The 56,501-nt window shown below is 70.8% G+C and carries 55 protein-coding genes (1 of these 55 running past the window's edge); 23 read left to right on the forward strand and 32 right to left on the reverse strand.

Annotated features, from left to right (window positions below; genetic code table 11):
- The 3 genes from ODJ79_RS20750 to ODJ79_RS20760 all read right to left on the reverse strand — a co-directional run.
- Nucleotides 1-1,142 (reverse strand): hypothetical protein (locus tag ODJ79_RS20750; protein WP_263025169.1); only part of this gene is annotated, 1,142 nt, incomplete at its 3' end.
- Between the two features lie 126 nt (nt 1,143-1,268).
- Entirely contained in the window at nt 1,269-1,556 is a 288-nt protein-coding gene (locus ODJ79_RS20755; RefSeq protein ID WP_263025170.1) for a hypothetical protein, read from the reverse strand.
- A gap of 266 nt (nt 1,557-1,822) precedes the next feature.
- A complete protein-coding gene (locus tag ODJ79_RS20760) occupies nt 1,823-2,728 on the reverse strand; it encodes an RNA polymerase subunit sigma-70 (protein WP_263025171.1) in 906 nt (301 codons plus the stop codon).
- 98 nt (nt 2,729-2,826) lie between these two features.
- Here ODJ79_RS20760 and ODJ79_RS20765 point away from each other — a divergent pair, with 98 nt between their 5' ends.
- A complete protein-coding gene (locus ODJ79_RS20765) occupies nt 2,827-3,594 on the forward strand; it encodes a hypothetical protein (RefSeq protein WP_263025172.1) in 768 nt (255 codons plus the stop codon).
- Between the two features lie 47 nt (nt 3,595-3,641).
- Nucleotides 3,642-4,145 carry a GNAT family N-acetyltransferase gene (locus tag ODJ79_RS20770; RefSeq protein ID WP_263025173.1) on the forward strand — a complete coding sequence of 168 codons (504 nt, stop codon included), beginning with the start codon at nt 3,642-3,644 and terminating at the stop codon, nt 4,143-4,145.
- A gap of 20 nt (nt 4,146-4,165) precedes the next feature.
- Here ODJ79_RS20770 and ODJ79_RS20775 read toward each other — a convergent pair whose 3' ends face one another.
- The 4 genes from ODJ79_RS20775 to ODJ79_RS20790 form a co-directional block, all read right to left on the reverse strand.
- Nucleotides 4,166-4,414 (reverse strand): beta-lactamase family protein, encoded by a 249-nt coding sequence (locus ODJ79_RS20775; protein WP_263025174.1) that lies wholly within the window; start codon nt 4,412-4,414, stop codon nt 4,166-4,168.
- A 398-nt stretch (nt 4,415-4,812) separates the two neighbouring features.
- Nucleotides 4,813-6,360, reverse strand: coding sequence for an RNA polymerase sigma factor (locus tag ODJ79_RS20780; protein ID WP_263025175.1), 1,548 nt, complete (start codon nt 6,358-6,360; stop codon nt 4,813-4,815).
- A gap of 17 nt (nt 6,361-6,377) precedes the next feature.
- Nucleotides 6,378-6,737, reverse strand: coding sequence for a YciI family protein (locus ODJ79_RS20785; RefSeq protein ID WP_317620682.1), 360 nt, complete (start codon nt 6,735-6,737; stop codon nt 6,378-6,380).
- Between the two features lie 34 nt (nt 6,738-6,771).
- Nucleotides 6,772-7,143, reverse strand: a complete 372-nt coding sequence (locus ODJ79_RS20790) for a nuclear transport factor 2 family protein (protein ID WP_263025176.1) — start codon at nt 7,141-7,143, stop codon at nt 6,772-6,774.
- 83 nt (nt 7,144-7,226) lie between these two features.
- On the opposite strand from ODJ79_RS20790, the gene ODJ79_RS20795 reads away from it, so the two are divergent.
- Together ODJ79_RS20795 and ODJ79_RS20800 are read left to right on the forward strand one after the other, a co-directional pair.
- Nucleotides 7,227-7,940, forward strand: a complete 714-nt coding sequence (locus tag ODJ79_RS20795) for a TetR/AcrR family transcriptional regulator (protein ID WP_263025177.1) — start codon at nt 7,227-7,229, stop codon at nt 7,938-7,940.
- Complete coding sequence (locus tag ODJ79_RS20800; RefSeq protein WP_263025178.1) at nt 7,937-8,257, forward strand: hypothetical protein; 321 nt, start codon at nt 7,937-7,939, stop codon at nt 8,255-8,257. Before ODJ79_RS20795 ends, ODJ79_RS20800 begins: the two co-directional genes overlap by 4 nt.
- 77 nt (nt 8,258-8,334) lie before the next feature.
- Here the strand turns inward: ODJ79_RS20800 and ODJ79_RS20805 are convergent, their stop codons facing one another.
- The 6 genes from ODJ79_RS20805 to ODJ79_RS20830 form a co-directional block, all read right to left on the reverse strand.
- Nucleotides 8,335-9,285: a discoidin domain-containing protein gene (locus ODJ79_RS20805; protein WP_263025179.1), complete on the reverse strand. Its 951-nt coding sequence runs from the start codon at nt 9,283-9,285 to the stop codon at nt 8,335-8,337.
- A gap of 147 nt (nt 9,286-9,432) precedes the next feature.
- Entirely contained in the window at nt 9,433-10,620 is a 1,188-nt protein-coding gene (locus ODJ79_RS20810; RefSeq protein ID WP_263025180.1) for a hypothetical protein, read from the reverse strand.
- On the reverse strand, nt 10,617-10,982 hold the full coding sequence (locus tag ODJ79_RS20815) for a hypothetical protein (RefSeq protein ID WP_263025181.1): 366 nt from the start codon (nt 10,980-10,982) through the stop codon (nt 10,617-10,619). The genes ODJ79_RS20810 and ODJ79_RS20815 overlap by 4 nt, the downstream gene beginning before the upstream one ends.
- Entirely contained in the window at nt 10,979-11,998 is a 1,020-nt protein-coding gene (locus ODJ79_RS20820; protein ID WP_263025182.1) for a hypothetical protein, read from the reverse strand. The genes ODJ79_RS20815 and ODJ79_RS20820 overlap by 4 nt, the downstream gene beginning before the upstream one ends.
- On the reverse strand, nt 11,995-13,041 hold the full coding sequence (locus ODJ79_RS20825; RefSeq protein ID WP_263025183.1) for a hypothetical protein: 1,047 nt from the start codon (nt 13,039-13,041) through the stop codon (nt 11,995-11,997). The genes ODJ79_RS20820 and ODJ79_RS20825 overlap by 4 nt, the downstream gene beginning before the upstream one ends.
- A gap of 149 nt (nt 13,042-13,190) precedes the next feature.
- Entirely contained in the window at nt 13,191-14,207 is a 1,017-nt protein-coding gene (locus ODJ79_RS20830; RefSeq protein WP_263025184.1) for a LacI family DNA-binding transcriptional regulator, read from the reverse strand.
- 294 nt (nt 14,208-14,501) lie between these two features.
- Here ODJ79_RS20830 and ODJ79_RS20835 point away from each other — a divergent pair, with 294 nt between their 5' ends.
- The 4 genes from ODJ79_RS20835 to ODJ79_RS20850 are packed head-to-tail and all read left to right on the forward strand — an operon-like array spanning nt 14,502 to nt 19,202.
- Entirely contained in the window at nt 14,502-15,839 is a 1,338-nt protein-coding gene (locus ODJ79_RS20835; protein ID WP_263025185.1) for an extracellular solute-binding protein, read from the forward strand.
- 52 nt (nt 15,840-15,891) lie between these two features.
- Nucleotides 15,892-16,833: a carbohydrate ABC transporter permease gene (locus ODJ79_RS20840; protein ID WP_263025186.1), complete on the forward strand. Its 942-nt coding sequence runs from the start codon at nt 15,892-15,894 to the stop codon at nt 16,831-16,833.
- Nucleotides 16,830-17,678, forward strand: coding sequence for a carbohydrate ABC transporter permease (locus ODJ79_RS20845; RefSeq protein WP_263025187.1), 849 nt, complete (start codon nt 16,830-16,832; stop codon nt 17,676-17,678). Before ODJ79_RS20840 ends, ODJ79_RS20845 begins: the two co-directional genes overlap by 4 nt.
- A 12-nt stretch (nt 17,679-17,690) precedes the next feature.
- On the forward strand, nt 17,691-19,202 hold the full coding sequence (locus ODJ79_RS20850) for an alpha-N-arabinofuranosidase (protein ID WP_263025188.1): 1,512 nt from the start codon (nt 17,691-17,693) through the stop codon (nt 19,200-19,202).
- Nucleotides 19,203-19,294: 92 nt separating this feature from the next.
- Here the strand turns inward: ODJ79_RS20850 and ODJ79_RS20855 are convergent, their stop codons facing one another.
- From ODJ79_RS20855 to ODJ79_RS20880, 6 genes are all read right to left on the reverse strand, one after another.
- Entirely contained in the window at nt 19,295-20,314 is a 1,020-nt protein-coding gene (locus ODJ79_RS20855; RefSeq protein ID WP_263025189.1) for a DUF2278 family protein, read from the reverse strand.
- Nucleotides 20,315-21,536: 1,222 nt separating this feature from the next.
- Nucleotides 21,537-23,027 carry an L-arabinose isomerase gene (araA, locus tag ODJ79_RS20860; RefSeq protein WP_263025190.1) on the reverse strand — a complete coding sequence of 497 codons (1,491 nt, stop codon included), beginning with the start codon at nt 23,025-23,027 and terminating at the stop codon, nt 21,537-21,539.
- Entirely contained in the window at nt 23,024-23,686 is a 663-nt protein-coding gene (locus tag ODJ79_RS20865) for an L-ribulose-5-phosphate 4-epimerase (protein ID WP_263025191.1), read from the reverse strand. Before ODJ79_RS20865 ends, araA begins: the two co-directional genes overlap by 4 nt.
- Complete coding sequence (araB, locus tag ODJ79_RS20870; protein ID WP_263025192.1) at nt 23,683-25,314, reverse strand: ribulokinase; 1,632 nt, start codon at nt 25,312-25,314, stop codon at nt 23,683-23,685. Before araB ends, ODJ79_RS20865 begins: the two co-directional genes overlap by 4 nt.
- Before the next feature lie 133 nt (nt 25,315-25,447).
- Entirely contained in the window at nt 25,448-25,894 is a 447-nt protein-coding gene (locus ODJ79_RS20875) for a hypothetical protein (RefSeq protein WP_263025193.1), read from the reverse strand.
- Between the two features lie 257 nt (nt 25,895-26,151).
- On the reverse strand, nt 26,152-26,724 hold the full coding sequence (locus ODJ79_RS20880; protein WP_263025194.1) for a TetR/AcrR family transcriptional regulator: 573 nt from the start codon (nt 26,722-26,724) through the stop codon (nt 26,152-26,154).
- 150 nt (nt 26,725-26,874) lie between these two features.
- Between ODJ79_RS20880 and ODJ79_RS20885 the strand changes: the two genes are divergently transcribed.
- Nucleotides 26,875-29,055, forward strand: coding sequence for an MMPL family transporter (locus ODJ79_RS20885; RefSeq protein WP_263025195.1), 2,181 nt, complete (start codon nt 26,875-26,877; stop codon nt 29,053-29,055).
- 99 nt (nt 29,056-29,154) lie between these two features.
- On the opposite strand, the gene ODJ79_RS20890 is transcribed toward ODJ79_RS20885, so the two are convergent.
- The 4 genes from ODJ79_RS20890 to ODJ79_RS20905 all read right to left on the reverse strand — a co-directional run bounded on the left by ODJ79_RS20890 (nt 29,155) and on the right by ODJ79_RS20905 (nt 33,666).
- The gene (locus ODJ79_RS20890; protein WP_263025196.1) at nt 29,155-29,562 is read right to left on the reverse strand and encodes a nitroreductase family deazaflavin-dependent oxidoreductase; all 408 of its coding nucleotides are present in this window, start codon (nt 29,560-29,562) and stop codon (nt 29,155-29,157) included.
- A gap of 46 nt (nt 29,563-29,608) precedes the next feature.
- Complete coding sequence (locus ODJ79_RS20895; protein WP_263025197.1) at nt 29,609-30,538, reverse strand: hypothetical protein; 930 nt, start codon at nt 30,536-30,538, stop codon at nt 29,609-29,611.
- Entirely contained in the window at nt 30,538-32,151 is a 1,614-nt protein-coding gene (locus ODJ79_RS20900; protein ID WP_263025198.1) for a CotH kinase family protein, read from the reverse strand. The genes ODJ79_RS20895 and ODJ79_RS20900 overlap by 1 nt, the downstream gene beginning before the upstream one ends.
- Nucleotides 32,152-32,430: 279 nt before the next feature.
- Nucleotides 32,431-33,666, reverse strand: coding sequence for an NAD(P)/FAD-dependent oxidoreductase (locus ODJ79_RS20905; protein ID WP_263025199.1), 1,236 nt, complete (start codon nt 33,664-33,666; stop codon nt 32,431-32,433).
- A 68-nt stretch (nt 33,667-33,734) separates the two neighbouring features.
- Between ODJ79_RS20905 and ODJ79_RS20910 the strand changes: the two genes are divergently transcribed.
- Both ODJ79_RS20910 and ODJ79_RS20915 read left to right on the forward strand, forming a co-directional pair.
- Entirely contained in the window at nt 33,735-34,364 is a 630-nt protein-coding gene (locus ODJ79_RS20910; protein ID WP_263025200.1) for a TetR/AcrR family transcriptional regulator, read from the forward strand.
- Between the two features lie 34 nt (nt 34,365-34,398).
- Nucleotides 34,399-36,246 carry a HelD family protein gene (locus ODJ79_RS20915; protein WP_263025201.1) on the forward strand — a complete coding sequence of 616 codons (1,848 nt, stop codon included), beginning with the start codon at nt 34,399-34,401 and terminating at the stop codon, nt 36,244-36,246.
- A gap of 294 nt (nt 36,247-36,540) precedes the next feature.
- Here ODJ79_RS20915 and ptsP read toward each other — a convergent pair whose 3' ends face one another.
- From ptsP to ODJ79_RS20950, 7 genes are all read right to left on the reverse strand, one after another.
- Nucleotides 36,541-38,943 (reverse strand): phosphoenolpyruvate--protein phosphotransferase, encoded by a 2,403-nt coding sequence (gene ptsP, locus ODJ79_RS20920; protein WP_263025202.1) that lies wholly within the window; start codon nt 38,941-38,943, stop codon nt 36,541-36,543.
- A gap of 7 nt (nt 38,944-38,950) precedes the next feature.
- Nucleotides 38,951-39,586 carry a dihydroxyacetone kinase subunit DhaL gene (gene dhaL / locus ODJ79_RS20925; RefSeq protein ID WP_263025203.1) on the reverse strand — a complete coding sequence of 212 codons (636 nt, stop codon included), beginning with the start codon at nt 39,584-39,586 and terminating at the stop codon, nt 38,951-38,953.
- Between the two features lie 4 nt (nt 39,587-39,590).
- Complete coding sequence (dhaK, locus tag ODJ79_RS20930) at nt 39,591-40,580, reverse strand: dihydroxyacetone kinase subunit DhaK (RefSeq protein WP_263025204.1); 990 nt, start codon at nt 40,578-40,580, stop codon at nt 39,591-39,593.
- 51 nt (nt 40,581-40,631) lie between these two features.
- Nucleotides 40,632-41,789: a restriction endonuclease subunit S gene (locus ODJ79_RS20935; RefSeq protein ID WP_263025205.1), complete on the reverse strand. Its 1,158-nt coding sequence runs from the start codon at nt 41,787-41,789 to the stop codon at nt 40,632-40,634.
- A complete protein-coding gene (locus ODJ79_RS20940; RefSeq protein WP_263025206.1) occupies nt 41,782-43,143 on the reverse strand; it encodes a type I restriction-modification system subunit M in 1,362 nt (453 codons plus the stop codon). The genes ODJ79_RS20935 and ODJ79_RS20940 overlap by 8 nt, the downstream gene beginning before the upstream one ends.
- Before the next feature lie 129 nt (nt 43,144-43,272).
- A complete protein-coding gene (locus ODJ79_RS20945; protein ID WP_263025207.1) occupies nt 43,273-44,691 on the reverse strand; it encodes a glycoside hydrolase family 6 protein in 1,419 nt (472 codons plus the stop codon).
- A 172-nt stretch (nt 44,692-44,863) separates the two neighbouring features.
- Nucleotides 44,864-45,100: a hypothetical protein gene (locus tag ODJ79_RS20950; protein ID WP_263025208.1), complete on the reverse strand. Its 237-nt coding sequence runs from the start codon at nt 45,098-45,100 to the stop codon at nt 44,864-44,866.
- Between the two features lie 137 nt (nt 45,101-45,237).
- On the opposite strand from ODJ79_RS20950, the gene ODJ79_RS20955 reads away from it, so the two are divergent.
- From ODJ79_RS20955 to ODJ79_RS21000, 10 genes are all read left to right on the forward strand, one after another.
- Nucleotides 45,238-46,524: an enolase C-terminal domain-like protein gene (locus tag ODJ79_RS20955; RefSeq protein WP_263025209.1), complete on the forward strand. Its 1,287-nt coding sequence runs from the start codon at nt 45,238-45,240 to the stop codon at nt 46,522-46,524.
- Between the two features lie 112 nt (nt 46,525-46,636).
- Nucleotides 46,637-47,665, forward strand: a complete 1,029-nt coding sequence (locus ODJ79_RS20960; protein WP_263025210.1) for a sugar ABC transporter substrate-binding protein — start codon at nt 46,637-46,639, stop codon at nt 47,663-47,665.
- Nucleotides 47,662-49,152, forward strand: a complete 1,491-nt coding sequence (locus tag ODJ79_RS20965) for a sugar ABC transporter ATP-binding protein (protein WP_263025211.1) — start codon at nt 47,662-47,664, stop codon at nt 49,150-49,152. Before ODJ79_RS20960 ends, ODJ79_RS20965 begins: the two co-directional genes overlap by 4 nt.
- Before the next feature lie 3 nt (nt 49,153-49,155).
- Complete coding sequence (locus ODJ79_RS20970; protein WP_263025212.1) at nt 49,156-50,166, forward strand: ABC transporter permease; 1,011 nt, start codon at nt 49,156-49,158, stop codon at nt 50,164-50,166.
- Nucleotides 50,167-50,218: 52 nt separating this feature from the next.
- The gene (locus tag ODJ79_RS20975) at nt 50,219-50,530 is read left to right on the forward strand and encodes an L-rhamnose mutarotase (RefSeq protein WP_263025213.1); all 312 of its coding nucleotides are present in this window, start codon (nt 50,219-50,221) and stop codon (nt 50,528-50,530) included.
- The gene (locus tag ODJ79_RS20980) at nt 50,527-51,495 is read left to right on the forward strand and encodes an aldo/keto reductase (RefSeq protein ID WP_263025214.1); all 969 of its coding nucleotides are present in this window, start codon (nt 50,527-50,529) and stop codon (nt 51,493-51,495) included. The genes ODJ79_RS20975 and ODJ79_RS20980 overlap by 4 nt, the downstream gene beginning before the upstream one ends.
- On the forward strand, nt 51,492-52,433 hold the full coding sequence (locus ODJ79_RS20985) for an amidohydrolase family protein (RefSeq protein WP_263025215.1): 942 nt from the start codon (nt 51,492-51,494) through the stop codon (nt 52,431-52,433). Before ODJ79_RS20980 ends, ODJ79_RS20985 begins: the two co-directional genes overlap by 4 nt.
- Nucleotides 52,434-52,442: 9 nt before the next feature.
- Nucleotides 52,443-53,129 (forward strand): FadR/GntR family transcriptional regulator, encoded by a 687-nt coding sequence (locus tag ODJ79_RS20990; RefSeq protein WP_263025216.1) that lies wholly within the window; start codon nt 52,443-52,445, stop codon nt 53,127-53,129.
- Nucleotides 53,130-53,187: 58 nt separating this feature from the next.
- Nucleotides 53,188-53,430: a hypothetical protein gene (locus ODJ79_RS20995; protein ID WP_263025217.1), complete on the forward strand. Its 243-nt coding sequence runs from the start codon at nt 53,188-53,190 to the stop codon at nt 53,428-53,430.
- Entirely contained in the window at nt 53,420-53,800 is a 381-nt protein-coding gene (locus ODJ79_RS21000; protein ID WP_263025218.1) for a DUF6582 domain-containing protein, read from the forward strand. The genes ODJ79_RS20995 and ODJ79_RS21000 overlap by 11 nt, the downstream gene beginning before the upstream one ends.
- Here ODJ79_RS21000 and ODJ79_RS21005 read toward each other — a convergent pair.
- Both ODJ79_RS21005 and ODJ79_RS21010 read right to left on the reverse strand, forming a co-directional pair.
- Nucleotides 53,777-54,547, reverse strand: coding sequence for an aminoglycoside phosphotransferase family protein (locus ODJ79_RS21005; RefSeq protein WP_263025219.1), 771 nt, complete (start codon nt 54,545-54,547; stop codon nt 53,777-53,779). The genes ODJ79_RS21000 and ODJ79_RS21005 overlap by 24 nt on opposite strands.
- 76 nt (nt 54,548-54,623) lie before the next feature.
- On the reverse strand, nt 54,624-55,193 hold the full coding sequence (locus ODJ79_RS21010) for a hypothetical protein (protein ID WP_263025220.1): 570 nt from the start codon (nt 55,191-55,193) through the stop codon (nt 54,624-54,626).
- 71 nt (nt 55,194-55,264) lie between these two features.
- On the opposite strand from ODJ79_RS21010, the gene ODJ79_RS21015 reads away from it, so the two are divergent.
- Nucleotides 55,265-56,176: a TAXI family TRAP transporter solute-binding subunit gene (locus ODJ79_RS21015; RefSeq protein WP_263025221.1), complete on the forward strand. Its 912-nt coding sequence runs from the start codon at nt 55,265-55,267 to the stop codon at nt 56,174-56,176.
- Between the two features lie 78 nt (nt 56,177-56,254).
- Nucleotides 56,255-56,501, forward strand: the 5' end (the start) of a protein-coding gene (locus ODJ79_RS21020) for an FAD-binding and (Fe-S)-binding domain-containing protein (RefSeq protein WP_263025222.1). The gene runs 2,570 nt beyond the window's last position; the window shows 247 of its 2,817 coding nt (coding positions 1-247); the start codon lies at nt 56,255-56,257; its stop codon lies off the right edge, out of view.

Genomic DNA, 56,501 nt, shown 5'->3' on the forward strand with positions numbered 1-56,501 from the left:
GGGGTTACGTTGTCCATCGGCCAAGTCACGCCGCGATCGTTCCTCGAAGTCAAGGAGCCCGCCTCAGCCACCCCCGCACTCCCGGCCTCCGCCACCGCTGCACTCCCGGCCTCCGCCGACGCGGCGGTGCGGGCGCCGACCCGGCGGGCCTCGGCGACCACCAGCAGCACCGCGGCCAGGGCGAACACCGCGTGGCTGACCAAGACCAGCGCGGGCGGCGAGGCGATGACCGGTTGCATCAGGAAGCCGTGCCAGGCGTAGGTGAGCAACGCGCCCGCCGCCGTGGCCAGGCGGTGCCGCCCGTCCCAGCCGGGCCGGCGAGACCACCGCAGAATCAGCACGGCAGCACCGGCCAGGGCGACCGTCAGCAAGACCACACCCACGCCGGCAGGCAGCGCGTCACCAGCAAAGAGGACGAACCCGCCCACCAAGATGGCGACCAGCACGACCCACGGCCGAGGCGCCACCGGGGCGGGCGCCGCGGACGCGGGCGCGGCAGACGCGGGCGCGGCAGACGCGGGCGCGGCAGACGCGGGCGCGGCAGACGCGGGCGCGGTCGTGCGCGGCAGACGGAACGCGGTCACGATCAGGGCCGCGGCCACGACACTCGTGATGGTCAGTTGGGTGGGGCTGGCCATGAAGTGACCGTCCGCGTAGGAGATGGCGAAGGTGAAGACGGCGCCCGCCACGGCCATCCCCGAGAAGAAGACCAGGCCGGGCAGCCGCAGCCATGGCGTGACGCGCCGGGTGGTCCACTCCTCGACCAGGGCGATCGGCGTGCTCACGCTCCACACGGTGTGCAGGGAGAGCACGAACAGCGTCCACGGAATCGCGATCCCGAGGGCCGGCACGAACCCGTGGTCGAGCAGGTGCGCATGCAGATAGTTCGGGTTGAACAGCGACTGGGTCTCCAGCCCCTCCTCGATCACCCCGTAGGCGAGGGCCAGCAGGATGATCGTGGGCCACCCCCGTCCGGCCCGCCGAGTCAGCTCACGTATGACGACCGCCGCGCCACCGTAGGCGGGCGCCAGCGCAAGCACGAACGTGAGCTGAGCCAACGTGAAGTCACCCAGCAGAAACTCGGCCACCAGCGGCGACAGAAAGAACAGGGCGATCGCGGGAGCCACCCGGCGCATGGACATATCCCGATGGTCATGCCGGTCCCCGCCGTTCACCCGGGCCGGATGTCATGCCTGCCCGATGACATCCGGACGCCCCACCGTCCGCGCCCACCTCCCGGCTCACCCCGGACGGCCCGCGCCCACCGCTCACCCCGGACGGCCGCGCCCACCGCCCAGCCAACCCCGAGGGCCGCCTCGCGTCGCCGCCGCGCCCACCGCCCGGCCGCCCCCGAGGGCCGCCACCCGCGTCACCACCGCGCCCACCGCCCGGCCGCCCCCGAGGGCCGCCACCCGCGTCACCACCGCGCCCACCGCCCGGCCGCCCCCGAGGGCCGCCACCCGCGTCACCGCCGCGCCCACCGCCCAGCTGCCCCCGAGGGCCGCCACCCGCGTCACCACCGCGCCCACCGCCCAGCTGCCCCCGAGGGCCGCCACCCGCACCCCACCGCCCAGCCGCCGCCATGCCCGCCCCCGGACGGCCGCCCACGCTCACCGCCCGGCCGACCCCCGACAGCCGCCGCCGGCCGCCACCACCAGGCCCGCCGCCAGCCGCACGCCGGGCGGCCGCGCCCACCGCCGTGTCCGCGACGAACTGCTACCTGGCGGCATTGCCCGTGATCGCCGGCGGTGGGGACGCGCCGTGCCCCGACCCGGTGGTGCTCACCGGCCCTGGTGGCCGCGGCGCTGCCGGACGGTGCTGGTCAGGCCGGGGCTCGGTAGCCCAGGAACGTCGTCACGCTGCTGATCAGCTCCTCTCCGAAGTCGAAGACCAGGAGGGCGAACGGCTCGAACTCCCCGTTTGGGCCCGTCGGGCGCTCCTGCCACAGGGCCAGGTCGCCGTTGGCCGTTTCGGGGACCAGCCGGGCCGAGTGGCAGGAGCCGTCGGAGGCGGCCATGACCGCGGCGACCGACTCGCGGCCGCGGATCCACCAGGTGAACGGGGGCATGGAGTTGACCACGTCCTCCTGCAGGAGGGCGACCAGGGCGGCCACGTCGTCGCGGTGGAAGGCGTCGGCATACCGCTCGACCAGGGATCGCTTGGCCGCGTCGCCGAGAGGGCTGGGCGGCGACAGGTCGGTTTTGCGCAGCGACGTGCGGGCGCGCTGCAGGGCGCTGGTCACCGACCCGACGCTCGTCTCCAGGAGGGTGGCCACCTCGTCGGCCGGCCAGCACAGCACGTCGCGCAGGATCAGGACGGCGCGCTGGCGGGGCGGCAGGTGCTGCAGGGCCGCGACGAAGGCCAGCCGGATGGTCTCGCGGCGGACCGCCACGTCGGCCGGGTCGGCCAGCGAGCGGTCGAGGATCGGCAGCACCCACGTCGACTCCGGGAGCGGCACGCCGAGGTCGCCACCGGGGCTCGCGGTGGAGGCGAAGTCGACGGCGCGGGCGCGGCGCCGCGCGCTGCGAAGCATGTCGAGGCAGACGTTCGTGGCGATGCGGTAGACCCACGTGCGGACGGTGGCGCGGGCCGGGTCGTAGTCGCCGGCGTGCTTCCACGCCCGCAACAACGTCTCCTGCGCGGCGTCCTCCGCTTCAGATGGTGAGCCGAGCATCCGATATGCGAAGCCCACCAACTCTCCGCGCATCGCCGTGAGCTGTGCTTCCATGCCCGGCAAAGCTACTCGTCCGCTAACCCAAATACATCAGACCGGGGTACGACATACAAGACTTGATCTTGTCAATCCGGGCAGGGACCGTTGATGCCATGCAATGGACCCAGGACGGCACGATTCGGAACGCGCTGTGGATCGGCGGCGGCCAGTGGGCCGGCAAGACCACGGTCGCCGGTCTCCTCACCGACCGGCATCATTTGGTCCACTATCACTACGACTACCACGACGCCCGCGGCCACGAGGACCGCCGAGTCGCCGCTCGCGTCCGTCGCGCGCGGGCTGCCGAAGAGGCGGCGACGTCAGGCACAGCGCGTGCCACCGAGAGCGCGACGACCACGACCGAACGCCCGGCGCAGGACGGCCCGAAGTGGCGCGACGTGCTCGAGACCGACTGGGAAGCGGCCTGGATCGGCCCGACGCCCGCCCAGATGGCCGAGAGCGTCCTCGTCGGCTTTCCCGAACGGTTCGGCTGGGTGCTCGACGACCTGCGTGGCATTGTCACCGCGCATCCGGTGCTCGTCGACGGCTGGGGCTTGCGACCCGAACTGGTCGCCGCGATCACCGACCCGGCCCGCATGGTCGTCCTCGCGCCCACCGAGCCGTGGCGCCGGCGCCAGGCCACCGCCCTCCCCCGCGCGCGGCGCATCGGCCACCGGGTCAGCGACCCCGAGCTGGCCGCGCGCAACCGTTTCGAACGCGACCGCCTCATCACCGAGGACGCCGTCCGCGAGGCCCGCCGGCACGGCATCCGCGTGATCGAGGTCGACGGCACCCGCACCGCCGACGCGATCGCCGACGACGTGGCCGACCACTTCCGACCGTTTTTACCCCGACGCACGCAACCCCGGCCGACCGGCTGACGACATGACGGATCACTTCCGACCGAACCTGCCCTAGCGTGAGCAGCATGGACCGGATCGATGTCCGTCAAGCCACCGCGGCCGACCATTCCCGGATCGTCGACCTGCTGAGCCGCTCCTGGGGCAGCACGATCGTGATCGCTCACGGTGTCGTCTACGACGCCGCGACCCTGCCGGCGATCCTGGCCGAGCGGCGGGGACGGTTGGCCGGGCTTCTCACGTACGCAATCGGAAGTGACGCTTTTGAAGTAGTTTCGATCGATGCGGTGGTGAAGGGCGCCGGAGTGGGCACGGTCCTGCTGAACGCCGCCGCCGACCATGCCGAGCGGGCCGGGCTGCGGCGCCTCTGGCTGATCACCACGAACGACAACCTGGACGCGCTCCGGTTCTATCAGCGACGCGGCATGCGACTGGTGGGGGTGACCCCGGGCGGGGTGGACGGGTCGCGGCGGATCAAGCCGGGCATTCCGCTGGTCGGTGACTTCGGCATCGAGATCCACGACGAGCTCACGCTGGAGATGCGCCTTCCACGACCGCACCCGCATCATTGAAAATCGCGTCGCTGATCGGCTCACGTCGCGGCAGCGTCCGCCGCGGCGAGGATCGCGTCGCTGATCGCGCACTGGTGCGGCGATCGCGCCGGACCGCCGCCGAGCCGATTCGTCAGGTAGGCGACCACGAGCCGGCGTCCCGGATCGGCCCACCCCATGCACGCGTTGGATCCGTTGTGTCCGAACGCGAGCGGATCGGATCGCGCCCCGATGTACCGCTCGCCGCTCAACCCGCCGAGTTGAAAGCCTTCCGACCATCTGATCGGCATCCGCGAGACCCGATCGGACTCGCCCTCACTGGTCGGCGTCGTGGCGAGGCGCCAGCACGCACAGCTGCGCGGCCGCTCCCCGCTCAGCAACGATCCGGCTCACCACGTCGAGGTCCACAATCGAAAGTTTGCCCGAACTGGCGGCGAGCGACGTCTATGAGACAGAACTGTTGCGCATACGGTTCTTTCGGGGTGGGATACCTTCCGTGCCTTCGGACACGAGGGCGCGACGACCGGCGTGGTCGTGGGCCGGTGACCGCCATCGCCCGCCCACGGCCGCGTCGCCTTTCGCACCGGCGGCGCCCGACGGCCCGGTCGCCTTTCCATCGGCCGCACCGCACCGGCATTGGGCATGCGACGGCCCGCCGACGGACCGCGAACGTCCCGCTGGTCGACTGCTACCTGCCTCGGAGAGCTGTCGCGCGGGCGCGCAGGAAGCGCCGTTCCGGCTCGTTCCCGGCCTGGTCGGCGGCGCGGTCGTAGGCATCGGCGGCCTCGGCGAGCCGGCCCAGGCGCCGCAGCAGGTCGGCTCGCACCACGTGCCGCACATGGTGCTGGTCGAGATCGGGGAGAGCGTCGACCACCTCGAGGGCGGGCGCCGGGCCGTGCACCTCGGCGAGCGCCACCGCGCGGTGCAGGGCGACGATCGGGGTCGGGGTGAGCGCGGCCAAGTGGTCGTACAGGAGCAGGATCTGCCGCCAATCGGTCGCGTCCGCTCGGGAAGCGTCGGCGTGCACCGCGTTGATCGCGGCCTGGATCTGGTACGGCCCGGGCTGGTTGCGCCGCAGACAGGCGCGCAGCAGCGACTTCCCCTCCTCGATCTTCGAGCGGTCCCACAGCGATCGGTTCTGGTCGGAAAGCAGCACCGGGTCGCCCGCCGGGGTGATCCGCGCCGGTCGGCGCGCCTCGATCAGCAGCATCAGCGCGAGCAGGCCGCGGGCCTCCGGCTCGTCCGGCATCAACCGTACGAGGGTGCGGGTCAGCCGGATCGCCTCGGACGTGAGATCGGGCCGCGTGAGGTTGCCGCCGGCGCTGGCGGCGTACCCCTCATTGAAGATCAGGTAGAGGACGGCCAGCACCCCGCCGAGGCGGACCGGCAACTCCGCGTCCCGCGGCACCCGGTACGGGATGCCGGCGTCGCGAATCTTGCCCTTGGCGCGGGAGATTCGCTGCGCCATGGTGGACTCGGTGGTGAGGAACGCTCGCGCGATCTCGGCGGTGGACAGGCCGCCGAGCAGGCGCAGGGTGAGCGCGACGCGGGCGGCGGGCGCGAGCGCCGGGTGGCAGCAGGTGAAGATCAACCGGAGCATGTCGTCGCCCCATTCGGTCGCATCCGATACATCCGACCCCACGTCCGGCACATCCGATCCGGAAGCGCCACCCGTGTTCACAGCCGCGCGGAAGCCGGCGGCGTAGCCCGAAGCGGCGGCCTCGACCGCGGGCCGGCCCGACTCGCGCCGTAGCCGATCGATCGCCCGATTCCGCGCCGTCGTGATGATCCAGCCGGCCGGGCTGGGCGGGATGCCCAGCTCCGGCCAGCGCCGGACGGCCGCGACGAACGCCTCCTGCACCGCCTCCTCGGCCACGTCGAGATCGCCGAAGTGGCGCGTCAGGACCGCGACGGCGCGGCCGTACTCGGCGCGGAAGATCCGCTCGATCGCGATCGCGTCGTACCCTCCGGCCGGACCGATCGTTTCCGCCGGAGAGTCGGGGCAGCCCGGCCTATCCGGTTGATCCGGCATATCCGCCTGATCCGGCATATTCGGTTGATCCGGTGTGTCCGGCTCGTCCGGCATGTTCGGGCGAGCTGGCATGTCCGGCTGATCCGGCATGTCCGGACGGGCCGGCATGTTCGGGCGGGCCGGCATGTCCGGGCGGGCCGGCATGTCCGGGCGGGCCGGCATGTCCGGGCGGGCCGGCCGGTGCGGCTTGGTGTGATCCGGCACCGGCCGGCTCCCCTCGTTCACACCGCGGGCCGAACCTCGATCGCGAGCGGCGGCCGCAGGATCGCCGACATCCGCCGCCCCCAGGCGAGCGCCGCGTCCAGATCGGGCGCGTTGATCACGGTGAAGCCGCCGAGGTGCTCCTTGCCCTCGGTGAACGGCCCGTCCGTCATCACCTCATCGCGCAGCACCGTCGCGGCGCTCGCCGGGTGCAGCCCGAGCGCGAAGACCCACGCGCCGGCGGCCCGCATCTCGTCGTTGAGCTTCCCCAGCTCGGCCATGATCGGGTCGAGGATCTCCGGCGGCGGCGGGTCGCCGTCGGGCTGGTAGACGCTGAGCAGGTATTGCCTCATCGGTGGCTCCTCTCGAGTGCTGTTCATCGTCTACACGATCGGGCCCGAGCGGTTTCGACAGTCAGCCCATCATTTCCGCCAGCGCCGCGTGGTGGTGATAGTCGCGCGTCTCCACGATCAGGCCGTCCCGCACGCGCAGCACCTGGATGTTCGGCAGCACCCGGCCGCCGACGGCATAGTCGAACTCGGCCACGATCAGTTCCGGATCGGACGTCTCGTAGACCCGGACGTCCCGCGGTTCGAGGGTGATCTGACCATCCAACTGGGCGAAGTGCTGGCGAACCTGCTCGCGACCGTGGATCCGGACCGCGGCCGGCATCATGAACGGGATCGTGACCTCGGCGTTCTCGGCGTACAGAAGATGCAGCTCCGACCAGTCGCCGCTGCCGATCCCGTCGCTGAGCCGCTCGAAAACTTCCCTGGGTGTGCTCATCGCTTCTCCCCTGGTTAAATAGAAGTCTCCACTCCGCTTCCGAATATACGGAGTACTCACTCCGCTTACCAGTCGGGATTCGCATGACCTTGCGCGCCGACGCCCGTCGCAACCGCGCCCGCATCCTCGAAGCCGCCGAGAAGGTGCTGGTCGAGCGCGGTACGACGGTGTCCACCGAGGAGATCGCCCGAGCCGCCGGGGTCGGCGTCGGCACGCTCTTCCGGCACTTCCCGACCAAGGAGGAACTGATCCAAGGCGTCTTCGTGGCCCGCCTCCACCGGCTCGCCGACGACGCTTTCCGGCTCGCGGAAAGTTCCGATCCGGGGAAGGCGCTCACTTCTTTCCTGCGCCAGGCGGTCGCGCAGGGCGAGGTCAAGAACGCGCTCGCGGCGATGCTCACCTCGGCCGGCGTCGACCTGCAGGAGGCCGCCGGTGAGGTGCACCAGGAGGTCAGGCGCGCGCTGGGCACGCTGCTCCGCAGCGCCCAGGAGACCGGCGCCGTGCGCCGGGACCTGGAAGTGTCCGATCTGATCGGTTTGCTGGCGGGCACGTCCAGGGCGATCGAGTACGCGGGATCGGACGTGACCGCACGCGATCGGATCCTCGCCGTGGTCCTCGACGGCCTCCGCCCGCCTTCACCGGCGGGCTGGGCGAGGCGCGACGGGCCGGCGGACGGCACAGCAACCGCGCAGCCCGCGGCGGGCAGGGCGGCCCCCTCGCCCAGCAGCGGTCAGGCCGACCAGACCAGCAACGGTCAGGCCGACCAGACCACCAGCGGTCAGGCCGATCAGAAATGAACCCGCACATCCACGTCGAGCGGAACCTCAACCGGGAGGCGGCCACGCGCCGCATGCTCGCCGACACGTTCGGGCTGGTCGGGGACGCGCCGGTCACCGTCACGACCGGGTGCGGGCTCGAAGTCGCGTACGCGATGACCTCGGCCCGCCCGGAGAAGGTGACCTGTCTCCCCTGCCGGGAACACGCGACGCAGTGGCACCTCGCGGCGGCCGCGGACATGGAGCGGCTCGCACCGGGCGTCGGCTTCACCTCGCGCGATCTGTGGAAGGTCGCCGAGCACCACCGAGAGCAGGCGCGGCTGTTCGGCAGCGGTTAGCCCACCGCCGCACGGAAGGGTGAGCGGCCGCGAACGATCAGCGCACCGCCGCACCGAAGGGTGAGCGGGCCCGATCGTCAGCGGACCTCGAACTCCAGCAGGGAGTAACCGAACTGACTGTTGCGCTCGGTGCCGTACATGCGCACGTACCGGGCCGGCGTCGGGGGAACCGGGATGTCGCGGACGCCCGCGGTGCCCGAGGTGGTGCGGTAGACCGTCGTCCAGTGCTTGGCGTCCAGCGAGACGTCCACGTGGTAGCTCTTCGCGGATGCGTTTTCCCAGTAGAGCTTGATGTCCGTCACCGACCAGACCGCGCCCAGGTCGACCCGGATCCACTGCGGGTCGGAGAAGCCGCTGCTCCATCGGGTGGTGGGGTCGCCGTCGACGGCGGCCGCGGCCGGGTACTGGGGTTGCTCGTCGCTGAGGCTCTTGGCCTTCTTGTGCAGCGCGAGATCGGTCTTGGCCGGATTGGGCCGGCCAACCGGCGAAGGTGGCGGCGAGGCCGAGGCCGACGCACTCGCCGACGGCGCGGATTCGCCCAGTGCCGACGTATCGATCGACGGACCGAACGATGCGGCCGGACCGGTCGCAATGGGTTGGAGAGTGGACTGTGAACCGGCGCTCGGATCGACCGTGGCGACACGATCCTGGGTGCGGAACGGATTCCCGCGCATCGCCACGTAGGCCGCGCCGCCGCCGATCGCGAGGAGCAGGATCACCACCGGGATCAGCCAGAGTCGACGCTTGCGCCGTTTCGGTGTCCGGGTAGCCGCGTCCTGGTGCGACCCCCCGCCCGTGCCCGCCGACGGCCATGGTCCGCCGGGCGCGCCCGCACCCGGTCGGCCCACCCCGGCGAACGGCCGGCTCCCGGTCGTCTCGCCCGGCACGCGTGGCGTATCCGGGCCTTGGCCCGGGCGCGGCGAGGACGCGAACACGGCCCGTAACGAAGCGGCCCGCTCGACGGCGGCCCGCTCGGCGGCCGTGCGCTGGTTGGGTACGTCAGCCGAATCGGTCGGCGCGCCTTCCACCAACATCTCCTCAGCAGCAGCGGTATGGGACGACCGTAGTTTAGCGATCTTTTGCTCATCGATGCGCCTCGCGGAGCCGCCGGGTCAGAAATCGGTCACATTTGAACCCTCAATGACTACTCCAGGTAGTCGTCTCCACAACAGAGGTCAGCGGACGAACAGCAGGAACAGGCCCGTCCAGGTGCAGGCGATCATGAAAAGGACCACCGGGAGCTCGTCGGCCAGCACCGCCAGCGGCGGCCGGCCGGGGCTGTCCGCGAGGGCCAGGTCGTGGGCGGCCAGCACGCCGAGCGCGTGGCCGAGCAGGATCAGCGCCACCTGCAGCACGGAGATCACGTGCGGGTCGGGGAGCACGTTCCACGTCGCGCCCTCGGCCAGTCCCCATTGCTGGACGAGCAGCAACCCGCCGCGTGGCCCCTCGACTAGCAGCAACGTGAGGTAGTGAGCGAGCGTGTAACCGACCGCGATGGGGATCAACGAGTTGGTCACGTCGAGCTTTCCCGGAAGCGTACGGACGGCGACGAACACCACGCCGCAGATCAGCACCAGCCCGAGCGTCGACCAGAGGACCGGCGCGCCCGCCCGCTGCACGAACCCGGCCCAGGCCGGCGACCCGGCGGCACTGTCGAAGATGGTCGATCCCCACCAGATCGCGAGGAACGCGGCTCGCCCCGCCCCGGCCGGATGGTCGGCGGCCAGGCCGGAGAGCGGCGGACGCCACCGCAGCGGGCTCAGGCGCCCGGCGAGATCGGAGTAGACCTCGAAGAGATCGCCGCGGGCGGGCCAGTCCGCGCCGTACCGGAAAATGAGCCCGACCTGCACGACGGCGTATCCCAGGAGGCAGAGTCCGAGCACCAGCGGATCGGCCCGATCGGGTGCGATCAGTTCCAGCCAGGCGAACGCGAGCAGTCCCGCCGCGGCTGCCCACGGCTGACCGCCCGGGGCGGCGCGAACCGGCCGGCGCAGCAGACGAGCAATGGTGCGCAGCGGGTTGACCGCACGCCAGACCGGCCCGAACAGCACGCTCAGCGGAATCAGCCCGACCCAGAGCCAGACGTAAAGGGCGTGCGCCGCCGGGTTCGACTCGTCGCGCGGCCCGAGCAGGGCGTCCGCCGGCAGGTAGACGCACACCGCGAGCACCAGGATCTGCAGCGGGCGACGCCACCATGTCGTACGCGGATGGCGTTCCACCCCACCGGCCAGGCGAGGGCGACGCCACAGCAGGGCCGCCCCCAGGAACGAGATGACCACGGTCGCCGCGCCGGCCTGGAGGACCAGATCCAGCGGCAGCGGCAGATCGGTGGACTGGCCGATCCCGTGCGCGAGCGGGATCACTTGACCTCGAGCTGCAGCAGCAGCGTGTCCGGGTGCGCCTCGACGTCGAAGAGCCCGGCCCGATCGGCCACGAACGACACACATCCGGGTACGCCGGGGGCAGCGTCGTATTCGAGGTCGTACCCGTGGACGTGCACCTCGACGACCTGGTCCGACTCCACCCGCACCTGCACGGTCCCACCCGCCGGCACCGCCACCCGGTGCGGCGCCGGCGTTGCCCGCCCGTTCCGCAGGGCCGAGGTGACCACGACGGTCCCGGGAGCGGTCGATGAGCAGTCGGAGACCCGCGTCGCCGGCGCCTGCCCGCACCCCGCGAGAAGAACAGCGCCGCCGATGAGCCACCACGGACAGCGACGTTTCATGCGGGCTCTCCGGCGCGCGCTTCCTGGGCCGCCAGCCCGCGCAGCACCGCACCACCGGCCACCGCCGTGCCGACGCCGGCGCCGAGCGCCAGCACGACCAGAACACGTTCGATCGCGTCGGGTCCGGCGAACGGCAGCACGGCCCGGTGGAAGGACGTCACGTCGGGCAGGACGGAGACCGCGGTCAGCGCCGCACCGGCGCACACCGCCAGCAGCCCGGCCGGTCTGCCGCGGTACGCCGCCACCGCGCCGCCCAGGATCAGCGGCCAGGCGAGCAGGTTGACGCCGGCCGCGCTGACGAACGTGCCCAGCGCCGGCGCCGAGACCACCTCCATCGTGGAGCCGGTGACGTGCGCGATCGACGCGGCCATGGCGACCAGTCCGGCCCCGGCCAGCACCACTTCCCCGCGGCGGGACCGACCGGAGCCGCCGGAACGGCCGGAACGGCGGCAGACCACCGGAATCGCGACGACCAACGCCAGCGTGGCCCCCCACCAGACGACGAAGGCCGGCGGCGAAGCGCCCTCCAGCACCCCGGTGACCGTCACCGCGGCACCCGCCACCTCCAGCACCAGCGTCCACGGCCGCACGGCACCCGCGCCGATCCTCTTGCCGACCGGAGACGTACGCGAATCGGCCCACATCGCGGTGTGGCCCGCGGCGACCGTCGCCGGGGCGGCCGGCCCGCCGCCGGGCGGGATGGCCACCACGGAGGCCGTGCCGTTGACCAGCCGGAGTTTGGCGCCGTCCTCGATGGTGGCCACCGACATGCCGGGAACCGACGGCGTCACCGACACCACCCGGCTGCGCGCATCGGTGGCGACGAGGCCGCCCGCGTGCGCGGACGCGGGCGACGCCCACCCGGCGAGCACGACCGCCACGAGCCCGACCAGCGAAACCACCCGCCGAACCAGCAAGGACATGGCGAGCCCGACCGGCGAAACCACCCGCCCTACCAGCAGCGACATGGCGAGCACGGCCGGCGAAACCACCCGGCGAAGCGGCAACGACGTCACGAAGCAGCGGTGTCCGAGGCGAGCTCCGGCGAGGGCCCCGCCGCGGCCGGTGCGGGCGGCCGCACGTTGCGGGCGACCAGCACCGTCGCCGCCCCCGTCAACGAGACGTAGGTGAGGATCCCGGCGACGATGTGGATGTTCCACCCCACCCCGATCTCGATGTCCCCCACCAGGAACAGCGTGCCCCACACCACCGGCGGCCCGGCCAGCCCGAGCAGCAGCCAGGCCACCGACGACGAGACCCACAGCAGCGGCCCCACCACCCGGATGACCAGTTCGACACCGGCGGCGGCCGCGGCGACCGTCAGCGACAGCCACCATTTCTCGTCGGAGAGGAACATCAGATGCATGGCCAGCGCGGGCACCGCCACCAGCACCGTGGGCACTCCGATCGGCACCGACCACCGCCGTCCGATCAGGACGATCGGCAGCAGCAGGAGCGCCGTGGTGAACAGATACGCGTGCATCATCTGGGCGTCGCTGGAGTAGATGCGCACCGGGTTGTCGCCGTTGCCGAAGTAGATCCGGCCCAGCACGTTGGCGTGCAGCGAGAAGATGTGCAGCGGCAGCACGGTCAGCAGCGCCGAGACGGTGACCAGCGCAGCGTCGCCGAGGCCCAGCCGCGGCGCCGTCGTCATCAGGGCCGGCCCGACCGCGACCAGCACCATGCCCAGGATGATGAACTGATGGCTCGGGCTCACGAAGATCTCGAGGCCCTTCTCGATGCCGAAGATGTTGTGCCACAACGTGTCGATCGCGCCGCCGACGAGCAGGAACGCCATGCCCAGCATCGGGATCCGCAACGCGTTCGGCAGCGCGAGCACCGATTCGTACGTGGGGATCCGCGGCAGCCGCGAGCGCAGCAGCCAGACCAGGGTCAGTCCGGAGGCGGCGATCCCCGAGTAGAGCACGGCGTGCCACGGCGTCCAGAAGGTCTCCAGCTGGGGCGTGGTCGCGTGGGCGTAGGCGTCCAACTGCAGGCCGGTAACGAGCCAGGCGCTCGCCACCAGCATGATCCAGCGCTCACGGGCGGAAAACGTCACGGTCCGCTCCTTCGGGTGCTCGACGAAGCCGTTTCAACCGGACAACCTACATTCCCCCGGGTAAATGGTCCGTCAACTCCCCAACCGCGGAAGGCGGCCCGCTCGCCGCTCATGAACGCTCCGCCGGGCAGGTGCGCCGGTCAACCGGATCAACGACCGATCGTGCTCTGCCGGGGCACCAAACGGTGCGCCACCTTGAGCTCGACCCCGGGTACCGGCTCTCGGCTGCCGATCCGCAGCACCAGGCGATCGACGGCGAGCTGCGCGATCGCCTTCTTGTCCGGCTGAATGGTGCTGATCGTGGGCTGGCTGTAGCGGCCGTCCTCGATGTCGTCGTAGCCGATGATCGCCACGTCCTCGGGCACCCGCAGACCGCGGTCGAGCAGGGTGTGGATCGCGCCGGAGGCGACCAGGTCGCTGTAGCAGAACACCGCGTCCGGCGGGTCCGCCCGGTCGAGCAGCGCGGCCATCGCGGTGGCGCCGTCGATCCGGTTGAACCGGGGAGTGCCGATGATCAGCGACTCGTCGACCGGCAGGCCGGCCGCCTGGTGCGCGGCCCGGAATCCGCGGGTGCGCAGCTGGGCCGCCTCGCCGGTCGGGTACGGCTGGTCACCGATCGCCGCGATCCGGCGGCGGCCGATGTCGATCAGATGCGACACCGCCTCGGTCGAGGCCGCCAGGTCGTCGATGCCGACGTGGTCGAACGTGCCGTCCGAGCGGCGCTCGCCGAGGACCACGAGGGGCAGGTCGGGATCGCGTACGGAAAGGTCGTCCTGAGCGAGGCCCAGCGGGCTGATGATCATGCCGTCGAAGAGGAAGCGGCGCGAGCCGCGCCCGATGAGCTCGCCCTCGTGCGCGCGATCGCCGTCGGTCTGGTCGATCAGCACGTTGTAGCCGAGCTTGCGGGCGGCCGGGATGATCGCCTGCAGCAGCTCGGCGAAGTACGGCGTGTCCAGGTAGGGCACGACCACCACGATCTGCCCGGAGCGACCGGTCGCGAGGTTGCGGGCGAGCACGTTGGGCCGGTAGCCGAGCTCGGCGATCGCCCGCTCGACCTTGGCCCGCGTGCTGTCGGTGACCTTGGCGTAGCCGTTGACCACGTTGGAGACCGTGCGCGGTGACACGCCGGCCAACTCGGCGACATCACGCAGCGTAGTTTCTCGCAAGGGTGGCCTCCCCTGTTTGTTGTCCGCGGTCACGAAGGTATTTCCGCGACGTTGCCTCTTGCCAGAGCCGAACGGCCGAGGCATAGTCCTTTGCAGCGCTGCAATAGGAATTTACCTCACACATCACCGGCGAGCGGTGAGCTCCCCCTCCCCTCGGCATCCACCCAGATAGCGCGTCGTCCACCCGAGCCGCCAGCACGCTCGGTAATCTTCTGTGCCCTTTTTGCCCGGAAACGACGGCGCGCGGCTGATCACAGGAGGCCAGGAATGCGTTTCCGAACCACTCTTTCCCTCATGGCCCCCGTCGTCCTCGCGCTCGGCCTGGCCGCCTGCGGCGGCGGGGACGACTCGGCCGGCGGCGGGGGCACGGCGGCAAAGGCCACCAACTGCACCAACAAGGTCGTCCACGAGGACGCCAAGAAGGTCCTGGTCTGGGCCTGGTACCCGAACATGGCCAAGGTCGTCGACAACTTCAACAACCAGCACACCGACGTCCAGGTCTGCTGGACCAACGCCGGCCAGGGTCAGCCCGAGTACGCGAAGTTCCAGACCGCGATCTCGGCGAAGAAGGGCGCACCCGACGTCATCATGCTCGAGGCCGACCAGCTCGTCGGCTTCGAGATCCAGGACGCACTGGTCGACCTCGCGCCCTACGGGGCTTCCGGTATCCAGAAGAACTTCAGCGCGGGCGCCTGGAAGGACGTCTCGCAGGGCGACAAGGTCTTCGCCGCGCCGGTCGACGGCGGCCCGATGGCGCTGATCTACCGCGCCGACATCTTCGAGAAGTACGGGATCAAGACCCCGCCGAAGACCTGGGACGAGTACGCCGCGGACGCCAAGAAGGTCAAGGACGCCGGCGGCCCGGTCTTCGGCGACTTCGGCAGCAACGTGCCGGCCGTGACCACCGCGCTGATGATCCAGAAGGGCGCGCAGCCGTTCGTCTACGACCTGTCGAACAAGAAGAACATCACGATCAAGCTGGACGACCAGGCCACCAAGGACGTGCTCGACTACTGGGGCAACCTGTCCAAGCAGGGGCTGGTCGGCAAGGAGGATCAGTTCACCACGGACTACATCGCCGGGATGGTGGGCGGCAAGTACGCCACCTACGTCTCGGCGGCGTGGGCGCCCGGCTACCTGACCGGCGCGGGCGTGGGCAAGGGCGCCGACAAGGGCAAGTTCGCGGTCGCCCCGCTGCCGCAGTGGGACACGAACAACCCGGTCTCGGTCAACTGGGGCGGTTCGGCCTTCGCGGTCACCTCGCAGACCGGGGACAAGGCGGCGGCGGCCAAGGTCGCCCTCGGCCTGTACGCCGATGACGCGTCGTTGAAGGACGGCTGGCAGACCCAGACGATCTTCCCGCTCAACCAGAACGTCCTGAAGTCGGACGAGTTCCTGAACGCGAAAATCGAGTTCTTCAACGGGCAGACCGTGAACAAGGACATCTACGTCCCGGCCGAGAACGCGTACCAGGGCGCGGTCTACAGCCCGTTCACCGTCTACTACTACGCCCAGCTCCAGGCCCAGATCGCGAAGATCAACCAGGGTCAGACGACCGGCTCGCAGGCGGCCACCGACCTGCACAACCAGATCGTCACGTACGCGAAGCAACAGGGCTTCACCGTCCAGTGATCCGCCGGCCGGGCGGCGCGAGCCGCCCGGCTCCACCTGGGGAGCTAGTCCCATGGCAGTCGAGACGCCGGTCAGCGCCGGCAGCTCCGTACCGGCCCTCCCGGTCGCGCGCGGCGGCAAGGTCCGCCGCGGCAACGCGGGCTGGCTGTTCATCCTCCCGTTCCTGCTGGTGTTCGTCGCCTTCCTGGTGGCGCCGCTGGTCTACGCCGGCTACCTGAGCCTGTGGACCAAGGGCCTGGCCACCGGCACCACCTTCGCCGGGATCGACAACTACACCCGGGCGTTCGGCGACCCGTCGTTCCGCAAGGGCCTGTGGTTCGTGCTGAAGTTCAGCGTCGTGGTGATCCCGTTGCAGATCCTCGTGGCCCTGGTCGCGGCGCTGCTGCTCGACGAGATCACCGGCCGGCTGGCCAGGTTATCGCGTTTGGTCATCTTTCTTCCGTACGCGATCCCGGTCGTTCTCGGCGCTCTCATGTGGGGCTTTCTGTACAGCCCGACGTTCGGCCCGATCGAGCAGATCGCCTCGTTCTTCGACTTCCGGGCACCGTTCCTGCTCAGCCAGGGCAACGTGTTCTACGGATTGCTGAACGTCGTCACCTGGCAATGGTCCGGGTACTACATGATCATCATCTACGCGGCGCTCAAGGGCATCGACTCCTCGATCTACGAGGCGGCCCGGATCGACGGCGCCACCGCCCGGCAGATCGCGCTGCGGGTCAAGGTGCCCATGGTCGGCTCGGCGCTCGCGTTGATCCTGGTCTTCTCGCTGATCGGCACGCTCCAGTTCTTCAGCGAGCCGCAAATTCTGCGCCCGATCGCGAACGGCTCGATCACCCCCGACTTCACCCCGAACATCTACGCGTACGAGCTGGCCTTCAACTACGCGCAGTTCAACTACGCGTCGGCCATCTCCTTCGCGCTCGGCTTCGTGGTGTTCGTGGCCGTCGCCATCTTCATGGTCGTCACCCGCAAGCGAGGGAGTCTCTTCACATGACCAGGCCGCGGCACGTCTGGGCAAAACTCCTGCTGCTGGCGCTGTGCTGTTACTTCCTGATCCCGGTGTGGTGGGTCGTGGTGGCCAGCACGAAGAACGCCCGGGGCCTGTTCTCGGGCAGCGGGGCGCTCTGGTTCAACGGCTTCCACCTGTTCGACAACCTGCACGCGCTGTTCACCTTCAACAACGGCGAATACCTTCGCTGGCTCGGAAACTCGGCGCTGTACGCGTTCGCCGGCGGCCTGGGCTGCACGGTCGTCTCGGTGCTGGCCGGCTACGGCTTCGCGAAGTTCACCTTCCGCGGCCGCAACATCGTCTTCGCCCTCGTGCTGGGCTCGGTGATGGTGCCGCTGACCGCGCTGGTCATCCCCACCTTCGTGCTGATGAGCAAGGTCGGCCTGATCGACACGATCTGGGCGGTGATCCTGCCGTCCCTGCTCAGCCCGTTCGCGGTCTACCTGATGCGGGTGTACGCGGGCGCGTCGATCCCCGACGAGCTGCTCGACGCGGCTCGGATCGACGGGGCCGGCGAGCTGCGGACCTTCTGGCGGGTGGCGCTGCCGCTGATGCGGCCCGGCGTGGTCACCGTGGCGCTGCTGTCGATCGTCGCGACCTGGAACAACTTCTTCCTGCCGCTGACCGTACTGTCAAGTTCGAAGCTCTATCCGCTGACCGTCGGCATCGGCCTCTGGGAACAGCTGGCCAGCGCCAACAACGGCGGCGGCCAGTCCCTCTGGAACCTGATCATCATCGGCTCGCTCGTGTCGGTCATCCCGCTGATCATCGCCTTCCTCACCCTGCAGAAGTACTGGCAGGGCGGGTTGTCGGTGGGCAGCCTCAAGTAAACCTGGAGTCCCGTGCTGCACGCCTCGTTCCGCCTCGATCCGACCTTCACCATCGCGCCGGTCTCCCGCCGCACGTTCGGCTCCTTCGTCGAGCACATGGGCCGCTGCGTCTACACCGGCATCTACGAGCCGTCCCACCCGACCGCCGACGAGGACGGCTTCCGGCGGGACGTGCTCGCCCTGACCCGCGAGCTGGGCGTGTCGGTGGTGCGCTACCCCGGCGGCAACTTCGTCTCCGGGTACCGCTGGGAGGACGGCATCGGCCCGGCCGCCGACCGGCCGGTGCGGCGCGAGCTCGCCTGGCACAGCCTGGAGACCAACGAGGTCGGCATCGACGAGTTCATGCGCTGGGCGCAGAAGGCCGGGGTCGAGGTCATGTACGCGGTCAACCTCGGCACCCGGGGCGTGCAGGAGGCCCTCGACGTCCACGAGTACCTGAACCATCCGTCCGGCACCCGGCTCTCCGACCTGCGCCGCACCCACGGCTCCGAGAAACCGTACGGGATTCGGATGTTCTGCCTCGGCAACGAGCTGGACGGGCCGTGGCAACTAGGGCACAAAACCGCCATCGAGTACGGGCGGCTGGCCGCCGAAACCGCACGGGCGCTGCGGGCGGCGGACCCCGATGTCGAACTGGTCGCCTGCGGCAGCTCGGGCTCGTCCATGCCCACCTTCGCCGCCTGGGAGTCGCAGGTCCTCGAGCTCGCGTACGACGAGGTGGACTACATCTCGGCGCACGCGTACTACGAGCCGCTCGACGGGGACCTGGCGAGCTTCCTCGCCTCGGCAGTCGACATGGATCACTTCGTGGAGAGTGTGGTCGCCACCGCGGACAGCGTCGGGGCCCGGCTGAAGAGCAGGAAGAAGCTCACCATCTCCTTCGACGAGTGGAACGTCTGGTATCTGAAGCGCTGGGAGGCCACCCGCAAGACGAGCGAATGGGCGGTAGCGCCCCGGGTGATCGAGGACTGCTACAACGTGGCCGACGCGGTGGTGGTCGGCAACCTGCTGATCTCGCTGCTGCGGCACAGCGACCGGGTCACCGCCGCCTGCCAGGCGCAGCTGGTCAACGTGATCGCGCCGATCCGCTCCGAGCCGGGCGGCCCGGCCTGGCGGCAGACCATCTTCCACCCGTTCGCGCTGACCTCGCGGCTGGCCAAGGGCGACGTGCTGCGGGTCGAACTGCGCGGCCCGTCGTACGAGACGGCCCGGTTCGGCACGGTACCGTCACTGGACGCGGTGGCGACGCACGACCCGGAGTCCGGCGACGTCACGGTCTTCGTGGTCAACCGCAGCCTGTCCGAGCCGGCCGATCTGGCGGTCGGCGTGGCGGCCTTCGGGCGCCGCTTCCGGATCGCCGAGTCGTGGACCCTGGCCGACGACGACCTGACGGCGGCCAACACCGAGGACGACCCAGACCGGGTGACGCCGAAGCCGAACGCGACGGCCTGGGTCGAGGAGGGCGAACTGCACGCCTCGCTCCCACCCGTCTCCTGGACGGCCATCCGGCTCACCCAGGTGTGACGCTCCGGTGTGACGCTCGCAGGGGCGCGTGCCCGCCGGCCGTCAACGACCGGCGGGCACGGCTCTATATGGAGTACGGCTCTATATGGAGTTCAGAACTTGATGGTCCAGCCCTCCCGAGTGGACTGGTCCGAGGTGTACGCAACGCCGTCGACCTTGAGCCCACGCGCGTCGAGCAGCGTGATGGTCCCGCCCCGGTTGCCCAGTTGCACCGGAGGCGCCACCGCAACCCGGGCCGTCTCACCGGCCCCCAGCCGACCGGCGAGCGCAGAGCGGTTACCGGCCCGATCGACGATCTGCCACCCACTCAGGTCGATCTCCCCCGGCGACGTGTTCAGCAGCGTCACGGTCTCGTGCTCGGGCGCCGGGCCGACCGGGTTGACGAGGGCGGCGACCACCCGCACGAGATGGTCCGGCTCGTCCGGACCAGGCGCGGGCGCCGGCCCCGGCGCGGGAATCTCCGGCACCGTATGCCCCGTGACATCGTCGGTGTGAAACGACTGCGACTGGAAGGCAAGGAAGATCGCCACCCAGCTGTCGCTCCCCGGAAAATGCAGCAGCAACGCGCCGTCCTGGAAAACGCCGTCGTCATCGGCGAACCGGCCACTGTTCCCCTGATTCATATGTACGTCGTGCACGCCGTTGCCCGGCAGGAACCCGAACACCTTGTCCTTGGTGGTCGGCTCCGGCCCCCATGCCTGCCCGAACACGTAGGCCCGCGCGTCCGCGTCGCCCAGCGCCTTCTGCACGTAATGGTCGAGGAAGTCCCCGAGGTCGTTCTCCGGCCCCGGCTCGGCCGTAGGCACCGGCCGCATCATCTCCCGCTGAAACAGATTCCCCCGGATGTAGTCCAGCGCCGCCCCCGACCCGTCACTGCTCAGCTCGGTAAACCCGTCGGCCAGCGCAGCAACCCGCTCGAGAATCGGATGCTGAAAGTTGTCCACCGCCAAATACAGCAACTCCGGCGGCCGCTCCTGCGACCGCACATTGACGGCCGCCCGATACTCCACCGCGCCGGCCCGCAATCGAATCTGATAATGAGGCGTATCCGTCGTCTCCACCCGACGATCAACAACCGTCGCACGCAGAACTCCGTACCGCTTGATCGGCATGGCCGGAAGTCAACCATCCCGCCGCCGCCCACTCAGTCAAAAGATCTACATAGGCCGGTACGACCATCCGTCAGTGGCAAAACCTCCGTCCGCATTCGCCCACTTTTTGTCGAGTGGCCTGTCTCAGAAGTACCATTTCGTGGAGCCCGGCACCTTCGAGCACTTGGCCTCGCCGTCCTCCTCCCTCGCGGTCTTGCCGTCGACGCATCCAGCCTTCCTAGGCCCGGCACGACCTCGCGTCGCCTTGTCCGCGCGCCGCCCTCGTCCGCGCGCCGCCCTTGCCCGCGCCGCCCTTGCCCACGCGCCGCCCTTGCCCGCGCGCCGCCTTTGCCCGCGCGCCGCCTTTGCCCGCGCGCCGCCCTTGCCCGCGCGCGGCCTGTCGTTTCGCCCGATCTCCTTGTATTCGACGTCCTCAAATTTCGGCATCGGCTCGTGCCAACCCGGCCCGATAATGCGGACCGACTCGCTGAACCGCTGCGAACGAGGTTGCCAGAGGCAGCCGCCGAGCACATCGGACCACGGTATGAGAGACCCTGGTCCGATCCCCCAACCCAGCCGACGGGCCACAATCGGAGGCAATACGGAACGCGGTCTTTGTTCTTTGAAAACGCCACACAGCCCGTGGCCGCATAACTGGAGTCATGAAAGACGAGCTGTAAGAAGTCCAGTCATGCCGGGCGGGGATCGGATCAGGACTCGTCCGGGTCCGGATGGGCGGCCAGATACCGGTCGGCCGCCTCTCGGTGATCGGCTGGTTATGGCTCAGCCACTCGACCGCTCGCCGCTCGGTCCGGGTGTCACGGAAGGCGTTCCAGACCGCGATCAAGTGCTCGTGCCGGTCGTAGAGCTCGTTGCGGAACCGGCGCCGAAGGCGGCAGGAAACAGGAAAGCAGCACGGTGAGCCGCCGCCAGCCGATCGCCGCCCGGCGAGACGCCTGCCACGTCGACGGTCGACGCGAAGGAGCAACGAGCCGGCGCCGCCTCCTGCAGGAAGAAAGCGGCGCCGGACGGCAACCGGCCGGCCCAGACGGGCAGATCAAGTGGGGAGATCAGATGGTCTGATCAGACGCCCAGATCAGAGGGGCAGATCAGACGGAGCGGGAGAGGCGGGCAGATCAGATGGGGCGGAGAGGCGGGCAGATCAGATGAGGTGGGAGAGGCCGGCAGATCAGATGGGGCCGGAGAAGCCGGCAGATCAGATGGGGCCGGAGAAGCCGGCAGATCAGATGGGGCGGGAGAGGCGGTAGTAGGCCTGGTTCCACCGCACGCGGTCGGCGAAGTCGAAGGGCGTGGTGCGGTCGTCGATCAGCAGGAGTTCGGTGCGCTCCATGTCGGCGAAGTCGCGCAGGGTCTCGGAGCCGACCGCCTGGGTCATCACGGTGTGGTGTGGGCCGCCTGCGGTCAGCCAGCACTCGGCCGACGTGGAGAGGGAGGGCTGGGGCTTCCACACCGCGCGCGCCACCGGCAGTGACGGCAGCGGCTCGTCCGGCGGCACGACCTCGATCTCGTTGGCCACCAGGCGGAAGCGGTCGCCCATGTCGGCCAGGCCGATCACTACGCCGGGGCCGGTGGCGGCGTCGAAGACCAGGCGGACCGGGTCCTCTCGGTTGCCGATGCCGAGCGGGTGGATCTCGCAGCGCGGGCGGTCGGCGGCGATCGTCGGGCAGACCTCGAGCATGTGGGCGCCCAGGATCTTCGGCTCGCCGGGGCCGAAGTGGTAGGTGTAGTCCTCCATGAAGGAGGTGCCGCGGCCGGCGCCGGCGCCCATCGCCTTCACGGCGGCAAGCAGGGCGGAGGTCTTCCAGTCGCCCTCGCCGCCGAAGCCGTAGCCGTCGGCCATCAGGCGCTGCACGGCGAGGCCGGGGAGCTGGCGCAGGCCGCCGAGATCCTCGAAGTTCGTGGTGAACGCGCCGAAACCGCCGGTGACCAGGAACTGGCGCAGGCCGGCCTCGATCCGCGCCGCGTAGCGCAGCGAGTCGTGCCGCTCGCCGTCCTTGCGCAGCTCGGGGGCCAGGTCGTACACGTCGGAGTATTCGGCGACCAAGGCGTCCACGTCGGCGTCCGAGACCGCGTCGACGACCGCGACCAGGTCGTTCACCCCGTACGTGTTGACCGAGACGCCGAAGCGCAGCTCGGCCTCGACCTTGTCGCCCTCGGTCACCGCCACGTCGCGCATGTTGTCGCCGAAGCGGGCCAGCCGCAGGGTCCGCAGGTGGGCGAAGCCCGCCGCGGCCCGGACCCACGCGTCGATCCGCTGCGCCACCACGGGGTCGGCCGCGTGCCCGGCGATCGTCTTGCGTGGCACGCCCAGCCGGGCCTGGATGAACCCGAACTCCCGATCGCCGTGCGCGGCCTGGTTCAGGTTCATGAAGTCCATGTCGATGGTTGCCCATGGCAGCGACTGGTTGTGTTGCGTATGCAGGTGCAACAGCGGTTTGCGCAGCACGTCGAGGCCGGTGATCCACATCTTGGCCGGGGAGAAGGTGTGCATCCAGGCGATCACGCCGAGACAGGACGGGTCGGCGTTGGCCTCGAGCATCACCTGGCGGATCGCGCCCGAGTCGGTGAGCACCGGCTTGCCGACGATCTCGGCGCTCAGGCCGGCGTCGGTGAGCAGGCCCTGGATCTCGGCGGACTGGGCGGCCACCTGGTCGAGCGTCTCCGGGCCGTAGAGGTGCTGGCTGCCGGTCAGGAACCATACCTGGGACTTCATGCGACGGGCTCCTGTCCGTAGACGTTCTGGTAGCGGGCGTACAGGGAATCGATGTCCGCCTGATCGATCGGCCGGGGCGTGCCGATCTGCCGGGCGATGTGCACGGTGCGCGCCACGTCCTCGCACATGACGGCGGCCTTCACCGCGTCGCGGGCGGAACGGCCGATGGTGAAGACGCCGTGGTTGCGCATGAGCACGGCCGGCGAGCGATGGCCGCGCAGCGTCTCGACGATGCCGCGGCCGATCGAGTCGTCGCCGATCAGCGCGAACGGGCCGACCGGGATCTCGCCGCCGAACTCGTCCGCGATCATCGTGAGCACGCACGGGATCGGCTCGGCGCGGGCGGCCCAGGCGGTCGCGTACGTGGAATGGGTGTGCACGACGCCCTGAACGTCCGGCATGTGCTTGTACACGTAGGCGTGCGCGGCGGTGTCGCTGGACGGTTTGTGCTCGCCCTCGACCAGGTTGCCGTCGAGGTCGGTGACCACCATGGCGTCGGCGCTGATCTCGTCGTAGGAGACGCCGGACGGCTTGATCACCAGCAGGTCCTCGCCGGGCACCCGGGCCGACACGTTTCCGGCGGTCCACACCACCAGGTCGTTGCGGGGCAGTTCGGCGTGCAGATCGGCGACCATCTTCCTGATGTCGGAAAGGCTCACGAAGCGGCCTTCCGCTGGATGGCCCGCAGCTTCCGCATGACCCGGTTCGCGCCCCGGCCGAAGTAGTCGTGCAGCGTCGAGTACTCGGCATAGATCTCGTCGTAGATCGCCGCCGCGGAAGGATCGGGAAGAAACGCATTCGGTACGACGCGGCCCATCGCCTCGGCCGCCGCGCGCACGGACGGGTACGCACCCGCGGCCGCCGCCGCATGGATGGCCGAGCCGAGCGCCGGCCCCTGATCGGACCCGATCGCGGAGAGCGGCATGTTGAGCACGTCCGCATAGATCTGCATGAGCAGTTTGTTCTTGAGCAGGCCGCCGGCCGCGATGAACTCGCGCACCGGCACGCCGGCCGCGGTGAACGTCTCGACGATCTTGCGGGTGCCGAAGGCGGTCGCCTCGATCAGCGCTCGGTAGATGTCGGCCGGCTTGGTCGCGAGCGTCTCCCCCACCAGCAGGCCGGACAGTTCGGCGTCGACCAGCACCGACCGGTTCCCGTTGTGCCAGTCGAGCGCGATCAGGCCATGCTCGCCGGGCCGCTGCGACGCCGCCGATGAAGTGAGCCGCTCGTGCGTCCACTCGGCGCCCAGGTTGTCGACATAGTGGCCGAAAATGTCCCCGACGCCGCTCTGCCCCGCCTCGTATCCCCAGAGGCCGGCCACGATCCCGCCGTCGACCACGCCGCACATGCCGGGGACCTCGCGGACCTCGTCGCCGTTCATCACGTGGCAGGTGGAGGTGCCCATGATCGCGACCATCTGACCGGGATCGAGCGCCTTCGCCGCGGCGGAGGTGACGTGCGCGTCGACGTTGCCGACCGCGACCGCGATGCCCTCGGGCAGGCCGGTCCACTGCGCGGCCTGCCCGGTGAGGGTGCCGGCCGCGTCGCCCAACTGCCCGATCGGCTGCTCGAGCTTGTCGGTCACGAAATTCTCGAAAGCCGGGTTGAGCTCGGCCAGGAACGCCCGGGACGGGTACTGGCCATCCTGCAGGATGCCCTTGTAACCGGCGGTGCAGGCATTGCGCACGTAACGGCCGGTGAGCTGCCAGACGATCCAGTCGGCGGCCTCGACCCAGCGCGCGGTGGCCGCGTACGCCTCCGGATCCTCCTCCAGCAGCTGCAGGCCCTTGGCGAACTCCCACTCCGAGGAGATCAGCCCGCCGTAGCGGGCAAGCCAGGGCTCGCCGCGCTTCGCGGCGAGCTCGTTGATCCGATCCGCTTGCGGCTGGGCGGCGTGGTGCTTCCAGAGCTTGACGTACGCGTGGGGACGGCCACGCCAATCCGGCAGCTCGCACAATGGAGTCCCGTCGGCGAGCGTGGGCACCATCGTGCAGGCCGTGAAGTCGGTGCCGATGCCGATGACGTGCGCCGGGTCGACCCCGGCGGCCGCGAGCGCGGCGGGCACGGCGGTCTTGAGCACGTCGACGTAGTCGGAGGGGACCTGCAGGGCCCAGTCATGGCCGAGCGGGGTGCCGTCGGGCAGCGCATCGGTGAGCACCGCGTGGGAGTAGTCGTGCACCGCGGAGCCGAGCTCCGCGCCGTCCGACACACGGACGACGACCGCGCGGCCGGAGAGGGTGCCGTAATCGACACCGACCACGCAGGCCACGGTGGGGTCAACGGGCATGTGGGGGAACCTCTCACGTTGAGGGGGCGTTTCAGCATTGTTATCGCTAACAACACAGGTGTCAACGCTGGTCTCCAGGAGCAATTGTTATCGCTAACACCACGCAGGTCAGCGCGTTGCGCAGACAAATTCATCAGCGTCGCCGTCCCCGGCACCCCGGGCGTCCCGGCACCCTCGGCCGCGCGCCGCTCCGCCCGGGCGGCATCGCGCTCAGCCCGCAGACACCGCCCAGCCCGCAGACACCGCCCAGCCCGCAGACACCGCCCAGCCCGCAGACACCGCCCAGCCCGCAGACACCGCCCAGCACGCGGACGCCGCCCAGCCCGCGGACGCCGCCCAGCCCGCGGACACCGCCCAGCCCGCGGACACCGCCCAGCCCGCGGACACCGCCCAGCACGCGGACACCGCCCAGCACGCGGACACCGCCCAGCACGCGGACACCGCCCAGCACGCGGACACCGCCCAGCACGCAGACACCGCCCAGCCCGCAGACACCGCCCAGCCCGCGGACGTCGGCCGGCGTCGCTCCCAGCACGCGCGCGTTGGCCGCCGTCGCGCTCAGCACGCGCGCTGGCCGCACGTCGCGGTGACGCTCTCCGGGACGACGGCTTCGCGCCCAGCACGCGCACATTTGGGCCGGCCTCCCGCCCAGCACGCGGGTGCTGGCCGGCCTCCCGCCCGGCACGCGGGTGCTGGCCGGCCTCCCGCCCAGCACGCGCACGTTGGCCGGCGTCGCGCGAAGCGACCCACGGCCAGACATCGCACTCCAGCACCCGAGCGCTCGGCCAGGCATAGCGCGTCTCAGCGCCGGCCGGCGTTACGGCGGAAGGGCGGAATCTAGGCCGTACGACGCCTGATTTGCAAGATCCGCCGACCGCATTCGATCAGCAGCGCGCGCTGTGTCCCGGCGTCCAGCCCCGGGACCGGCGGCTTGGTGAGCGGCGCCGTCATCCCGCTCAGAAACACGATCAGCGCGGTCGGCATGATCGGGTCGGCGCCCGCCCCGATGATCTTGTCGGTGACCCGCATCCACCAGCCGGCGAGGTCGTGGTGGGTCTCCATCAGCCGCCCGACGTACGGGTCCCGCACGAGCACCGCGAATCGCGAGTGGCTGTCGACGATCAGCCCGACGACGCCGGTCAGGAACTCGTCGAGCCGGGCCGAACGGGATCGGTGCGCCGCGGCCCGGTCGACGATCGCGTCCAGCTCGGTGAACAGCGGCGCCAGCACGCCGAGCACCAGCTCGTCCTTGCTGCGGTAGTGGTGGTAGACCGCGGCCTTGGTAACGCCCATGTCGTCGGCGATCGCCTGCAGCGACGTGCCCTCGACCCCGTCGCGCGCGAACAGGCGCAGCGCGGTCTCGTGCAACTGCGCCCGGCCGGCGCCGCGCGGCCGCACCCCTTGCGTCACGCCGTGATCGTATCGACCCGACGGCGACAAAACTGGCCAGTCAGCAAGTGTGATCCTTACCGCTCGGCTAGGTGCTTCCTAGCCGATCGGTAAGTCTCAGCTCCCCCACTGCGGCGCCGAACGTAAGGCGACTTTCGAGGGGGAGGCTTCGTGGCGTCGCTGCTGTACCGGCTGGGCCGGTTCTCGTTCCGCCGGCGGAAACTGGTCGGCCTGCTGTGGGTGCTGCTGCTCGCCGTCTTCGGGGTGGGCGCGGCGACGCTGTCCGGCCCCACCAGCGACGCGTTCTCGATCCCCGGGACCGAGTCGTTCCGGGCGATGGACGTGCTCGAGCAGAAGTTCGGTGCCGGCGCCGGCGGGGCCACCGCCAAGGTCGTCTTCACCGTCACCGGGGACGCCAAACTCACCGGCGGCACCCAGACCGCCGCGATCGAGAAGGCCGTCGCCGCGCTCCGGAAGGCCCCTCAGGTCGTCTCGGTCGCCGATCCTTTCGCCTCCAGGACCATTTCCCAAGACCTGCAGACCGGGTACGCCACGGTCTCGTACTCCGCCACCGCCCCCGAGGTCACCGACGCCGCGCGGACCGCCCTGTTCGCCGCCGGCGACACGGCCAAGTCGGCGGGTGTGGGCGTCGAGTACTCCGGCGAGATGCTCGCCGCTCAGCAGGGCGGCGCCTCCAGCGAGGGCCTCGGCATCGTCATCGCCGCGTTCGTCCTGGTCGTCACGTTCGGCGCGCTGGTCGCCGCCGGCCTGCCGCTGCTCACCGCGATCATCGGCGTGGCGCTGGGCATGACCGGCATCCAGATCGCCACCGGCTTCTTCGACCTGTCCTCGTCGACCTCGGCCCTCGCCACGATGCTCGGCCTGGCTGTCGGCATCGACTACGCGCTGTTCATCGTCTCCCGCTTCCGGCACGAACTGGCCGAGGGGCGCGACGGCGAAGAGGCGGCGGGCCGCGCCACCGGCACCGCCGGCTCGGCCGTGGTCTTCGCCGGTCTCACCGTGATCATCGCGCTGGTGGCACTGAGCGTCACCGGCATACCGTTCCTGTCCGCGATGGGCCTGGCCGCCGCGTTCACCGTGGGCATGGCCGTGCTGATCACGCTGACGCTGACCCCGGCGCTGCTCGGCTTCGCGGGCCGCATGGTGCTCGCCAAGAAGGACCGGGCCGGCTTCCGCGCCCGGAACGGCAAGATGCGCTTCGGTGAGCGGTGGGCTCGACTCGTACTCAAGAATCGGGTTGTTGCTCTTGTTCTTTCCCTTGCGGTGATCGGCGCGGTCGCGGCGCCGGCCCTCGACCTGCACCTGGCCCTGCCGGACGACAGCACCGCGTCGCCCGCGTCGACCCAGCGCAAGGCCTACGACCAGCTGTCCGAGGGCTTCGGCGCCGGGTTCAACGGGCCGCTGATCGTGGTGATGGAGCACGCCTCCAAGGCGGCAGCGGCCACCGCGCAGCAGACCATTTCCGGTCTCAAGGACGTCGTGCTCGTTACGCCGGCGACCCTGAACCCGGCCGGCGACACCGCGATGCTGACCGTGATCCCGGCCGGCGGCGCCACCGCCGAGTCCACCCAGGATCTGGTCACCGCGATCCGCGCGCTGCCCGACATCGACGGCGCGTCGCTGGCCGTCACCGGGACCACCGCGGTCAACATCGACGTCACCGACAAGATCACCAAGGCGCTCGTGCCTTACCTGGCGATCGTCGTCGGCCTGGCGTTCGTGCTGCTCATGCTGGTGTTCCGCAGCGTGCTGGTGCCGCTCAAGGCCACGCTCGGCTTCCTGCTGTCGGTGGCCGCCACGTTCGGCGCGGTGGTCTTCGTCTTCCAGCAGGGCCACCTGGCGAGATTGATCGGCGTCGACTCCACCGGCCCGATCATCAGCCTGATGCCGATCTTCCTGATCGGCATCCTGTTCGGCCTGGCCATGGACTACGAGGTCTTCCTGGTCACCCGCACCCGCGAGGAGTACGTGCACGGCGCCGCCCCGAACGACGCGATCGTGACCGGAATGCGCCACGGCGCCCGCGTGGTCACCGCCGCCGCCCTCATCATGATCAGCGTCTTCGCCGGCTTCATCCTGGCCGACGACACGATCATCAAGACGCTGGGCTTCGCACTGGCGTTCGGCGTGGCGGTGGACGCGTTCGTGGTCCGCATGACGATCGTGCCGGCCGTGTTGTCCCTGTTCGGCCGGGCCGGCTGGTGGCTGCCAAGGTGGCTCGACCGCACCCTGCCGAACGTCGACGTCGAGGGCGAGGGTTTGACCAGGCAGCTGGCCGCCGCCGACGACGACGATGACGAGGTCGACGACGAGGAGCTCGTCGCGGCCTGACGATCCTCTCGACGCGCTCCGGCGTCCTGAGGCTCTGGCTTCCCAAGGCGCCGGTGGATGAGGTCCACCGGCGCCGTCCTCGTGGGATGGCCCGAGGATCTAATCGGGAGGCTCGAGGAAGACCACCGGAATCTGGCGGGTCGTCTTCTTCTCGTAGTCGGCGAAGCCCGGCATGTCCGCCTTCTGCGCCGCCCAGACGCGCTCCCGCTCGTCCCCGCTCGCCACCCGGGCGACCAGGTCCACGGTCGCGTCCCCGATCTCGGCCCGGACCCGTGGCTCGGCGAGCAGGTTGTGATACCAGTCCGGGTTGGTCGGTGCCCCGCCCTTCGACGCGAACACCGCATAGGCGTCCCCGACCCGCTGATAGACCACCGGGTTGACGCGCGCCTGCCCGCTGCGCCGGCCCACGGTGTGCAACAGCAGCATCGACCGCCCGGCGAAGTTGCCGCCCACCTTGCCGTGGTTGCCGCGGAACTCCGCGATGATCTGGTCGTTCCAGTCACTCATGCGATAAATCCTGCCCCCGACCGGGACGGCGCGCACACGATCGGAGTCATTCATCGATCGTGAACAGGTGCAGCGACTCCTCCTTGGCGCGGCAGGAGGCCGGCTGCGAGCCGCGTTTGCTGCGATCGGAAACGACCACCACGGTCGACAGCCCCTGCCAGCACACCCCCTCGACCGTGCAATAGCCGCGCGGAAACCGATACGTGCTCCCCGGCCCGGTGACCGACCAGGTGTCCGGCGCGAGCTCGCCCACCCAGAGCGTGGCCGACTGCTGCGAGATCAGCGCGACCCGGCGGCCGGCGATCGAGATGCCGCTGTAGTCGGCCAGGTCCAGGTCGTCCGGCAGGTCGACGGCCGCGACGTGCTTCCAGTTGCGCCGTCCCTGCCGGAAAACCAGCAACCCCCCGGATTCATGCAAACCAAGCAGGTGTACGTCGTTGTCCCGGCGCACGAGCTCCAGGCCTTCGAGGCCCTTGTTCGGCCGCGCGAGCGGGTATTCGAGCCAGCCGGAGGCGATCGGGTTCAGGTCGGCGTCGTACTCCTCGACCCGCGCCTGGAAGAGGGGCTCGCCCTCGGCCGCCCTCCCGCTCCGGCGCCCGTTCCGCCTGCCGGCCTCGCCGCGACCCGCGCGGCGCCCGCCCCCGACCTCGCCGCCACCCCCGCGGCGCTCGGATTCGATGAGCAGGAAGACATGCCCGGTGCTCGGATCGCGGGCGATGTCCTCGTACCCCACCGACGACGTGGCCGGCGGCGTCCACACCACGTCGTTGGCGGCTACCCGAGTAAGGTCGGCGCCGATTCGAGCGACCGCTCGCAGGTTGTCGCAGATGACCAGATAGCGGCCGTCCAACAGCGGGCCGTCGCCGGCGAGTGGTGCCCGTTCGTCGCCCACGAAGACCACGCCGCTCGCCTCCAACCGGCCGGGCGATCCGGCCGGAAGCAGGTCCCGGATGCGGGCCTCGCCGATCAGTCGCATCAGAACTGAGCACCGCTCGCTCCGGCCGGATACCGATCGCGCAGCGCCGCCAACTGATCGCGGGCGCTGTCGTATCTCATCCGTGCGTAGTGATAGATCCCGAGCACGAACTCGTTGGCTTGCCGCACCTCGAACTGCTCGTGCCCGGCCCGGTAGACCTCGTCGTTGGTGAACTGGCGTCCGGTGAAGGGCGCCGAGGTCGGGAAGTTCGCCTCGTAGTAGGCCGACGGGATCACTCTCGGCCACAGTGCGGCCATCCGATCGGTCAGCGCCGCCGGGGTGAAGTCGGTGTCCAGCAGGTGTTCGAGGTGGTCCAGGTAGTACTGGGCGAAGTCGTGGTTGGCCAGCAGGTTCGTGACGAGCGGGATCCGCGACACGCCCTTGCCCTGATGGTAGGCCTTGGTGTTGGCCGGCCAGTCCAGCAGATCGGTGTATTGCCAGGCCGTGCCGAAGTAGTCGATCCCGAGGCAGTTGTCGTAGTCCCACGGGATGAACGTGAAGTACGGCTTGTCGAAGAAATCCTTGGCGGCGCCGGGACGGCCGCCGTTGTAGAGGTAGTAGTTCGCCGGGGTCGCGAAGTAGTTGTCCCAGCTGCCGAGCAGAACGTTCAGACTTGCCCAGCGCAGAAAACTCCGTACGTCGAAGATGTCCTCCACGGCCGAGCGGAAGTTGTCCGAGGCGAAAGAACCCGCATTGATGACCCGGACGAGGTCGGCCAGATCGTCATAGCCGTTGAGATCGGCGTCGTTCTCGTTGGTCTTGAGGCGGTAGGTCAGATCCGGGTGGTCGTGCCGGGTGAAGTACTGCCCGCCGCCGTCGTCGCCGTCCGATCCGACCCGATGCTCGAGCGTCGCGCAGCCCACGTCGCCGCAGTAGGCCTTGTACAGGTTGCCGCGGTCGTTCGCTCCGAACCGCTCCCGGAGGAAGCCCTTGTCGACCTGTTCGATCAGCGAATAGAGCCCCTGATAGCCGCCGTTGATCGCGACCCGGGCGTAGGTGTGCCGCGCGGCCGGGACCTTCGCCCGCGTGAACAGCGCCCAGGCGATCGCCTCGCGCATCTGTGACGGATCGTTGTACATCGACTTGAGGTTGAGCCGCGTCATCCCGACGATCTTGTCGTCGTCGTCACCCGGATCGGCGTCCACCTTCCACGACCGCTTGGGCGCGTACTTGGTCTTGTTCCCGCTGTTCACGAGCGAAAAGGTGTCGGTCGTGTACAGCACCCCGGCGTCGTCGGCCGACGGAATCACCCGCTGATCGCCGGGCTCGGCACGCCACAGGGCGATCCGCGCGTTCCCGCTCGCCACGACCGGTTCCTCGGGCCGCATGTCGGCGGTCGGCCAGTCGGTGATCGCGACCTGGTACATCTCCTGCGCGAAGAACTGGTCTTTCCCCACCGAACATTTCCGGTACGTGTCGACCAACTGTTCATCACCGGCCGCCTCGATCGCAGCGAACAGCGCATCGAACTCCGCGCGAGTACGCAGAGTCGCGTCGCCCGGACCCGCCGGCCGGTTCGCCGCGGCCGCCAGGTCCCGGGCGGTCCCGGCCGGCACATCGGCGACCACCAGCGCCCGATCCTCGAAAATCTCCCGGAACTGCTTTTTCTCCATCACTCGATTCGGCGCCCGCCGAGCCGCCGGCAGAACCCCTGAGTCGGGTTCCGGTCTCGCCCGTTGACGGTCCGTGCACCATCCGCACGCACCGAAACGGGGCTACGCACCGTCTCTGGGTGCGACCGACCTGCCACCCGCAACCCGTGCCCGGCCCCCGACCACAAGCACCCCGCCGCGACCCGTGCGCGGCCCGCCGGCCACAAGCACCCGGCCGCAAGCCGTGCGCGGCCGCCCGACCACCAGCACTCGCGCCAACCCAGCCGATGCAGCCCCTGGTCAACGGGATCGGGCGGCCACCATCCGGAGCAGGGTGCGGGTGCCGACGATGCGGCGCAGGTTGGCCGGGCTGAAGAAGTCGCGGATGGCGACCGTGCCGGTCAGCACGCCGAGGAAACGGCTCACCTGGGCCGGGTTCTCGGACAGCGCCGGGAACAGCAACTCCCCCGCCGGGTCCGGCCGGAACGACGCGAATCGAGCGGTCAGGTCGTAGATCGGGCGGCGGGCGGCGTCCCGGCGGCGGTGGTAGTCGCGAAATGCCCGGTCGCGATCATGCGGCCGGCCCCCGGCCAGCCCGTCCCCGGCGAGGATCGCGCTCGCGAGGAGGTCCGCGTCGCGCAGGGCGTTGCCGATACCCTGGCCGGTGATCGGGTCCATGACCAGGCCCGCGTCCCCGGCCAGCGCCCAGCCGGGTCCGTACGGTTTCCGCATCAGGCCGGGCAGGTCGGTGGTGGCGCGCAGGTGCTCCACCCGCGAGGCGGCGGCCAGCCGAACGCCGAGATCGGCCACCTCGGACACGTCGGCCCGGAAACCTCGCTCATCGCGTACGGCGGAAAAGCGCGCGGCCGGCACGCCCAGATAGACGATGGTGAGGTTGTCGTCGGTCGGCCAGAGGCCGACCATGCGATCGGGGCGGGTGTAGACCTCGCCGCCCTTGACCGGCAGGTCGGCGAAGTAGGCGTAGCAGGCCGCCGAGGCGGGCGGACGTGCGCGATACGTCCGAGCCTGCACCGTTCGGGCGATCGTGGAGTGTTTGCCGTCGGCGCCGATCACCAGGTTGGCCGTGATCGTGCGATCGGTGGTGGCGTTCTTGGCACGGCCTCGGATGCCGGTGATGCGGTCGTTCCCGATCGGATTCGCCACGATGAAGCCCTCCTCGATCGCGGCGCCGGCCGCGCGGGCCTCGTCGATCAGCACGGTGTCCAGGAGGGTGCGCCGCGGGCTGTAGACGGCGTCGACCCCGTCGTGGGGCTGATAGTCGCCGCGGAGGACGGCGGGGCCGGGGTCGAAGAGAACGCCGCGGGCGGGCGGGGTGCCGCTTTCGATCAGCCTGTCGAGGATGCCCCACCGGCGCAGCAGCGCTCCGCCGGGCAGCTGCACCTGGTGGCTGGAGAGCGTGTCGCTCGGGAACCGGGCCCGGTCGACGACCAGCACCCGCAGGCCGCCTCGGGCCAGCAGCATCGCGGTCGCCGAGCCGGCCACCCGGGCGCCGACCACGATGACGTCGTAATCCACGGTGACCTCCCCGTTCTCGCCAGTTTCGTTACGGCGTAACGTAACACCGTCCCGGTATGGTGGGAACCATGGGACGCCCGAAGGAGCACGGAGCGCAAACCCGGGCCGCTCTGCTCACCGCCGCCGCCGAGTTGCTGCACGCCGAGGGGCCCGGGGCGGTGTCGGTGCGCCGGGTGGCCGCCACGGTCGGCACGTCGACGCGCGCGGTGTACAGCCTCTTCGACGACAAGGACGGCCTGTTGCGAGCGCTCTCGATCGAAGTGGCCGAGACCATGCGCCGGCATCACGAGGCGGTGCCCGGGTCGGACGATCCGATCGCCGAGATCGTCGAGTTGGCGCTCGCGTACCGGGCGGCCGCGCTCGAGCAGCCGAAGCTGTACGACCTGTTCTTCGGCACGGTCAGCCCGGGCGCCTCGCAGGCCGATCCGCTGTTCGCGCTCGTCTACCGCAGTTTTGAGCGGGTGCTCCGGGTGGTGCGCCGGGCGATCGCCGACCGGATCTTCCCGGGGCGGGCGGAGCTCGAGGTCGGATTGAACCTGTTCGCGCTCGTGCACGGGCTCGCGTCGCTGGAGCTGCGGGGCGTGCTCGGGGACGGCGCCGAGAGCGTGTGGCGCCAATCGATCGGAGGGGCGCTGATCGGCCTGCAGCAGGAACCGGCTGACCCCGGAAAGCAGAAACCGGCTGACCCGGGAAAGTAAGTCAAGACTTACTTTCCCGGGGAATCTGCCGAGAATGGTTGCGGTGGGCGAGCAGGCGCAGGTTTCCAGGATGTACGAGGTGCTCGACGCCGAGATCGCCTCGGTCGTCGACGAGCTCGCGGGCCGGCCAGGGCCGGATCGCGCGCCGGTGCTGCGGGCACGACTCGCGGCGCTGCGCGGCGCCGAGCATGCACTGGTGTTCGGCCGGATCGATCGCGTCGACGGGACGACGCTGCACCTCGGGCGGCGCGGGCTCTGGGTGGACGGCGAGCCGATTTTGATCGATTGGCGGGCGCCGGCCGCCGAGCCGTTCTACGCGGCCACCGCGGCGCATCCGATGGGCTTGCGCCGGCGCCGGCACCTGCGGCTCGACGGACGCCGGGTGGTGTCGGTCGCGGACGAGATCCTCGACGGGTCGCCGCCAGGCCCGGACGACCGGGTCGGGGATGGTCCGCTCGCCGAAGCGCTCGCCGCGCCGCGCACCGGGCGCATGGGCGACGCGGTGGCGACCTTGCAGGCCGAGCAGGATGCGATCGTACGGTCGGCGCACCGCGGAATCACCGTGGTCGAGGGCGGTCCGGGCACCGGGAAGACCGTGGTGGCGCTGCACCGGGCGGCCTACGTGCTGTTCGCGCTCCCCGCGGCGGCCGAGCGCGGGGTGCTGGTGGTCGGGCCGGACGCTCGCTTCCTCTCGTACATCGAGCGGGTGTTGCCGTCGCTGGGCGAGAACGACGCCGTTCTGGTCACGCGTGCCGGGCTCACCGGGCAGGAACCGACCGCGACCGACACGCCCGCGGAAGCGCGCCGCAAGGGGCAGGCGGAGATGGCCGATTCCATCCGATCGCTGGTGGCGGCGCGCCGGCCGGCTGTCGCGCCGATCGAGCTGCCACTGGGGTCGGAAACGATCGAAATCGGCGCGGAGGCGGTCGGTGAAGCGATCGCGGCCGCCCACGATCTGCCGCACAACCCGGGTCGAGCGGCGTTCAAGGAGTACCTGATTGCCGAGCTGCGACGGGTGCGGGCCGCGAGGACCGCCACGACGCTGGCGCGGATCGACGCGGACACGGCCGCGGCCACCGGGATCGACCTGGACGCGGCGGTCGCCGCCGACCTCGAATCGCTCGGCCTCGGCGCGGAAGCGCGCGAACTCGGTCGCGATGCGTCGACGGCGCTCTCGGAACTCGCCGAAACCGTCGTGGACGATCCGCGGCTCGACGCGGCAATCGATCGGATCTGGCCGCGGCTGACCGCGAGCGACATCATCGGGCCGCAAACGGATTGGACCGCCGCGGATCTCGCGCTGCTGGACGAGGCCGCCGAGCTGCTCGATGGCCCGCCCGAGGTCGTCTACGGGCACATCGTGATCGACGAGGCGCAGGAGCTGACCGAGATGGACTGGCGGGCCGTGCTGCGACGCTGCCCGTCTCGATCGATGACCGTGGTGGGCGACTTCGCCCAGGCCGGCCAGGGCTCGACCGTCACGACCTGGCGGCAGGCCGTCGGCGATCGATTCGAGCGGCACACGCTGACGGTCAACTACCGGACCACCGCGGAGATCCTCGAGTACAACCGCGATCTGCTCGCCGCGATCGCCCCCGGTCAGCGGCTCAGTCGATCGCTGCGGCACGGCGAGCCGCCACTGATCGCGCCACCGACCCTGGACCTCGACGATGACGAGCTCGTCGCCGTGATCGGCCCCGATCACCTGGACATTCCCGGGGCCATCCCGGTCTCCGCCTGCCGCGGCCTGGAGTTCGACACGGTACTCGTGGTGGCGCCGGCCGAATTCACCGAGCGTGACCTCTACGTGGCACAGACCCGCGCCACCCGGCGGCTGGTCATCGTCCCGGAGCCGGACGCGCTTCCCACCCTGCGACGGTAGCCGCGACGCATCCACAGATAAGCCGCAGCGCTTCCGCAGAGAAGCATACAGTCGCGTACGCTTCTGCGAATCCGCACCTCAGAGGCGGTTTGGTCGCGGTGACGCGGCTCGGGAACTGATGGACAAGCTGTACCGGCACAGCCCGCGCCGCTCGGCCGCCCTGATCGCCGGCAAGATGCCGGACCTGCTCAGCCACTGACCGGGCGAGCCCGGCACGGGTGGTGGCCGAGGCGGGCGACGGCGCGGCAGCGGTCCTGGCCGCAGCAAGCAGGCCGCCGCTCGGCGCGGAACGGCTTACGCGCCGGCCAGGTGACGGCGGACGGCGGCGGCGTCGGGCAGTTCCAGGGCCCACGCCGCGCTTTCGCCGCCGGCGGCGCGGACCGCCTCCTTCACCAGCGGCACAGCGGGCGGCGTCACGCTGAGTTCCCGCACGCCCAGGGCCGCCAGCACCGGAACGGCGGTCTCGTCGGCGGCGAGCTCTCCGCAGACCGCCACCGGAACTCCGGCGTCGCGGCACACCCGGTCGATCAGGCGCAGCACCGCGGGGTCGAGCGCGTCGGCCGGCACGGCCGGGTTCCCGCGTTCGGCCGCCAGCGTGTACTGCGCGAGGTCGTTCGTCCCGATGCTGACGAAGTCCAGATGCGATCGGAACGTAGCGATTTTCAGCGCCGCGGCCGGCACCTCGACCATGATGCCCACCGCCAGCCCGCTCGGCGCGTCGAGGTCGTCGAGCAGCCGACGCGCCGCGAGCAGCTCGTCGAGGCTGGTGACCATCGGGAACATGACGCTCATCGGGGTGTCCCGGGCGACCTGGACGATCGCCTCGATCTGATCGCGAAACAGCCGCGGATGTGCGAGCGAATGCCGAAGCCCGCGTACGCCGAGGAACGGGTTCTGTTCCGGTCGGCCGGGAGCGTATCGGAGCGGCTTGTCCCCGCCGACGTCGAGCGTCCGCACGGTGATCGGCCGACCGCCGATCGCCTCGGCGAGCGCTCGATAGGTCGCGACCTGTTCGTCGACGCCCGGCGCCTCGTCCCGATCGAGAAAGAGGAACTCCGACCGCACCAACCCGGCCAGGTCGGCGCCGTGCGCAGCAGCCGCGCGCGCGTCCTCGACCGATCCGACGTTGGCCGCCACCGCGATCGGCACGCCGTTGCGGGTCACGGCCGGTTCGTGCGCCAGCCGCTCGGCCCGTTGCCGGCGAACGGCGCGCTGCGTCCCCCGGCCCCGAAACTCCGCCAGCGCCCGGTCGTCGGGCGCGATCACGAACTCGCCGGTGCCGCCGTCGAGGGCGATCGTCGTCCCGGCCGCGACGCCGAGCACGCCGGCGCCCGCCCCCACCACCATCGGAATCTCGCGCCCCCGGGCGAGAATGGCGGCGTGCGCGGTGGGGCTGCCACCCGCCAGCAGCACCCCGGTCACCCGGCTCCGGTCGAGCCCGGCAACGTCGCCCGGGGTGAGATCGGACGCGATCAGCACGCCGTCCCCGTCGAGTCGCGTTTGCTCGAGTCCGAGCAGATGGCGCACCACCTGCTCGCCGACCGCTCGCACGTCGGCGGCACGACCTTTGAGGTACGGGTCGGGCAGCGCCTCGAACTCCCCCGCCACCCGCTCGGCGGCGTCGCGGACCGCTCGCGGCGCGGCGTCACCACCGTCGATCCGGGCCCGGACGTCGTCCAGCAGATCCGCGTCCGCCAACAGCAGCAGGTGCGCCTCGAAGATGCCCGCCCGGTCCGGCCCGAAGCCCCCGATGAGCTGCGAGATCTCCAGCCGCGTCGCCTCGACGGCGGCCTCGACCCGCGGCCACTCCACCGCGACGCCCTGCCCCGGCATCTCGGAAATGCCGGCGGGCGAGGCGACCGGGCGCCAGGCCGGCCCGACGCCGACACCGGCCGACGCCGCTTGACCTCGCGTTCCCCCGGTCGCCGATGTTCCGGGTACCTCCGTCACAGCCGGTGCGGCGGGCAGGTCGGCCTCGTCGAATCGACGCCGCGCGAGCGCGACCAACCCCTCGACGGCCGCCCCCGCCTGCGGCCCGGACGCCCGCAGTTCGACCTCGTGCCCGCGCAGAACGCCGAGCGTCGACACGCGCGAGAGGCTTCCGGCCGGGACCCACCCCGAGCCGGTCGTCCGGTTGCGGATCTCCACTCGCGCGTCGAACCGCCGCGCCTCGGTGACCAGCCGAGCCGCCGGCCGCGCGTGCAGCCCGTGCGGGTTGGCGACGGTGACGACCGCGGTCGGAGACGAGGCCGGGAGGGGATCCACGACGGAGGGCACGGCATCCGATGTGGACGAACCGGAGCCGAGGTGGGTCAGCTTCGCCTCGAGGGCGGCGGCCGCCTCCGCGGCGACCTCCGATCGCTCGGCACCGGACGCCGCCGACACCACCGCCGCGACCAGCCCTTCGACCAGCGGCGCCGGACACAGCACCACTCGATCGGGCGACCCGGCCATCTCCAGGGCCAGCTCCGCCGACAGCACCGCACTGCCCAGATCCATCAGCACCACGACGCCGTCCCCCGCGTCCGCGCGATCGATCGCCGAGGCGATCGCCACCGCGTCGGTGCCGGTCGTCGACTCGTCCAGACCGGCGGCCACCTCGATCGGCGGCCGCCCGTCGTGGACCATCTCCACGGCCAGCGCCACCGCGGCCACGGCCAGCGCCCGGCTGTGGCTCACCACCACCAGACCGACCATGCGCGGATCAGGCCAGCGATCTGGCCGCGGCGGCCAGCAGGAGCGTCACCGAGGTCGCCCCCGGGTCCTGATGCCCCGCGCTGCGCTCGCCGAGATAGCTGGCCCGCCCCTTGCGAGCCACCATCGGGATCGTCTTTGCCCGGCCCTCCTCCGCCGCGCGCACCGCCGCGTCGAGCGCCTCGGCCAGCGGCTGCCCGTCGGCGACCGCCGATTCGAGCGCCTCGACGGCGGGGCCGAGCGCGTCCAGCATCGTCTTGTCCCCGGGCGACGCCTTGCCGCGCTGGACCACGCCGTCGTGCGCCGCCCGGAGCATCTTCGCGAGGTCGTTGCCGTCGAGTTGCTCCGCGTCGCCGACGGTCGTGGACATCCGGAGGAAGGCCGTGCCGTAGAGCGGGCCCGACGCCCCGCCGACGGTGCTGACCAGCGTCATCCCCGTACGCTGGAAAAGCTGGTTCGGACGGCCCGGGCGTTCGCTCTCCAGCGTGCTGACCACCGCGCTCATCCCTCGATCCATGTTGATGCCGTGGTCGGCGTCGCCGATCGCCGAGTCGAGCTCGGTGAGCATCTCCTTGTGTTCGGCGATGAGCCGCGCGAACTCGCGGATCCACGCATCCAGCGCGGCGATGTCCACAGTGTCGGCCATGGTCTCAGACTCCCCAGCGCAGCGCGGGCGTGCGCACCGGCGCGTCCCACAGGCGCAGGATCTCGTCGTCGGCCTTGACCAGGGTGACCGAGCAGCCGGCCATGTCCAGGCTGGTGATGTACGGCCCGACCAGCGTGCGGGCGACCGGAACGCCGGCCTTCGCGAGGAGCGTCGAGACCTCCTGGTACATGACGTACAGCTCGATGAGCGGCGTCGCGCCCATGCCGTTCAGGAAGGCGATCACGCCGTCGCCGCCGGTGAAGTCGTGGTCGGCGAGGATCGGGGAGACCAGCATCTCGGCGATCTCGGCCGCGGTGCCCAGCGGGACGCGGCGCCGGCCGGGCTCGCCGTGGATGCCGATGCCCACCTCGATCTGGCCGGCGGGCAGGTCGAACGTGGGCTTGCCGGCCGCCGGAACCGTGCACGACGTGAGCGCGACGCCCATGCTGCGGCCGTTGGCGTTCACTTTCCGGGCGACGTCGGCCACTTCGGCGAGCGGGCGACCCTCCTCGGCCGCGGCGCCGGCGATCTTCTCGACCAGCACCGTGACGCCGACCCCACGCCGGCCGGCCGTGTAGAGGCTGTCCTCGACGGCGACGTCGTCGTTGGTCACCACCGCGACGACCTCGGTCTCGGCCATCTCGGCGGCCATCTCGAAGTTCATCACGTCGCCGGTGTAGTTCTTGACGATGTGCAGCACGCCGGCGCCGCCGTCGACGCCCTTGGTGGCCGCGAGCATCTGATCGGGAACCGGCGAGGTGAAGACCTCACCGGCGCAGGCCGCGTCGAGCATGCCCATCCCGACGAACCCCGCGTGCAGCGGCTCGTGCCCGGACCCGCCACCGGAGACGAGCCCCACCTTGCCCCGCACCGGCGCGTCGCCGCGGAACACGACGCGCTGCTCATGATCGACCCTCAGCTCCGGATGTGCGGCCGCCACGCCACGCAGTGCATCCACGACGACCTGCGCCGGATCGTTGATGAGCTTGTTCATACCGACAACCTACGCCGCGACCGGACCCAGGTGGTGATCATCAACCCCAGTTCAAAACCGGTTTTCGGGTACGGGTCGAAGCGCACCGGAGAGCAGCCGCGGCAGCAGGTAGTCGCGCAGCGCCGACAACGCATCGTTCTCCTCGGCGAGGTGGTCCCGGAGCGCGAACAGGGAACGGACCCGCTCGGTGAACCCGGCGATCGCCTCGGCCGCCGGCAGGCGCACCCGGACCGCGAGGGCGTGCCCGCGGTTGAGCCCGGGAACCGCCGAGTCCTGGTTCATCCGGCTCAACTTCAACGACGAGAGCAGGAAGTACGCGTACGGGAAGCCCAGGTTTGGGTCTTTGAGGCGTACGTAGTAGGTCGTGTCGATCGGATAGAACCCGATCGGCGACCAGTGCACCGAGCCGACCGTACCCTTGCGGCCGACGATCACGCCGGGCCCCTCGACGAGCGGCCGGTCGTGGCTGCCGGAGACGCCGCCGCTGCCGTAGACCGGGACGTCCCCCGGGCGGCGCCGGGCGGCGGGCAGGGCCTTGCCGTAGACCAGGTCGATGACGTCCCCGAGCGCGCACGTTCGCTCATGTCCGGCGCTCACCCGGTCGAACTCGGCCGCGGCCAGGTCACCGGCGATCCGCGCCGCCTGCTCGTTCCCGGCGATCTTGTCGTCCAGCGCGGACAGCACGTCGGCGATCGCGGTCTGCGCGGCCAGCGGCGGAATCACGATCGGCAGCGACGCGAGGATGCCGAGGTTGATGTGCGGCACCCCGGTGGTGATGGCGCTGGTGCGGATCGCGTCCACCATGGCCGGCGATCGGAACTGGTGGTACACGAAGCGCGGGTCGGCCTTGGCCGGATCGACCCGCAGCCGCATCTGGCTCTGCGAGATCAGGTAGCGGTCGTGGCCGGCCGGCACGATGCCGACCTGGCCGAGCGTGCCGCGCTGGGTGAAGACGACGTCGCCGGGGCGCGCCTGATTGTGCGCGAGCGACGCCGCCTTCTCCGCGGTGACGTACACGAAGGCCGACGCGTCGAAGGTGCTCCGCGTCGAGAGGTTGCCGCCGCGGATCACCGGAACGCCGTCGCCGACGTAGTCCTTGCCGCCCAGCGATGACCCGAACGGGCCGCCGACCAGCCCTTTCGGCGCCGCCACGTCGCGCAGCGTCCCCTTCGGCCACTCCGGCAGCGTCCCCTTCGGCCAGTCAGTCATGCAGGCGCCCGAGCTGATCGCGCACCATCGCCTCCAGCCGCGCCGACTCCTCGAACTGCGCGTACAGCTCCTTGGTCAGCCGCTCGATGCGATCGGCGACCGGCTCGGTCTCCTCGTCGCGCGCCACGGTCCCCACGTAGCGACCCGGGTTGAGCACGTAATCCTGCTCGGCGACCTCTTCGACCGACGCCGAGAAGCAGAAACCGGGCACATCCTCGTACCCGTCGGACCGCCACGCCCGATAGGTGCCGGCGATCCGCGCGATGTCGCTGGTGGTCAGGATCCGTTCGGTGCGGTCCACCATCGTGCCGAGCCCGCGCGCGTCGACGAACAGGATCTGCCCGCGGCGGGCGCTCTTGTTCCGCGCCAGGAACCAGACGCAGGCCGGAATCGCCGTGGTGCGGAACAGGTTCGCGGGCAGCGCCACCATGCAGGCGACCAGATCGGCGCGCACCAGCGCCGCCCGGATCGTCCCCTCCCCCATCTGCCGCGACGACATCGACCCGTTCGAGAGCACCACGCCCGCGCTGCCGTCGCCGGCCAGCTTCGCCGCGATCAGCTGCAGCCAGGCGAAGTTGGCGTTGCTCAGCGGCGGCACGCCGAACCGCCAGCGCGGGTCGTGCGGGTCGCGCTGCCAGTCGGACTGGTTGAACGGCGGGTTCGCCAGGATGAAGTCGGCCCGCAGCCCCGGGTGCAGATCGTTGGCGAAGGTGTCGCCCCACCGATCGCCGAGCCCGCTCGGATCCATGCCGTGAATGGCGAGGTTCATCTTGGCGAGCCGCCACGTGCGCTCGTTGCTCTCCTGCCCGCGTACGGAAAGGTCGGGTTTGACCTTGGCGGACTGCACGAACATCCCGCCCGACCCGCAGCAGGGGTCGTAGACGACGCCGCGATCGGGTTCGAGCACCTCGACCAGCAGCCGCACCACCCCCGCCGGCGTGTAGAACTCGCCGGCCCGCTTGCCCTCGGCGCGGGCGAAACGCTCGAGAAAGTACTCGTAGGACTCGCCGAGCACGTCCCGCTTCTCGCCGGCGAACCGCGCATCTCCGATCAGCGCGACGAGCTCGGCGAGCCGACCCTGATCGAGGCTGCGGAACACCTTCGGCAGCACACCGGCGAGCGCCGGATTGTCCCGCATGATCGAGTCCATCGCCGCGTCGAGTTTCGCGCCGTCGCCGCCGGCCAGATCGGCCCACCGGACCCCGAGCGCACCCATGTCCGAGACGTGCTTGAGAAAGACCAGGCCGAGGATGAACTCCTTGTACTGCCCGGCATCGACCGAACCGCGCAGCTTCTCGGCCGCCCGCCAGAGCAGCTCCTGAATCTCCCGCGTCCGTGACACCCCGGCTTTCATCCGCGCATGCTCCCACAGCCCGCGCCGCACGCATCGGTACGACGCGTCGGAAACAGTCCTCGGCGGACTCGGAGTTCAGCGATGCCCGGATGGCCGGGGCCCGGCCGAAAGCGGCCGGGCCCCGGGAGGTCAGCGGGTGGTGCAGGTGATCGTCGGGGTGTTTGGCGTGCCGTTGGCGAGGAAGCCGAACTGAGCCGTGGCGCCCGCGGCGAGCGATCCGTTCCAGGACAGGTTGCGCACGGTCACGGTCGGCGAGCTCGAAACCAGTTCGCCGTTCCACAGCTGGGTGATCTGCTGGCCGGAGCCGAGCGGCCAGGTGACCGTCCAGCCGGTGATCGCGGCGCTGCCGGCCTTGACCGTGACCATGCCCTGGAAGCCGCCCTGCCAGAAACTGGCGGTCTGGTACGTGGCCGAGCAGCCGCCGACCGGCGCGGTGGTCGGTGGTGTGGTGGGAGCGGTCGTCGGCGGCGTGGTGGGGCCGGTCGTCGGGGGCGTCGTCGGGGGCGTCGTCGGCGGCGTGGTGGGAGCCGTCGTCGGCGGGGTGGTCGGGGCGGTGGTCGGCGGGTTCGGGGCCGAGCTGGCCAGGCTGTACGCCAGGTCGGGCTGGAAGGATCCGGCCGTGTACTTGCAGCCGTCCGCCTCGCCGGGCGGCTTCACCCACAGGTACGCGTCGATGTTCGCGTCGCCGGTCGCCGTGGTCGGGTACTGGCCGATCCGGCGGTCGGTGTTGTCGTCGGCGCACCAGTCGCCGGCCGCGCCGCCGTTGCGGCTGGTGTCGATGACCTGGTGCTTGCCGGAGACGCCCTGGCCCTGGAGGGAGGAGAGGACGCTGCGCCCGTACGACGCCTCGCTGTTGGTGGGGTTGAAGTTGGAGACGTTGGTGAAGAAGCCGTCCGCGTCGGCGACGCCCGCGGCCACCAGCCGACCGGCCTGGTCGCCGGCGCTGTTCCAGGTGGAGTGGCCGGCGTCGAGGTAGACCTTGGCGTTCGGGTTGGCCGCCTTGATGGTCCGGGTGGCGGTGCGCAGGGCCTGGTCGCGGGCGCTGATGTCGCTCGAGCTCAGGCAGGTCTGCAGGGCCAGCGAGTCGGGCTCGAGCATGACCAGGGCGGTCCTGCTGCCGAGTCCGCGGGCCAGGTTGCCGATCCACGTCTGGTACTGGTTGAGATCGGGCGCGCCGCCGGCCGAGGCGCCGCCGCAGTCCCGGTTGGTGATGCCGTAGACGGTGAGCACCGGTATCTGCCCGGCGGCGTTGGCTCCGTTGACGTACGTGGAGACCTCGCTCTGCACGGTGCTGATGTTGAAGTTGGCGAACCAGCGCGAGGCGGGCTGGCTGGCGATCTTGTCGCGGATCACCGCAGTACGGGAGTCGTTGGGGTTGGCGGCGACCCACCGCGCGACGGCGGTGTCCGGGTCGCGGTAGAGGGTGCCGCTGACGGTGCCGGCGTGCGCGGTGCCGGCGGCGAACCAGACGCCGGCCGCGGTGGCGAGACCGGCGGCGATGGCGGTGGTCAGCCGCCGGGCGCGGGGGGATGCGGGGAGAGGGGACACGGGCCTTCCTTCCAAGGAGCGACATCCGTCTATGGGAGCGCTCCCAAGGTAACCCGCCGGAAATGCCAGGGCAACAGTTGCGACCGGGTCGGCTCGCTCAAGGCTCAAGCACCCGAGTTCCGGCGGTCGGGCCGGGACTCAAGCACCCGAGTTCCGGCGGTCGGGCCGGGACTCAGGCGCCCGAGTCCCGGCGGTCAGCTTCGGCGTCGGCCTCGCCCACCGGGACGCCGTCGGAGTCTCGCTCGGCGGGGGTGATTTCGACGTTGGCGCCCGAGGCAGCCGCGTCGGCATCGGCATCCGAGGCACCGACCGTGGGCCCGGCCTCCTCCTCGGGCTCGTCCGGGCGGGCCGGGTCGCGGTGGCGGGGAACGTAGGCCATGCCGACGGGCAGGCCTTGCGGAGAAGTCATGACTGTCGCTTACCCAGGGAATCGGCGACTACTACCGGCGGCGGGCGGTCAATGGTAGACATCCGATGTATGAAGCCGTACGTGCGCGACGAAGCCTTTCACAAGCAACCAGCCGACACAATCATCGGATCACCGGCGTGAGCGGGGCGCGGATCACGGCGATCGAGACGTACGACATCCGGTTTCCGACCTCGCTGCAGCTGGACGGCTCGGACGCGATGAACCCGGACCCGGACTACTCGGCGGCATATCTCGTGCTGCGCACCGACGACCCGGACGGGCACGCCGGGCACGGGTTCGCGTTCACCATCGGGCGCGGCAACGACGTGCAGACCGCGGCGATCGCGGCGCTCACCCCGTACCTGATCGGGAGGCCGGCCGACGCGGACCTCGGCGAGCTGTGGCGGGAGCTGGTGCACGACTCGCAGTTGCGCTGGCTGGGCCCGGAGAAGGGGGTCATGCACATGGCGATCGGGGCGGTGATCAACGCCTTCTGGGATCTCGCGGCGAAGCGGGCCGGCCTTCCGCTGTGGCAGCTCCTGGCCCGGATGTCGCCGGAGGAGATCGTCCACCTGGTCGACTTCCGGTATCTGAGCGACGCGATCACCGAGGCCGAAGCGCTCGCGATATTGCGGGAGCGATCGGACGGCAGGCGGGAGCGCGCGGCGAAACTGATCACCGCGGGCTATCCCGCCTACACCACCTCGCCGGGCTGGCTCGGCTATTCCGACGACAAGCTGCGCCGGCTCTGCAAGGAGGCGGTCCAGCAGGGCTTCCGGCAGATCAAGCTCAAGGTCGGGGCCGACCTCGACGACGATCGCCGGCGGCTGCGCATCGCCCGGGAGGCCTGCGGCCCCGACATCCGGATCGCGGTCGACGCCAACCAGCGCTGGGACGTCCCGGTCGCGATCGAGTGGATCCGCGCGCTCGCGCCGTGGGACCCGTGGTGGGTCGAGGAGCCGACCAGCCCCGACGACATCCTCGGCCATGCCGCGATCGCCCGCGCCATCGCGCCGATCAAGGTGGCGACCGGTGAGCACGTACCGAATCGGATCGTTTTCAAGCAGTTGCTGCAGGCGCGTGGCCTCGACTATCTCCAGTTGGACGCGGCCCGGGTGGCCGGGGTCAACGAGAACATCGCGATCCTGCTGCTCGCGGCCAAGTTCGGGGTGCCCGTCTGTCCGCACGCCGGCGGGGTCGGCCTGTGCGAACTGGTGCAGCACCTGTCCATGTTCGACTACGTCGCCGTCTCGGGCTCGATGGAAGACCGGATCATCGAGTACGTCGATCACCTGCACGAACACTTCGTCGACCCGGTGACGGTCCGCGACGGCCGCTACGTCACGCCCACCGCCCCCGGCTTCAGCTCGGCGATGCGGGCCGGAACGTTGACGACGTTCGCGCACCACTCATCGGATGGATGACGCGAACTTCGGGGACCAACTCTTGATTTCGGGCATGTGAAGCTGATAAACATCCGATCTATCGCCACCTCGCTCTTCGAAACGCCTGACCACCGGGAATCGGGGAACCACCATGAGGTACGCATTCCGATCGGCGCTCGCCGCCGTCCTGATCATGTCCGTGGCCGCCTGCGCCAACGACAAGACCACCGCCGCGAGCAGCGGCGGCAACCCCGCGATCGGCGTGGACCTCCCCCGCGCCGACTCGGACTTCTGGAACTCGTACGCGAAGTACGTCCCCAAGTTCGCCACCGAGCTCGGCATCAACATGATGCCGCCGACCAACTCGCAGAACGACGTGGCGAAACTGGTCGCCAACACGCAGGCCCTGGTCAGCCAGGGCGCCAAGGCGATCGTGATGGCACCCCAGGACACCGGGGCGATCGCCACCACGCTCGACACCCTCGCCGGCAAGAAGATCCCGGTGGTCTCCGTGGACACCCGGCCCGACAAGGGCAAGGTCTTCATGGTGGTGCGCGCCGACAACCGCGCCTACGGGCAGAAGGCGTGTGAATTCCTCGGCCAGAAGCTGAACGGCCAGGGCAAGGTCATCGAGTTCCAGGGCTCGCTCTCCTCCATCAACGGCCGGGACCGATCCGAAGCGTTCGCCGACTGCATGAAGACGAAGTTCCCCGGCATCACCGTCTTCGCCGAGCCGACCGAGTGGGAGGGCGCCAAGGCGGCCGCCGCGCTGCAGACCCGGCTCGCCCAGCACCCCGACATCAAGGGCATCTACATGCAGGCCGGCGGCGTCTTCCTCGCCCCGACGCTGCAGGTGCTCAAGTCGAAGAACCTGCTGGTGCCGCCGACCGATCCGAAGCACATCTTCGTGGTCTCCAACGACGGCATCCCGCAGGAGTACGCCTCGATCCGCAAGGGCGAGATCGACGCGACCGTGTCACAGCCCGCCGACCTGTACGCCAAGTACGCGCTCTTCTACGCGAAGGCCGCGCTCGACGGCAAGACGTTCCAGCCCGGCCCGACCGACCACGACTCGACCATCGTCGACGTCGGCAACGGCACCCTCGAGGACCAGCTGGCGGCGCCGCTGGTCACCAAGGACAACGTCGACGACAAAACCCTGTGGGGCAACCAGATATGACGGCGGTTGCCGCGGAGCACATCACCAAGCGGTACGGCGCGACGACCGCCCTCGACGACGCGGGCGTCTCCCTTCTCGACGGGGAGACGCACGCGCTGGTCGGCCGCAACGGCGCCGGCAAGTCGACGCTCGTGTCCATCCTGACCGGCCTGCAGCGGGCCGACTCGGGGCGGGTCACGTTCGACGGCGAGCCGGCGCCGCCGCTCGCCGATCGGGACGCCTGGCGGCGGCGGGTCGCCTGCGTCTACCAGAAGTCGACCATCATCCCGACGCTCACCGTCGGCGAGAACCTCTTCCTCAACCGCCAGCAGACCCGGCGGGGGCTGATCGACTGGCGCGGGCTGCGGCGGCGCGCCGGCGACGTGCTCGGCCGCTACGGCGTCGCGATCGACCCGGCGACCGTCGCCGGGGACCTCACGGTCGAACAGACCCAACTGGTCGAGATCGCTCGCGCGCTCTCGTTCGGGGCCCGGTTCATCATCCTCGACGAGCCGACCGCGCGGCTCGACGCGGCCGCCATCGAGCGGCTGTTCGAGCGGATGCGCGACCTGCGGGCCGCCGGGGTCACGTTCCTGTTCATCTCCCATCACCTGCAAGAGGTGTACGAGGTGTGCCAGCGCGTGACAGTGTTCCGCGATGCTCGACATGTGCTCACCGCGGGCGTCGACGAACTGCCGCACGACGAGCTGGTCCGGGCGATGACCGGGGACGCGCCGGTCACCGCCGCCGCGGCGCGGACGTTCGCCGGGGACGGCCCGGTGGTGCTCGACGTACGCGGGCTGACGCTGGCCGACCGCTACCAGGACGTCGGCCTCGAGGTGCGGGCCGGCGAGATGGTCGGCCTGATCGGATCGGGGTCGAGCGGCAAGAACGCCCTCGCGCAGACCCTCGCCGGGCTGCTGAAGGCGGACACCGGCACGGTGACGATCGCCGGGGTCACGCCCCGCCCGGGCAGCGTGCCGGCCGCGCTCGGCGCCGGGCTCGGCTATCTGCCGCAGGACCGGCACTCCGAGGGCCTGGTGCCGCTGCTGTCGGTGGCCGAGAACGCCACCATGACGATCACCGACCGGCTCGGCCCGGCCGGGATCGCGCTGCCGGCCCGCCGCCGGGCGGCCGCGGTCGCCATGATCGACGAGTACGACATCCGCACCAGCGGGCCGGACCAGCCGGTCGAGGGTCTCTCCGGCGGCAACGCGCAGAAGGTGGTGCTGGCCCGCGCGCTGGCCAGCAACCCGAAGGCGCTGGTGCTGGTCAGCCCGACGGCCGGGGTCGACGTCCGGTCCAAGCAGTCGCTGCTGTCGGCGGTCGTGCGGGCCGCGGCCGGCGGCACCGCCGTGCTGATCGTCTCCGACGAGCTGGACGACGTGCGCGACTGCGATCGGGTGCTGGTCATGTTCCACGGCCGGGTGGTGCACCACGCCGGGAAGGGCTGGGACGACAACGCGCTCATCGGCGCTGTCGAAGGCGTACGGCAAGAGAGGGGTTAGGGAGTGACCGGAACGCCCACGCTGGCCACCACGCCCGCGCAGCCACGGCCACGGCTGCGGTTCGCCCGGTTCCGCGATCTGGCGCTGGTGCCCGCCATCCTGGTGCTGGTGCTGGTCGGTGCGCTGATCGACCCGGTGTTCCTGACCCGCGACAACCTGGTCAACGTGCTGCAACAGCAGACCGAGCTGTCGCTGCTGGTACTGGCGGAGTCGGTGATCCTGATCGCGGGCAAGTTCGACCTGTCGCTCGAGTCGACCATCGGGCTCGCCCCGGCGCTCGCGCTCGGCCTGGTCATCCCGACCGCCAGCCACGGCCTCGGCACCGAGTGGCCGACCGCGCTCGCGATCCCGATCTGCCTGCTCACCGGCGCGGTGATCGGCGCGTTCAACGGGCTGCTGATCCTGCGCTTCCGGCTGTCCGCGTTCATCGTCACGCTCGGCATGCTGATCGTCCTCCGTGGACTGCAGATCGGTCTGACCGGCGGGCAGAACCTGTTCGACATCCCGCCCTCGGTGCTCTACCTGGGCAACGCGACCTGGCTCGGGCTGCCCGCCTCGATCTGGATCTGCGCCGTGCTGTTCGCGGCCGGCATCCTGGCGCTGAGCTTCCTGCGGGCCGGGCGGGCGGTCTATGCGATCGGCGGGAACGTCGACGCGGCCCGGGCGGCCGGCATCCGCACCGACCGGGTCGTCTGGCTCGTGCTCGTCGTCGGCAGCCTGCTGGCCGCGCTGGCCGGGCTCCTGATGACCGGGCGGTTCGGATCGGTCGCGGCCGCACAGGGGCAGGGCATGATCTTCACGGTCTTCGCGGCCGCGGTGATCGGCGGGGTCAGCCTCGACGGCGGGAAGGGGACGTTGTTCGGGGCGCTCTGCGGCGTGCTGGTGATCGGCCTGATCAACAACATCCTGACGCTCGGCGGGGTCTCGGCGCAGTGGATCCAGGCGATCTACGGGGCGATCATCCTGGCGGCGCTGGTGCTGGCCCGGCTGACCTCAGGAAAGGCACAGGACTGATGCCGGAGATTGCACTGCACACCCGGCCGGGTCCGGGCCCGGAGGAGGACTGATGCCGGAGATTGCGCTGCACACCCGGCTGCGTCCGGGCAAGGAGCGGGAGTACGAGGCGGTGCACGCCACCATCCCGCCGGCGCTGGACGAGGCGCTGCGGTCGGCCGGGGTCCGTTCGTGGCGGATCTGGCGGGACGGGCGCGATCTGTTCCACCTGGTCGAGGTCGACGACTACCGGCGGATGCGGGCACACCTGCGGGATCATCCGGCCAACGTGCCGTGGCAGGCGCGGATGGCGGAGCTGTTGGAGGTCGAGGACGACTACTCCGGCGAGGACGACGGCCTGCACCTGGTCTGGAGACTGCCGTGACAAGGCTCGGCCTGGGGTGCGCGCAGCTCGGCAACCTCTACACCGCGATCTCCGACGAGACGGCATCGGCGACGGTTTCGGCGGCGTGGGACGCGGGGGTGCGGTACTTCGACACCGCGCCGCACTACGGGCTCGGGCTCTCCGAACGCCGGCTGGGGGCCGCGCTGCGGGGGCGGCCCCGGGATGCGTACACGATCAGCACCAAGGTCGGTCGCCTGCTGGTGCCGTCGCCGTCGACGGCCGGGGAGCCGGACCCGGCCGGGTTCGTCGTGCCGGCCGCCTATCGGCGGGAGTGGTCGTTCACCGCGGACGGCGTGGTGCGCTCGCTCGCGGGCAGCCTGGATCGGCTCGGGCTGAACCGGGTCGATCTCGTGCTGATCCACGACCCGGAGGATCACTCGCGGGCGGCGCTCGACGAGGCGTATCCCGCGCTGCACGCGCTGCGGGCGGAGGGCGTGGTGCGAGCGATCGGGGTCGGCTCGACGAAGGCGGCCGTTCTCGATCGGTTCGTGGCGGACACCGACATCGACGCGGTTCTGGTGGCCGGGCGGTACACGCTGCTCGAGCAGCCGGCCCTGGACTCGCTGCTGCCGTCGTGCCTGCGGCGGGGAGTCGCGGTGCTCAACGGCGGGGTGTTCAACAGCGGTCTCCTCGCGGTCGACGAGCCGCACGCCGGGCTCCCCTACGAATACCGCGAGGCGCCGGATTCGATCGTTGCGCGGGCGCGAGCGATCGCGACCGTTTGTGCGCGGCATGGCGTGTCGCTGCCGGGGGCGGCGCTCGCGTTCGCCGCGGCACACCCGGCGATCGCCTCGGTGGTGATCGGGGCGCAGACGCCGGAACAGGCTCGGCGAAACTTCGCGCTCGCGGCGGCTCCGCCCCCACCGGCCGAGATGTGGGCAGAGCTGGTCGACCATGGCCTGCTCCGCGCGGATGCGCCCGTTCCCGATCGGGCCGCGGCGTGATTGTGGACGCGCACCACCACCTCTGGCGGATCGACCAGGGGTACTCGTGGCTGAACGCGACCGAGGTGGAGCCGATCCGGCACACCTTCTCCCCGGCCGAGCTGCGGGCCGAGCTGACCGCCCACGGCGTGGACCGGACCGTGCTGGTCGAGGGTGGGCGGTGCGACGGCGACGAGGCTCGGCTGCTCTTCGGGTACCTCGCGGAGACTCCGGAGATCGCGGGGGTGGTGGCGTGGGCCGATCCCTGCTCACCCGATCTCGACGAGACTCTGCTCGGCTACCGGGCGCTGCCGGGCGGGGAGCGGCTCGTGGGCATTCGGGAGCAGATTCAGGGCGTCGACGACCCGGGGTACCTCGATCGGGACGATCTGCGTCGCGGGCTGAGCACCATCGGCGCCCAGGGGCTCGCTTTCGACCTGGTGATCCGGGCCGATCAGATCGCGGCGGCGGCGCGGCTGGCCGGGGAGTTGCCGGCGGTACGGTTCGTCCTCGACCACCTCGGGAAGCCGGCGATCAGAACGGGCCGGTTCCGGTCGTGGGCGGCCGACCTCGCGCTGCTGGCGGCCTGTCCGAACGTGACCGCGAAACTGTCCGGACTGGTCACCGAGGCGTCGTGGGATTCCTGGACGGTTGACGATCTGCGGCCGTATGTCGAGGAGGCGCTCCGGCTGTTCGGCGCGGACCGGCTCATGTTCGGATCCGACTGGCCGGTCTGCACGCTGGCCCCGGCATCCCGGAACGACGCCGGACCGGAGCGCGGCGACGCGTCGAGGGCGGCCGCCGGTAACGCGGAGCACGAGAACGCCGAACGCGGGAACGCGTCGGCTTCGGCGTACGGGAAATGGTTTGCGGCCTTGGAGGTGATCCTGCCGGCAGACGCGCGCGAGGCGGTCCTCGGCGGGACGGCCGCGCAGACCTACCATCTGTCTCTGGACTAGGGAGCGCACGTGGCAGTCACCGACGAGGCGATCGAGAAGATCAAGGCGATGATCGTCGCGGGCGATCTGCGGCCCGGCGATCGGCTCCCCCGCGAGGCCGACCTCGCCGAGCGGCTCGGACTGTCGCGCAACTCCCTGCGCGAGGCGGTGAAGGCGCTGTCGCTGATCCGGGTGCTCGACGTGCGGCAGGGCGACGGCACCTACGTGACCAGCCTCGCCCCGCAAATGCTGCTGGATGCGCTGAACTTCATCGTCGACTTCCACCGCGACGACACCGTCCTGGAGTTCTTCGAGGTCCGCCGCATCCTCGAACCGGCCGCCACCGCGCTGGCCGCCCAGCGGATGTCCGATGACGACGTGCGCGAGCTGGGCAAGGTCCTCGCCGATCTGAGCGACGACGCCGGGATCGACGAGCTGGTCGCGAACGATCTGGAGTTCCACCACCGGATCGCCGCGGGGTCGGGAAACACGCTGCTCTGTTCGCTGATCGACAGCCTGTCGGGCCCGACCACCCGCGCGCGGATCTGGCGGGGCCTGACCCAGGCCGGCGCGGTGGAGAAGACCCGCGAGCAGCATGCCGCGATCCTCGGCGCGATCGCCACCCGCCAGCCGGAACTGGCGCGCTCGTGGGCCACCGTGCACGTCGCGGGGGTCGAGGACTGGCTGCGGGTCGCCCTGCAGGACCCGGTTGGTTGATCGGCAGCAACTATTCGGGGGAAGGCCGTGCCCGGTTGTTTGCTTAAAGTTCCTGACTATGGGCTTGCTTGGACGGCTGCGCGACCACCGCAAACGGGACCGCATCCCGACCGAGCTGTTCATGCCGGCGCCCGCCTTCCCGGCGTACCAGAGCGAGCCACTGATCCCCGACTTCCTGCCCGCACCGCCGATCACCGCGACGCCCGCACCGCCGACCACCGCGACGCCCGCACCGCCGGTCACCGCGCCCAAGCGGCGTAATCAACGGGCCACGGGGTATGACACCCGGTATGGCCACTAACCGGAACGAACTGGATGCCGAAGACCGGAACGCGCTGAGCGAGAGCAGCTTCGCCTTCCCGCGCGAGCGCAAGGAGCCGCTCACCGACGCGAGCCACGTGCGCAACGCGATCGCCCGCTTCGATCAGGTGCGCGACGTGACCGATGCCGAGCGCGAAGAGGCGTTCCGCCGGATCAAGCGGGCCGCCGGCAAGTACGGCATCACCATGACCGAGACCCGCTGGCAGGAGCTGGGCAAGCCGTCGGCCGGCCGCAAGTCCTCGGACCAGGAGAAGACCAAGGCGCAGCTGATGTCCGAGGCCAAGCGGCGCGGCATCACCGGCCGCTCACACATGACCAAGGCCGAGCTAGTCCGCGCCTTGCAGAAATAGCTCCGACGTAGCGATCTGGGCTCTCAACACGTCGACCTCGCAGCCCGGCCGGAACGGGTCGAAGCCGTGCTCGACCAGCCAGCGAACCGCGAGCAGGCTGCGCACCGACCACCAGGCCCGGATCACGTCGAGGTCGACGCCGCCGCCGTAGCCGGCCACGACGTCGCCGAGGTGCTCGCGGTGCCCGAGCGTCAGGGTGGCGAGGTCGAACAGGGCGTCGCCGCGGGCCGCCTCGGACCAGTCGAGCACGCCGGTGACCTCGTCACCGTCGACGAACACGTGGCTGACGTGCAGGTCGCCGTGGGTGAAGGCCGGTTGCCACGGGCGGAGCGCGGCCTCGGCGATCCGGCGGTTCCGGGCGACCAGGCCGGCGGGGAGGATGCCGGTCGCGACGAGCCGCTCGCATTCGCCGTCGAGCCGGGCGGCGATCTCGTCGAGGCTCCGCCCGGGCCAGGGTGGCAGCGGCGCGTCGTGCAGTCTCCGCACGGCGGCGCCGGCCGCGGCCCACGCCGCCGGCGACGCGGCCGACGGCTCGCCGAGGTGGCCGATCGCGGACCCGGGGAGGGCGGCGAGCGCGAGCACCGGCGGCTTACGCCACAGGACCTCCGGGGTCGGGACCGGCGCGAGGGTCATCGCCTCGACCTCGACGTCGGTGAGCGCCTGATCGGCGTCGATCTTCAGGAAGACGTCGCCGACCCGCAGGGTCGTGCGGGCGCGGTGTGCGATGACGACCTCGACTTCCGGCACGCCCAGAATTGTCGCGAAACGCCCATCGGAGCGCCACCGGTTATGCGTGGGTGATCCCGGGCCCGGCCGCGACGGCTTATGCGTGGGTGATTCCGGGCGCGCCCGCGACGGCGACCATGACACAGCCGGGCCGGCGGGACACCTCGGTGGCGACGTCCAGCAGGCGGGCCGCGCGTACCAGAACCGCGGCCATCTCATGATCACCCAGCCGGACCGACGTCAGGTCGCCGCGCCGGCGGCGGCCGCCGGCCAGCAGCGCCGCCCGCCAGGCGGCGTGCGCCAGCGTCAACCGCTGGGCATGCCGCGGCGAGGACGCCCCGAGCGCCTGATCGCCGAGCAGCGCCTGCCGTCCCTGCCGCCAGGCCGCCGCGATCATCCGGGCGGTCGCCGCCCGCTGCGCCTCCGGCACGTGCACCCGCTGCAGGTCGTACCGCCGCCGGCCGCCCCCCGATTGCACCTCGTGCTCCGCCGCAACGCCGAGGCGAGTGAGCAACAAGGTCAGGCGGCCGGCGGCGTCCCCCCGGTCGAACTCGATCACGGCGGCGGGCCGTCCCTGGGCGAGCGCGCAGCCGACGAGGCAGGCTGCCTCGAAGGCCGTCGGCAGCGCGGCGGCGAGCACGATGTCCCGGGCCTGATCGCGGTTCATCCCGTTACCGTGACCGATCGGGCCGTTCGGCGGGTACACCACCGGCGCGGACTTGAGGGAAACTTGCGCCGGTGAGACGTCGCGGCTTCCTGGGTGGGCTGGCCGCCTTGACCCTTTCCGGGTGCGTGGGCCGGCCGCCGCGGCACCGCGTCGTGCGGATCGCCACCGGCAGCCCGACGGCCGTCTACTACGCGATCGGCTCGGCCTTCGCCCGGGTCATCGACCAGGACCTGCCGAACACCGGCGCGAGCGTGCTGGTCACCGCCGCGTCCGCGGAGAACCTGCAGCTCATCGCGACCGGCCGGGCCGAGGTCGGGTTCACCCAGGCGGACGTCCTGGTCTCCGGTGGCGCCTCGGCGCCGTCGATGGCCGCGCTGGCCCGGGTGTACGACGACCTGCTGCACCTGGTGGTACGGGCGGACGGGCCGATCCGTACCCTCGAAGATCTTGCCGGAAAGCGGGTGTCGATCGGGGCCCAGGGCTCCGGCACGGTGGTGACCGTGCGGCGGCTGCTGACCGTGGCCCGGATGCGCGGCATCGACGAGCGCCACCTCAGCCTGGACGACTCGCGGTTGGCGCTCACCGCCGGCAACATCGACGCGTTCTTCTTCTCCGGCGGGCTGCCGGTCGCCGGGATCAAGGAGCTCAGCGCGACCGTCCCGACCCGGCTGGTCGATTTGTCCAAGTGGGCGGGCGACCTGCGCAAGACCTACAGCGACGTGTACGTCGTCCGCGACGTCCCGATTTCCGCGTACCAGATGCCGGCCGTCGCCACGGTCGCGGTGCCCAACCTGCTGGTCGTCGCGTCGTCGATGGACGACGACCTGGCGTTCGACCTGACCCGGCTGCTGCTGGAGCGCCGCGAGGTGCTGGCCGCCGCGCACCCGGCGGCCGAACGGCTGGACATCCGCTCGGCGATCGGCACCCTGCCGGTGCCGCTGCATCCGGGTGCGGCCCGCTACTACCGGTCGGTCAAGCCCTGACCGCGGTGCTGTCCCACCCCCTGGGTAGCGTCCGGGGAGGTGGTTGGCGCGGCATGCGGTGGTGGAAAGGTCGGGCACATGAGTGAGTCGAGTGAGCTGGTGCGCCGGCTGCGCGGGGCGGGGATCGCCGACGTGCTGGATGATGCGACCAACCGCTCGATGTACGCGTCCGACGCCTCGCTCTACCGCATCGTGCCGCAGGCGGTGGTGCGCCCGCGGGCCGAGGAGGAGGTCGCCGCCGCGCTGGCGGTCTGCCGCGACCTCGGTGTGCCGCTCACGGCGCGCGGCGCGGGGACGTCGGTGGCCGGCAACGCGATCGGCCCGG

Origin of the sequence: Actinoplanes sp. KI2, assembly GCF_025630775.1 — a bacterium.
Taxonomy (GTDB): domain Bacteria; phylum Actinomycetota; class Actinomycetes; order Mycobacteriales; family Micromonosporaceae; genus Actinoplanes.

Excerpts from the sequence above, each read along its gene's own strand:
- ODJ79_RS20760 (WP_263025171.1), bottom strand. The coding sequence starts at position 2,728 with ATGGAAGCACAGCTCACGGCGATGCGCGGAGAGTTGGTGGGCTTCGCA.
- ODJ79_RS20765 (WP_263025172.1), top strand. The coding sequence starts at position 2,827 with ATGCAATGGACCCAGGACGGCACGATTCGGAACGCGCTGTGGATCGGC.
- ODJ79_RS20770 (WP_263025173.1), top strand. The coding sequence starts at position 3,642 with ATGGACCGGATCGATGTCCGTCAAGCCACCGCGGCCGACCATTCCCGG.
- ODJ79_RS20775 (WP_263025174.1), bottom strand. The coding sequence starts at position 4,414 with ATGCCGATCAGATGGTCGGAAGGCTTTCAACTCGGCGGGTTGAGCGGC.
- ODJ79_RS20785 (WP_317620682.1), bottom strand. The coding sequence starts at position 6,737 with ATGAACAGCACTCGAGAGGAGCCACCGATGAGGCAATACCTGCTCAGC.
- ODJ79_RS20790 (WP_263025176.1), bottom strand. The coding sequence starts at position 7,143 with ATGAGCACACCCAGGGAAGTTTTCGAGCGGCTCAGCGACGGGATCGGC.
- ODJ79_RS20795 (WP_263025177.1), top strand. The coding sequence starts at position 7,227 with ATGACCTTGCGCGCCGACGCCCGTCGCAACCGCGCCCGCATCCTCGAA.
- ODJ79_RS20800 (WP_263025178.1), top strand. The coding sequence starts at position 7,937 with ATGAACCCGCACATCCACGTCGAGCGGAACCTCAACCGGGAGGCGGCC.
- ODJ79_RS20815 (WP_263025181.1), bottom strand. The coding sequence starts at position 10,982 with ATGAAACGTCGCTGTCCGTGGTGGCTCATCGGCGGCGCTGTTCTTCTC.
- ODJ79_RS20835 (WP_263025185.1), top strand. The coding sequence starts at position 14,502 with ATGGCCCCCGTCGTCCTCGCGCTCGGCCTGGCCGCCTGCGGCGGCGGG.
- ODJ79_RS20840 (WP_263025186.1), top strand. The coding sequence starts at position 15,892 with ATGGCAGTCGAGACGCCGGTCAGCGCCGGCAGCTCCGTACCGGCCCTC.
- ODJ79_RS20845 (WP_263025187.1), top strand. The coding sequence starts at position 16,830 with ATGACCAGGCCGCGGCACGTCTGGGCAAAACTCCTGCTGCTGGCGCTG.
- ODJ79_RS20855 (WP_263025189.1), bottom strand. The coding sequence starts at position 20,314 with ATGCCGATCAAGCGGTACGGAGTTCTGCGTGCGACGGTTGTTGATCGT.
- araA (WP_263025190.1), bottom strand. The coding sequence starts at position 23,027 with ATGAAGTCCCAGGTATGGTTCCTGACCGGCAGCCAGCACCTCTACGGC.
- araB (WP_263025192.1), bottom strand. The coding sequence starts at position 25,314 with ATGCCCGTTGACCCCACCGTGGCCTGCGTGGTCGGTGTCGATTACGGC.
- ODJ79_RS20890 (WP_263025196.1), bottom strand. The coding sequence starts at position 29,562 with ATGAGTGACTGGAACGACCAGATCATCGCGGAGTTCCGCGGCAACCAC.
- ODJ79_RS20895 (WP_263025197.1), bottom strand. The coding sequence starts at position 30,538 with ATGCGACTGATCGGCGAGGCCCGCATCCGGGACCTGCTTCCGGCCGGA.
- ODJ79_RS20900 (WP_263025198.1), bottom strand. The coding sequence starts at position 32,151 with ATGGAGAAAAAGCAGTTCCGGGAGATTTTCGAGGATCGGGCGCTGGTG.
- ODJ79_RS20910 (WP_263025200.1), top strand. The coding sequence starts at position 33,735 with ATGGGACGCCCGAAGGAGCACGGAGCGCAAACCCGGGCCGCTCTGCTC.
- ODJ79_RS20915 (WP_263025201.1), top strand. The coding sequence starts at position 34,399 with ATGGTTGCGGTGGGCGAGCAGGCGCAGGTTTCCAGGATGTACGAGGTG.
- ptsP (WP_263025202.1), bottom strand. The coding sequence starts at position 38,943 with ATGGTCGGTCTGGTGGTGGTGAGCCACAGCCGGGCGCTGGCCGTGGCC.
- dhaL (WP_263025203.1), bottom strand. The coding sequence starts at position 39,586 with ATGGCCGACACTGTGGACATCGCCGCGCTGGATGCGTGGATCCGCGAG.
- dhaK (WP_263025204.1), bottom strand. The coding sequence starts at position 40,580 with ATGAACAAGCTCATCAACGATCCGGCGCAGGTCGTCGTGGATGCACTG.
- ODJ79_RS20935 (WP_263025205.1), bottom strand. The coding sequence starts at position 41,789 with ATGACTGACTGGCCGAAGGGGACGCTGCCGGAGTGGCCGAAGGGGACG.
- ODJ79_RS20940 (WP_263025206.1), bottom strand. The coding sequence starts at position 43,143 with ATGAAAGCCGGGGTGTCACGGACGCGGGAGATTCAGGAGCTGCTCTGG.
- ODJ79_RS20950 (WP_263025208.1), bottom strand. The coding sequence starts at position 45,100 with ATGACTTCTCCGCAAGGCCTGCCCGTCGGCATGGCCTACGTTCCCCGC.
- ODJ79_RS20960 (WP_263025210.1), top strand. The coding sequence starts at position 46,637 with ATGAGGTACGCATTCCGATCGGCGCTCGCCGCCGTCCTGATCATGTCC.
- ODJ79_RS20965 (WP_263025211.1), top strand. The coding sequence starts at position 47,662 with ATGACGGCGGTTGCCGCGGAGCACATCACCAAGCGGTACGGCGCGACG.
- ODJ79_RS20975 (WP_263025213.1), top strand. The coding sequence starts at position 50,219 with ATGCCGGAGATTGCGCTGCACACCCGGCTGCGTCCGGGCAAGGAGCGG.
- ODJ79_RS20995 (WP_263025217.1), top strand. The coding sequence starts at position 53,188 with ATGGGCTTGCTTGGACGGCTGCGCGACCACCGCAAACGGGACCGCATC.
- ODJ79_RS21000 (WP_263025218.1), top strand. The coding sequence starts at position 53,420 with ATGGCCACTAACCGGAACGAACTGGATGCCGAAGACCGGAACGCGCTG.
- ODJ79_RS21010 (WP_263025220.1), bottom strand. The coding sequence starts at position 55,193 with ATGAACCGCGATCAGGCCCGGGACATCGTGCTCGCCGCCGCGCTGCCG.